The sequence below is a fragment of the Candidatus Accumulibacter similis genome, from assembly GCA_013347225.1.
Classification (GTDB): Bacteria; Pseudomonadota; Gammaproteobacteria; order Burkholderiales; family Rhodocyclaceae; genus Accumulibacter; species Accumulibacter similis.
In genome coordinates this window covers 3,226,076-3,283,479 of record CP054595.1, presented here as the reverse complement: position 1 = coordinate 3,283,479, position 57,404 = coordinate 3,226,076, and the positions used below count along the sequence as shown (strand labels likewise).

The following is a 57,404-nucleotide window of genomic DNA, read 5'->3' as shown; positions in this document are numbered from 1 at the left end:
CTCGACGGTGGAGACAATCAGGATGAAGTCAAGCTGCGCCGATCCGGTCCCGGTCGAGTGCTCCAGCGCTAAGTTTGCCCGTACGGGAATCCTGTCATTCCGTCTGGTGGCGATGATCTCGGGGATGCGCACGGGCGACGACTCTTCCGGGAAGTAATGGTGCGAAACCATATTATATATGGTCACCGAGCGTGACTCGGCCTGCGGGAAGATCGAGAGAAGGTCGCGGCGCGTGGCGTCAGAGACGCATGAGAAGAAGCCGCCGCGACTGACATTGTTCCGCAGCGCGTGGTAGTGCGATGCCTGATGGTAAACCTTGTCGGAAATCGTGTGCGGCATCAGGAGCGGGATCGCGTCGTGGTAGCGGACAACGAGTCTGGTCGATGGCGAAACGATTGCCGGGTACGGCGTTTCGACGATCATGACGTCGTAGTCGCTGGTGTCGAGGCGGGGGTAGAGCGCGTAGCCAAAGTTCCTGAACAGCAATGCGCAACGATGCATGGCAGTCCATGGCACGCGGGCGATGCGGAAGTCCGCGGATGTCACCGCATCGAAGTTCTCGTACGGCAAGGTTCTGGCAAAGAGCATTCGCCAGATGAAATCGCGGAAATGCGTTGCATCGAATCGGCCCAGGCTTTCCCGGCCACCAAACACGCGGCGCATCGCCATTCCGACCGCAGCCAGATGCGCATTCGCCATCTTCTGCTGTAAAGAGACGACGACACGTGACAAACGGTTGACCTGCCTGTCCCGGCTCAGCGGCGCGTGCCAACGACTTTCGACCGCAGGCAGCCCTCTTGCGAGGACATGACCAGCGCTCTGGATGAGTCCCTCGACATTGATCCCGGGCAGGGTCCTGAGACCATTGAACAGGAGACGGGTTTCCTGCGGAATTCCCGCATGCCCGTCAAGAGCCGGACGCATTTCCAGAAGCACTCGCATTGGGACCTTGGCTGGTTGATCGTCGTTCACGTTACGACGGAAGCTAGAATTCCTTCTCCGGCAGCGAGAGGTGTGGCTGCTCGTGAAGAATTCTTTGGTAATAGTCATAGGCGTGCGCCACGCTGTCAAAAGCGTGCAGCTTTCCGTCATGAAGGACGTACGCGGTCTCACAATAAATCTTGATCGCATTCGCGTCATGGCTTACCAGGATGTAGGCTCGATCCTTTCGCTTGTGCAACAGTTCGTAATGGCTTTTCTCATGGAAGCGGACATCCCCTACGACCATCGCTTCGTCGATGAGGAAACAGTCAAACTCGACGGCCATAGACAGCGCAAACGCCAAACGAGTAACCATCCCATGAGAGTAATTGACGACGGGCTCGCGGAAGTAGGGACCGAGCTCGGCAAAGTCTTCCACGAACGGGATGAGGGGCTGGTAGTCAACACCGTAGACTCGGCAGACGAACTTGAGGTTATCCAGACCCGTCAGATGTGTCTGGAAGGCCCCGCCGAAGGCGAGGGGCCACGAGACACTCATGTCCCGGCGAATGGTTCCCGCTGTGGGCAGGTCCGCGCCGCTTAGGATGCGGATGAGTGTCGACTTGCCGGCGCCATTGCAGCCGAGAATGCCGAGCTTTTCTCCCGGGTGCACTGTCAGATCGATCCCGTCGAGCACGGTGTGCAAGCCGTTGCGCGTGCGATAGCTCTTGTGGATTCCGTGCAGCCTGATCATCTCGTCCGCACCCGCCGGCCGGCCTCTCGTGCAAGCGCCAGTCCAATCAGCATGAGCACGAGGTTCGCGCAGGAAAAATAGACCGGATCGCCATAGGTCGGTACGAGGTCACCAAAATAGCCATGGCGGATCATTTCGACACCGTGCACCATAGGCAGCCAAAGAACGGCTTCCCGTGCCGCTGGCGGCAGCCAATGCACCATGAATACGGCGCCCGAAAGAGGGAACAGGAGATAGGTCGCGATCGGCCATGTGCGCTCGACGGTTTCGGAGTACTCCGAGAGCGCACCAACGATCAGCCCCAGGCCGAGGGAGAACCAGGCCATCAGAAGCCAACCGCCGATGATCGGCCACGGGTCTTGAGGCCACTCCATGGCGCCGACGCTGGCAAAGAGAATGGTCAGCGCCGCGATTGAAGCGGTGGCTCCTACCCATTCGAGAAGGATTCGCGCGAGAAAGATGTCGAGGACATTCACGTTGCGGTGATACATCAACGGACGGTTCGACTCGATTGCCTTCGAGCAGCGATTGGTCGTATTGCGCCACATGAGGACTGACGAATATCCCGTGATGGCGAAAGCGACGATCGGCATGTTGGAAACAGCGTTCCCTCTTACCAGATACCACAAGCCAGCGACTCCCAAGGTGAACAGTGCCGGTTCCAGTATGATCCAGAGTACCCCAAAGCCATGTCTGCCATAGCGCGTGATCGCCTCGCGCAGCAACAGCGCTCCGATGACGCGCCGCTGGATGGCGCCTGATCGGGCCAAGCTGTTCTCGCCTAGGGTGGTCAATCCTGGTGCTCCTTGATGCCTGCGAGCATCATGGTCAGGACACCCCATGCGATCACTCCGAGGACGAAGACCGCAAGTATTGCGCGTAGGCGACGTGGTTCCATCGCCTGGTCCGGCAGACTGGGCTGCGCGATACGTTCAAGGTAAAGTGTTTGTCGCTGTGCGTCGCTGCGCGCTTGCTCCAGCGAGGCAAACGCACTGGCGAGCTGCTTGTCGGCAAACTCCTTCTCCAGCGCCAGCCGCTGGAACTCCGCCGCCTTGCTGGCAAGCGAGCGGCCACCCCCGGTAACCCGGGCGGACTCGAGTTTGACTTCGTCCTCGAGCACCTCGATGCGTTTCTTGAGTACCGGGATCTGTGGGTTGTCTTTGGTGAGCATCTGCAATTGCAGGAGCTGCGTCCTGGCAGCAATGAGCTCCTCCTGTAACCTGGCGATCTGCTGCAGGGGGATTTCTGATTGTCGCTCAGGGTCGATGACGCCTTTCTCGTTGCGGTAGCGGGCGAGGGTCAACGCCGCGAGCTTGGCTTTTTTCTCGGCCTCGATCACTTCGTTGGCTGCGAAACGAATCATGTCCTGTCGTCCACGTTCGTTGAGGCGGTTCACCAGTGTCTCGCTCATCTCTAGCAGCATCTGGTTGATCCGCAGAGCATCTTCCGCAGCGAAGGCGCGCACGGTCACGGTGGCGATTGAAGATGCTGTGTCGAATTGCGTGCTGACGACCACCTTCTGGTAATACCGGTGCAGGTTCTCGAAGCTGTCGTCCCGGTCCACGCCCGGGAAGCGCCTGAACAGGTCTCCTTGGCCAAAGGCGCGGCGCAGGTTCAATTTCTCGTCAAGTGCGCGCAACGCGTCGCGTGAGAGGATGAAATCCTGCACCGTGTAGCTGTCGTCCTGAGATCGGGTGAAGCCGGCTCCCTTGAAGATGAGACCGAGCGGCGAAGTCGTCTGTTTCTCGGGGCTGCGTACGACGAAGTGGGATTCGCTGATGTAGATGTCCGAGGCAATGGGGCCGAAATACAGAACGGCCAGAAACGTCGGCAAGACCACGGACAGCCAGAAAAGTCTGTGCGTGGTCCATGATTGCACGAAAGTCGCGCGGTTGCATTTGCTGGCGATGGAATCGATTAACGTCATCGTTGGAATGGCTAGCTGTATGGAGCCCGTCCAGCGTCCGCCCCCATCCGGTGGTCCGGGCAGTCCTCAACTCGCGGGCAAGTCGGAGCGTGATCAGGAAAAGGCGCCAATGCTACACCAATGGCGGCCTGTTTTGTTGCTCCTTCGCTCTGTTTGGCATGCAGGGCAGTAGTGCAACTCGTCGCAGCCGCCATCCAAGGGGCGAAGGGGCAGGCCTCGTCAGGGTTGCTGTGTTGGCGGTGGCATGTCGCTACCAACGCGCGCAGGCAACCACGGCAATCCCGTCTCGAGGCGGTGCACGGTCGCCGGCACTGCCGTCGCCAGAGCTTCCCGCGTGTAGTAGCCGCCGCGCACGTGCAGCGCGCCGGCTAGGAGGCGAATGAAGTCGCCTGCGAGGTCGGCATCCGGTGCTGCCGGCGCTTGCCAGAAGAGGTCCAGCGGGCCGGCGAAGCTCAGGCCGGCCACGTCGAAGATGGCGCTGCCCATCACCTTGAGCGGGCAGCCGACCAGCAGAGCGGACAGGCCGACGGTGCTGTTGACCAGCACGCAGCCCGTCGCCTGGCGCAACATGGCGACGATGTCGCCGCTGCTGACGCAATGAACACGGCTGGCGACCCCAAGTTGCGCCGCGATCTCGCCGACCACCTTCGGCCAGGGGGTGAGACCGGGGTCGAGCGGGTGCACCTTGACGACCAGGCGGGACGGTGCGGGCGAGTGCGCGGCGAAGGAAGCGATGATCTCGCGCGCAGCCGTCGGCATGTCGGGGTAGCGCGAATGGTCGCGAATCTGGTAATCGGTCGAGAGTTGCAGCGGCAGGACGAAGGTCGGCAGTTCCTGCCGTTGCAGCGCGTCCAGCGTCTGCGCCGTGCGTCGTCGCTCGCCGCCGCCGCAGATCCAGCGCCGCAGCCAGCCGGCGTACTCGGCGAAGGGGTGGTGAATCGCGTGCCGACGGTAGCCCGGGTAGAGTGGTCGGGAAAGCACCTCGGCGACGTTGTAGATGACGTCCAGCGTGGCCAGTCGCCAGAACGGGGTGGTGCAGCGCACGGCCAAATCGGGCACCGGGTATTGCTGCGCCAGCGAGCGGATGAGTGCGGGATCGCGCGGCATCCGCGAGTAGGTGCCCATGCCGTCACGTTCGAGAACCAGCCAGTCCGGTCGCAGGTAGCCGAGTTCGCTGCAGATGATCTCGGCACCGCGGGCGCGAGCCTCCTCGATGGCAATCCGGTGATGTGGTCGCCGGTCACCGAGCAGGAAGAGATGCGTGATCGGTTGCTCATCCAGGAAGCGGGCGATGTAGTTCCGCCAGCCGTCGATGCCGCCACGGTAGTCGCGTGCCGGCAGGCGCCAGAACAGCCGGTCGCCGAGATGCAGGTTGATGCGCGAGACGCGGTGGCCACGTGCGATCAGCGCGCGTGCGACCTCGTGCATGTAGAATGACGACGGTCCTTGGAGAAAGAGAACGTGCAATGTTCTGTCGAGCTGTTGTCGGCTGAAGTGGTGGCTGGCCATGCGGGCGACCGGTCGCCCGCCTGCGACCGGGGTCCCCGGACTGGGCCGGGCTGGCGATGATACGGCAAACACGTTGCCTCGTGGTAGCCCCGTGATGCCGCGGCGCGGAACGATGGCGCCGCGCAGCGTGCTGATCACCGGTGCCACCGGCGGCATCGGCGGTGCGTTGGCGAGAGCTTACGCCGAGCCGGGGCGGACACTCTTTCTGCAGGGGCGGGACACGCAGCGGCTCGCTGCGGTGGCGGAGGAGTGCGCGTTGCGCGGTGCGCGCGTGCTGACCAAGGTTCTCGACCTCCGTGATCGCGTCGCGCTCGTGGCATGGCTGCAATCGGTCTCGTCTGCGGAGCCGCTGGACCTCGTGATCGTCAATGCGGGCGTCAATACCAGTATCGGGGCTGACGCCGCCGGTGAGCGCTGGGCCGCCGTCGAGGAGTTGATCGCGGTCAATGTGCTCGCCGCCATGGCGACCGTTGACGCTGTGTTGCCGGCGATGCGCGCTCGCCGTTCGGGGCAACTGGCGCTGATCAGCTCGCTTGCCGCCTACTATGGTCTGCCCGTGACACCGAGCTACTGCGCCAGCAAGGCGGCCCTCAAGGCCTACGGCGAGGCCATCCGTGGCTGGCTGGCGGGCGAAGGCGTGCGCGTCAGCGTCGTCATGCCGGGCTACGTCGAGTCGCAGATGTGCCGCGAAATGCCCGGGCCGAAGCCCTTCCTGTGGTCGGCCGAGCGTGCGGCGCAGCACATCCGGCTGGGCCTGGCACGCAACCGGGCGCGCATCAGCTTCCCCTTTCCGCTCAATCTCGGCACCTGGTTGCTGGCAGTCCTGCCGCCGCCCGTGTCCGAACGGCTGCTGCGCCTGCTCGGCTATCGTGGCTGATTCGTTCTCGCCGGCCGTGCTGCCTGCCGTGGCCTTCAGTGGCGGCCTGGCGCTGCTCGTCGAACGCCTGCTCAAGCCACCGCCGCAGGCCTGCTGGCGGCGACCCGTGGCGGCGCTGGCGATCCACTTTGGCCTCTGGCTGTTGTTCTCGAGCGTTCTGCTGCTGCTTCTGCAGCGCCCGCTGTTCGCCGCCAGTTCGTTGCTTGCCGGCTTCCTGTTCGTCGTTCTGGTCAGCAACGCGAAGGTGCATTCGCTGCACGAACCCTTCATCTTCCAGGACTTCGAGTACTTCAGCGATGCCCTGCGCCACCCACGCCTCTACATGCCGTTTCTCGGCGCTGTACGGGCGCTCCTTTCTCTTTTCGCCTTTGGCCTGGCGATTGCCGCCGGGTTGACGATGGAGGAGTCGCTGGTCGGCCGGATGTCGATCGGGGAGTTTGTCACGGGTGCGGCAACATTGGCGCTGGCCGGGTTGCTGCTGCTCTGGTTCGGCGCGCGGCACAGGCTCGCCGTCAGTTTCGACCCGACCGCCGACTTGCGGCGGCTCGGTATGCTGACCGCCCTCTGGCGCTATGGCGAGGAGGAGCACGTGCGCTGCGACGCGCAATCGCCCTACGCCCAGCCCGCCTGCGCAGCCGCAGGCGCCGCCGGGCTGGCGACGCTGGTGGTCGTGCAGAGCGAGTCGTTCTTCGACCCGCGGCGGCTGTTCTCCGGCATCCGCAGCGATGTGCTGGGCGAGTTCGATTCGCTGCGCCGCGGCGCCATCTGTCACGGGCCCCTGCAGGTTGGCGCTTGGGGCGCCAATACCGTACGCACCGAGTTTGCCTTTCTCTCCGGTCTGGCTGCCGAGTCGCTTGGCGTACACCGTTTCAACCCGTATCGCCGGCTTGCGCGGCAGGGGGTGGCGACTCTCGCCACCGTTCTCCGGCGTCTTGGCTACCGGACGATCTGTGTGCACCCGTACACAGCCAGCTTCTACTCTCGCCACAAGGTATTCCCACGGCTTGGCTTCGACGAGTTCATCGACATTCGTGCCTTTGCCGGCGCCGCGCGCGACGGTCCCTACGTCAGCGATCTGGCGGTCGCCGAGCATGTCGCCGCCTTGCTGGAACAGGCTGCCGGTCAGCCGTTGTTCGTCTTCGTCATCACGATGGAAAACCACGGTCCGCTGCATCTCGAGAAGATCGCTCCGGGTGACGAGGAGCGGCTCTACTCGGCTGTGCCGCCGGCTGGCTGCGAAGACTTGACGATCTATCTGCGGCACCTGGTCAACGCCGACCGGATGGCCGGCCGGCTGCGTGCAGCGATCGATGGACTGCCTGGCCCCGCCTGCCTGTGCTGGTTCGGTGACCACGTGCCGATCATGCCTCGCGCCTACCGTGCCCTCGGCGTCCCGGACGGGCGCACCGATTACCTCATCTGGCGCAAGGGGGATCGCCCGGCCACGGCAGAGCCGCGCGAACTGCCGGTCGACGAACTGGGTGGACTCATCCTGCAACACATGGGTGTGCTGGCATCGCACGAGTGAACGAGGGCCTGGTGCGGCGGCACCTCGTCACCGCTACAGCCGCTGCAACGCGGCGGCGAGGGCACTGACGGTTTCGCGAATCTGCTCCTCGCTGTGCTCGCAGGACACGAAGAAGCGCAGCCGGGCCGCTTTCTCGGGAACGGCAGGGTAGACGATCGGTTGTACGTTGATGCCGCGGGCGAAGAGGGCGGCGGCCAGGCGGGCGGCCCGGACCGACCCGCCGGTGATCGCCGGGATCACCGCCAGACCGGCGCTGGTCCCGGTGTCGACACCGGCTGCGCGGGCCAGCGCGAGAAAGAGCTGGCCACGTGCCTGCAGGGTTCGCACCCGCTGCGGTTCGCGTTGCAGGCACTGCAGTGCTGCCAGAGAAGCGGCGGCGACCGGCGGTGGCATGCCGACGCTGTAGAGAAAGCCGGGCGCCAGGTAGCGGAGGTGCTCGACGAGGGCGCTCTCGCCGGCAACGTAGCCGCCACATCCGGCGAGGGCCTTGCTCAGGGTGCCCATCCAGATGTCGACGTCGCAGCTGTCGACGCCGAAGTGCTCCCTGATGCCGAGTCCGTTGTTTCCCATGACGCCGAAGGAGTGTGCCTCGTCGATCATCAGGAAGGCGCGGTACTTGCGCTTGATGTCGATGAAGCGCGGCAGGTCGGGGTAGTCGCCGTCCATGCTGTAGATTCCTTCGAGCACGATCAGCACGCGCTGAAAGTGTGGTCGCTGCTCGGCCAGCAGGGAATCGAGGGCAGCCCAGTCGTTGTGCGAAAAGGGAAGGCGGCGGGCACCGGCAAGGCCGATTCCCTGCAGCACGCTGTTGTGTACCAGTTCGTCATGGACGATCAGGTCGCGTGCGCCGAACAGGTAGCCGATCGTCGTCACGTTGGTCGCGTGGCCGCTGACGAAGGTGACGGCGCTCTGGCTGCCGTAGGCCGCGGCGATCGCCTGTTCGAGTTCGCGGTGGACCGGGCGCTCGCCGGCAACCAGTCTGCTCGCTGAGACGGAGGTGCCGAAGCGATCGATCGCCTTTTTCGCCGCCTCGCAGACTTCCGCATGGCCCGACAGGCCGAGATAGTTGTAGCTGGCGAAATTGACGTATTCGCGACCGCCGATGCGCGTGCAGGCGCCGGCAATGCCCTCATGCAGCATGAAGAAGGGGCTGTCGATGTCGAGCCGTGCGGCGCCTTCGGTAATGATCCGCAGTTGCTGGTAGCCAGGATGGAGATCGAAACGCCAGTGCTGCTCGGGCGTGCTCTCCGCCTCCATGGCGGCGCCGGTCGGCGGCTTCAGATCACTGTCCTGCGCGGCCTGGCGCAGCCGTCTCTCCAGTGCCTGCTGGATCAGCCGGTCCTTGATCTGGGCCGTCAGGCCGGGAAGTCCCTTACGCGCCATGGCGATCGCTCCCCGATGTGCCGTCGCCCGGCGTCGTGGCGTCGAAATCGGCGGCGAAACGAGCAATCTCCTCGGCCGAGACCTCGACTCCCTGCTGTCTGGCGATCAGTTCCGTCTGCGCCACCAGCTCCTCCTGCGCGGCGCCGGCGCCTCCCCGGGCACCGCCTTCGGTCTGGCGCAACTGCAGCAGCAGGCGCTCGGCGAGCCGGGTTATCGTCGGGCTCTGACTGAGTGCGAGCACCGGCAACCGAATCCCGAAGCGCGCATCGAGGGCGACCGCCAGTTCGACGCCCATCAGCGAATCGAGGCCCATGTCGAAGAGCGATCGGTTGGCATCGATCTTTTCCGGCGCCATGCGCAGGATCTCGCCAATCTCGCTGCGGAGCATGTCGCCTATGACGACCAGCAACTCGTCGTCGGAGAGTTCGGCCAGCAGCCGCCTGATGTCCTGCGACTGATCATCGTCGTCGCCGCCTCCGCACTGCTGTGCCAGTTCACCAAACTTCGGGCTGCCGGCGGACGGCAGGACACGGCTCAGCGCCTGCCACTCGAAGTCGAGTGCCGCCAGACCAGAGCGGTCGGCAAGCAGCATTTCCTCGAGGACGTCGAGCGCCAGTTCTGACTTCAGTGCCGACCCACCCAGGCGATTCTCGAGCGCCTCGCGCACTTTCTCGTTGCGTGCGAGGAAGCCGCAGTCGGCAATCGGACCCCAGCCGACAGCGGTCGCGCACAAGCCCTGTGAGCGACGGTGCGCGGCGAGTGCCTCGAGCCAGGTGTTGGCCGCGACGTAAGCTGCCTGCCCCGGGTTGCCGAAGGCAGCCGTCGCCGACGAGAAGAGTACGAACAGGTCGAGCGCTTGCGGGCGTGTCAGTTCATCCAGGTGGCGGGCGCCCAGCACCTTCGCTGCCAGCACTTGGCGAATCTGGGTGTCGTCGAGATTGCGCACCAGCGCGTCGTCGATCGCCGTCGCCGCGTGCAGGACGCCCTTCAACGGCGGCAGATCGTCGCCCGTCGCGTCGAGCAGTGCGGCCAGAGCGTCCCGACTGGTGACGTCGCAGGCTGCCGCGTGCACCCGCACCCCCTGCTCTTCGAGGCGCTCGATTGCGGCCTTGGCGGCGGCGGAGGCGGGACCGCTGCGGCTGATCAGGATCAGATGGCGGGCACCCTTGCTCGCCAGCCACTCGGCGGCGCGCAGACCGAAGCCGCTGAGGCCGCCGGTGACCAGGTAGGAAGCGTCGGCCGCCAGTTGCAGCCGCCTGCGCGCGCCGGGCTGTGGTGGCTGCACGCGCTTGATGCCGTGGTGGTAGGTGATGACGATCTTGCCGATCTGGCGTGCCTGCTGCATGTAGCGGAAGGCCTCGACGACATCCTCGGCCTCGAAGCTGCGGTAGGGCAGGGGATGCAGGATGCCGTCGCTGAACAGGTCCATCAGCTCGCCAAAAAGCCTGCGCGTCAGTTCCGGATGGAGCAGCATCAACTGGTCGGCGTCGATGCCGAAATAACTGACATTGTTGCGGAAAGGACGCAGACCGATGCGAGTGTTCTCGTAGAAGTCCCGCTTGCCGAGTTCGAGGAAGCGCCCGAAGGGCCGCAGCACGCGGAAGTTGCGATTGATCGCTTCGCCAGCGAGCGAGTTGAGGACGACATCGACGCCGTGGCCACCGCTTTGCTCGAGGATCTGGTCGGCGAAAGCCAGCGAACGCGAGTCGAAGATCTGGACAACGCCCAGCAGGCGAAGGAAGTCGCGTTTCTCGTCCGAGCCGGCGGTGGCGTAGATCTCGGCACCCAGCCAACGGGCGATCTGGATCGCCGCGATGCCGACGCCCCCCGCCGCGCCATGGATGAGGACCCGCTCACCCGCCTGCAGGCGGGCCAGGTGGTGGAGCGCATAGTAGACGGTGAAGAAGGTGCTCGGAATCGTCGCTGCGGCTTCACAGGAAATTCCCGGCGGGATATGGGCGACGGCGCTGCCCTGGGTGAGTACGCGGTTGCCGAAGCTCGACGGTGCGAAGCCGACCACCTCGTCGCCGGGGCTGAAGCCGGTACAGTTGCTGCCGACACGGGAGATGACGCCGGCGAACTCGAAACCGAGCGTCGGTCCGGCAAAGCCGTTCTCGATCGCCTCGTCGGAGAGCAGCCCCAGTGCGTACATGACGTCGCGGAAGTTGAGGCCGCTCGCCTGTACCTCGACTTCCACCTGATCCGGCGCAGGCGCCAGCCGTGGATGTGTCTCCCAGCGCAGATTGCGCAGCTGCCCGGCGAACTGGAAGCCGAGTGAGACGGTCGGTGATTCGAGGATCTGCGGCGTACGGGCATCCGGGCGCGGTTCGTCGCGCAGGCGCGGGACGTAGCGCTGGCCAGCGGCCGTCAGGATGATCTCCAGCTCCCCATCGGGCTTCTCGAACTCCCTGTCGAGCAGGCTGGCGGCAGCTTGTGCGGACATCGGCAACGCCAGGTCGATCAGGCGAACGCTGCCGGGCTCTGCCTCGTTGAGCATCGTTCGCGCGAATCCGCAAAAAGCCGCGTCGTCGCTGGGACCGGCACGCGAACCGTCGTCCTCTGCTGCGACGGGAGGCAGCAGGGCCGCCGCGGCGTTGCCAGTGATCAGCCAGCAAGTCGTTCGTGTGCCCGACTGCTCGCACGCCTGCGTGATGCGCGCCGCCAGCGCACAGCGCTCGACCTGATGCGTCAATGTCTCGTCGGCGGACACGGTGGGCGACGCCGGCGCCAGGCCGGCGAGCATGACGAGGCCGTCTAGTGCGCCGTAGCTGGTGGTGGTTTGCCGCAGCAGCGCGGCGAGTGCGGCCGTGTCGGTGGTGCTGGCCTGTATCACCAGGTCCTTTCTGGCCTGCAGCGTCCTGGCGAGTTCGTCGGCAAGGCGGGCGGAATAGCCCACTGGGTCAGCGAGCAGGATCCAGCTGCGCACACTGGCTTCTGCTGCCACGACGGGCGCTGCGGCAGCTTCATCGACCTCGGCCAGCAGCAGATAGGGGCCCGAGAGGGTGTCGGGCGAAAACTCGCAGGGGTCGGTGCAGCGGCAGCCCAGATCCTGGAGTTGCCGTTGCCAGAAAGAGCCCGGTCGCTGGCTCGAGATCCAGCGCCCGCTTTCGCTCTGCGACCAGCCGTCGCGTCGGGCACCGAAGACGAAATCGATCCAGCGTGACGGATGCTGGCCGAGAACGATCAACGAGGCGCCGCCGGCGAGGCAGCGGCGTGCATGGCGGAGGGCCTGCAGCGCCCGCTCGGTGGTCGGGAAATCCAGCATGACGATCGCCATCATGCACGATCCTGCTGCCGGCTCCTGATTCCCGTCCGCCGGGCGGGCGTCGTCGATCAGGCTGGTCCGGATCGTCGGGAAGAACTCGCCAAGGCGGACCTGCGCCTCCTCGAGCGCGGCTGCCGAGCTGCTGGCAAAGCAGTAGTCCGAGCGCGTGAAGTCGAGGGCGAAGCAGATGTCCATGGCCAGCGCCGGAGCGCCTTCGCTGATCTCGACGATGCCGAGGCGTTGTCCTGCAGGCAACGTGGCGAGCGCCTCCGTCACCAGGGCACTCAGCGCCTGTCCGAGCTTCATCCTGCCATGGGCGCCGAGGACCTGCAGCAGCAGTGTCGCCAATGACGACTCCTGCGGGCAGATCTCGGACAAGGTGGAGCTGCCGGCGAGAATCTCCGGCAGGTGCAGGCCGACCCGTCCGACCGAATGGATGATCTGGAAGTAGTCCGGGTAGTCGGCGAGCAGGCTGTTCCAGATGTCCTCCGCCGACGACTCCTCCCGGGGATCCGGGACAATCGCCCAGCCATCGGCCGCTGCCGCGAGCGAGCGCTCATCGCTCGCGAGCCGCAGGAGATCGGCGAGAAAAGGCGCACTGTCGGGACTGGCGGACTGGCACGACAGGATCGCCGCCGCCGACAACGTGCCGTCTTCAGTCGCGATCTGCTGCAGGGCTCGGCGCGTGAAGCGGCTGCACAGGCTGTCCAGGAGGGGATCGACTTCTTCCGTGTAGCGGCGGTGCGTTCCCTTGAGGGCCGCCCGTTGCGTGACGGCGGCGAGCGCCGAGCGGACACGCTCGAAGCCCAGGGCCGGCGGGCCGGCAGGCCGCCCGGCGTGCGGCCTCGGCGTCGCGTGCAGGGCAAGAAAGCGCAGCCGGTCGCGGCCACTCCTGCTCAGGCGAACGCCGCGAAAGCGCGCGTCCTTGACGACCGCGATGACACGGCCGGCAGGCGAAAACAGTGCAAACTCGGCCTGCAGTGAACGCGCGCTGCGCCGCAGTAGCGTCGCGCGGGCGAAGCAGGGCGGGCCCTCGTGTCCCGAGTGCAGGATGACGCGGCCGAAGCGCGTCGGGATGAAGGCGATTGCGTCATCGGCGTCTACGGCTTGGCGCAGGAGTTGGAAGAGCAGCTGAAAGGCGCTGTCGAGCAGCGCGGGATGCAGATGGGTGCCGACGAGTTCGGCTTCGACGCGCGGCGGAATGTGCAACGCGGCAAGCGCCGACTTGCCGTCGATCCAGCCGTGCTCGATGCACTGGAAGGACGGGCCGTAGCTGATGCCGATTGCCCGCGTCAGCGCGGCGTGGCCTTCGGCGTCGAAGTCTGGTGGACGTTGCGGCAGATCCGGCAGCACCTCGCGCAGCAGGGTGTCCTGTGCCTCGCGAACGACTCGCGCCGACGCGTGCACGGTCCAGTCCGTAGTGCCCAGCTGCTCGCGGCTGCGGATCGCCAGCTTGCCGTCGCGCGGGTCGATCGACAGCCGAACGAGCGCCGAGCGATCATCGGCAAGCAGGAGGGGCGAGTGGATCTCCAGATCCTCGATCTCGACGATGGCTGCCGGCTGCCACGCGAGCGCCGCCGCCAGTGCCATTTCGGCGTGGGCGGAACCGGGGAGAACGGTCGCCTCGCCGACGACGTGGTCCGCCAGTACCGGGTTGAGTTCGGTGTCGAGCTGGTTTTCCCAGGTCAGTTCGTGCTGCGCCAGCGGATAACCGAGCAGCGGATGGATCTTGTGGCGATGGATCAGGCCGAGTGCCTCGCTGGTCACCGGGTGCCAGTGACGCTCGCGTTGCCACGGATAACCGGGCAGTCGAACGAAGCGCCCGGGCTTCGGAAAGGCCGTCCGCCAATCGACGGCGGCGCCGGCAATCGCAACCTCCCGCGCCGCCGACCTGATGCGCTGCGCGCCGTCGTCCCCGCGCGTGCCGGTGGCGATCACGCGGCCGTCGATCGAGCGCGCCTTGAGGCAGTCGTTCAGGTAGGTGCGCAGGATCGGATGCGCTCCGATCTCGACGAAGATTGTGATCCCCTGATCGAGCAGCGAGTCGATTGCACTGGCGAAGAGGACTGGCTCGCGAATGTTGCGCCACCAGTACGCGGCGCCGAGATCCTCGCCCGGCAGTGGCGAGCCGCTGACCGTCGAGCAGAAAGGCACTGCACTCGCGCGCGGCTCGATCCCGGCCAGTGCCTGCCTGATCCCCGCTTCGAGGCGGTCCATTGCCGGGCTGTGGAACGCGTAGTCGAGATCAAGCCGCTTCCAGGGTACCTGCCGGGTGGTCAGCGCGTCCTCGAGCGCCGCCAGAGCTGGCTGCTCACCGGCGATCGTCAGGCCACGCACGCTGTTGATGACGGCGATCGTCAGGTCGCCGGCAAGCCCGAGTTCGGCAAGCAGGCTCGCCGCGGCTGCCTGCGGCAGCGCGACGGCGGTCATCTGCCCGAGGCCGCGGGTCGTTCCCTGCAGTCGGCTGCGCTCGTAGATCACCTCGACGGCATCGGCCAGGCTCAAGGCGCCGGCTGCCCAAGCCGCCGCGACCTCGCCGACACTATGCCCGGCGACGACCTTCGGCGTGATGCCCTGCCGTTGCAGGAGTCTGGTGATGCCGACCTGCAGGGCAAAGAGGGCCGGCTGCGCGATCTCGGTCCGGTCGTAGCGATCGTCACCGTTGTCGCCGGCCAGTTCGTCGATCAGCGAAAAATCGGCGTGCCGCCGGAACAGGGTGTCGACCTCGCGCACCGCGTCACGGAATGAGGGCTCATCCGCCAGCAGTTGCCGGCCCATCCCGGACCATTGACAGCCATTGCCCGAGTAGATGAACGCCGGCCCACTGGCAGCGGACAGCATCCGGCCGCTGCTCGCCATCGTCGCCTCGCCGCGATCTTCGGCGAAGTCGAGCAGCGCACGCGTGATGGCCGGCACTGTCGGCGCTTCGACGAGCAGCCGCTGCTCCAGCCAGTCGCGACGAAAAGCGGCGCTGTGCGCGATATCGTAATAGGCGGCCGGCGGTTGGCCGGCGAGAAAGCTGGCGAAATCGCCGGCGGCCGCTTTCAGTGCCTGCTCGCTGCGCGCCGAGAGCAGCAGCGGCGGCAAGGTGCCGGTCGTTGCCGCTGGCCGACCACGGGCGCGCCGTTGCGGCGGGCTCTCGATGATGAGGTGCGCGTTCGAGCCGCCGAAGCCGAAGGAGTTGAGGCCGATCGTCAGCTTGCCGGTTTTCGGCAGAGGGCGATTGCTGGTGACCACCTCGATGTTCCAGTCGCTGGCGCGGATGCGCGGATTGACGCTGCTGATGCCGATGGTCGCGGGTACCAGGCGGTGTTCGAGGCAATGCAGCACCTTGACCAGGCCGGCGGCGCCGGATGCCGTTTCGAGATGACCGAGATTGCTTTTCACGGAGCCGATCGGCAGCGGCTTGCCAGGCGCGCGACGTTTGCCGAGTGCATTGCCGATGGCCAGCGTCTCGATCGGGTCGCCAACCGCAGTGCCGGTGCCATGCGCCTCGAGATAGTCGATCGCCGCCGGATCGATGCCGGCGGCGGCGTAGGCTTCCTCGAGCAACGCCGCCTGCACGTCGGCGCTGGGTACGGTCAGTCCCGACTTGCGGCCATCGGTGTTGACCGCCGAGCCGGCGACGATCGCCAGGATCGGGTCACCGTCAGCGACAGCCTGGTCGTGGTCCTTGAGAAAGAAGACGCCACCGCCCTCCGAGCGGACATAACCATCGGCCGATGCGTCGAAGACGCTGCAGCGCCCGCGCGGCGACAGCATCGACGCCTTGGCGAAGCCGAGGAAGCCGTAAGGGTGCAGGTGCAGGCTGATGCCGCCTGCCAGTGCCTGCGAGACTTCGCCGCTGGCGATCGCGCGGCACGCCTGGTGCAGGGCGACCAGGGACGACGAGCAGGCGGTGTCGATGGCCATGCTGGGTCCCCGCAGGTCGAGCACGTACGAGATCCGGTTGGCGGCGATGCTGGCGGTGTTGCCCGTCGCCATCGTCGAGTCGGCGACGGCCAGGTCGTCTGCCATGCGGTAGGAGTAATCGGCGCTGGCGATGCCGATGAAGACCCCGCAGCGACTGCCACGCAACCGCGATGGCCGGATGCCCGAGTTCTCCAGTGTTTCCCAGCACATTTCCAGCAGCAGCCGTTGCTGTGGATCCATCAGGGCCGCTTCGCGCGGCGAGATGCCGAAGAAAGCGGCGTCGAAGGTGGTCACGTCACCGATCGAGCCGGCGGCAAAAGTGTAGGTCGTTCCCGGGTGGTCCTTGCGCGGGTGCAGGAAGGTTTCCAGCGCCCAGCGCTGCGGATCGACCGTGCCGACCAGGTCGCGACCGGCGAGCAGGTCCTGCCAATAGGTGGCGGTGCTGGTTCCTGGCATACGGAAGGAATAGCCGGTGATGGCAATTCGCCGTGTCATCTGACTGCGATCTCCATTGTCTTGATCGGATTGGGCGGGATACCTGCGGTGCACTGGATCAGGCAGCCACTGTTGCTTGCAGAAGGCTTCAGGAGCGCGGCCTAGTATAAGGCTCGAAGGCGTCGCCGCGCATTCGGTAGCCGGCGACGCCCATGCCGGTGTCGGTGCGATCGAGTCCGAGCGTGCCGCTGACCCACATCGCGTCCATGGTGCGCACGCCGCTGACGGGCCTTTCGGCGACGACATGGATGATCTGGTTGGCCGGAGGCGGCGGTACATGGATGCAAGCGCCGAAGTAGGGCACCAGCAGGAATTCGCTGACCTGCTCGCCGCGACGCTCGAGCGGCACGACGAAGCCGGCGATGCGGACCCGCTGTCCGTTCATTGCCTTCTCGACCGGTGCCTGGTCCCACAGGCGGCGTGCGCTCTCGAGCGCCTCCTGTGCCTTCGGGTCGCTGTCCTGCAGGCGAGCGAGGTCGAGACCCTTGAAAGCCGCCATCGGATCCCAGCCCTTCGGTATCAGATCGTCCCAGCCGATCAGGCGGTAGCCTTGCGCACCCTTCCGGTCGTCCGGCAGGCGTTCGCCGACACGGTACTCGGCCGGCTTCGTTTCCTTGCGCTGCGCCTGCGCTTCGTTTGGCTGCGACAGGAGTATGGTGAGGCCGAAACAGATGGCAAGTAGGAGTGGCATTGATCGTATTTTCCGGGTTCTCGCCCTGGCGCCGGGCAGCATTGTCGTCTGCGCTCGTGACAGCGGGGTCTTGAGCGCTGCAACAACGCCTGCCGGACGGTGAGCGTGCTGCTACTTGTGCGTTTCCACCATCACCATCGGTTCGTCAACAATGACCACCGGCGGCCGGCGCCGTCGCACCGGGCGTGCTGTCCCGCTGGCTTCGTCAGGCGTTGTCGGCATCGCCGCCAGTGCCGTGGGGTGCCTGGTTTCGACCATGATCAGGCCGCTCCCCTCGAGCGCCTGCTGACCGTTGATCGACGCGCCGCTGCAGATATGCGCAGGGCCGGGCTCGGCGGCCGTGGCCGCAGCAGCTTCCTGGGGCGCTGCGGTCGCGTCGCGATGAAGCATGGCAGTGGCGGCCGGTGGGTCGGCCGCCATCGCGGGAGCCGACTCGGCAGGTGGCACCTCGGTGATGGCGCCGGCAACATCTGGCGGCGGCGCCGTCGGGGTGGCCATGACGGCAATCGGCGGTGGCGCGACGATCGTCTCCGTCGCGCCAGCCGCCTGGCTGGCGACCGCTGGCACGGAATCGACCGCCGGCACCGGCGCAGCCGTCGTCTCGGCGCCCGGTTCTGCGGTCGCTGCGCTGCCGTGGTCGCCCGCAGGCAGCTCCGGCATTGGGCTCGTCGGCGTGACATCGCTGACGACCGATTCTGCTGCCGGTGGGGGGGCCGCGCGGCGGTCGGCGCCGGCGACGCGCGCGCTGCTGCCGACTTCGGAAGCTGTCTCGACAGTGTCGGCCGGTCGGGTTTCGGCCCTCTCGCCGCGCTCGCGGCGACCACCGCGGCGACCGCGGCGACGGGCTGGGTTGGCGGACTCATCACCGTTCTGCTCGCCCACTGCAGGTGTGACCGGCATCGTCGCGACGGACGCGAGCAGGGCCTGGTCGTTGCCATTGGCGTTCTCGGTTGCCGGTGGTCTGCGCTCGCTGCGCTGCCGGCGTGGTTCGCGGGCGACCGCCGGCTCGCGGCCGGTTCCAGGCTCGCGTGCCTCGCGAGGCTGGCGGGGCTCGCGCGGCTTCTGGGCTTCGCCGCGGCTCGCCGGCAGCGATTCCTTCTGCTCCCGGCTGCTTCGGGTCTCGCCAGCCTCGCGACTGTCGTCGCGGCGCGGCCCGCGTGGCGTGCTGCCACCACTTCGGCGGCCGTCACGCACCGTCCCGGTCTCCGCCGGGAGCGCTGCGGCTGCCCTGGACGACACGTCTTGGTTCGTGCTCACGGGTGCCTCCTTGTGGCGGAACCAGGAAACGATCCGCTTCAGGAAGCGGCTCGCCGCCGTATCCGTTCTGGGGCTGTCGACCGGGGTTGTTGCAGCCGCCTCGGCGACCAGCGGTGCTGGCTGCGCGGGCGTGATTCCCTTGATCGCTGCTTCGGCGCGGGGTGCCTGGGACGCTCCCGCAGCCGCCGCGTCGCTGCCGTCGTCCGCCGTCGGCAGTGCGACCATGCGGTACGACACCTGCTGCAGTTCTTCCTGTCCCGTCGCATCGTGGCGAACCCGCAGGACCGTGTGCTGCGGCGTCTCGAGATGGATGTTGGGAATCAGCAGGATGGCGACCTTGTGCCGCAGTTCGACCGCCTGCACGTCGGTCCGCTTCTCGTTCAGCAGGAAGGTGGCGACATCGACCGGTACCTGCGCATGCACGGCGGCGGTGTTGTCCTTCATCGCCTCCTCTTCAAGAATGCGCAGGATGTGCAGGGCGGCCGACTCGGTGCTGCGGATGTGGCCGGTTCCCGAGCAGCGCGGGCATGGGATGTAGCTCGTCTCGGCGAGCGCCGGCCGCAGGCGCTGTCGTGACAGTTCGAGCAGTCCGAAACGGCTGATCTTGCCGGTCTGCACGCGGGCGCGATCGAAGCGCAACGCTTCGCGCACACGGTTCTCGACCTCGCGCTGATTGCGCTGGTTCTCCATGTCGATGAAGTCGATGATGATCAGCCCGCCAAGGTCGCGCAGGCGCAACTGCCGTGCGACTTCCTCGGCCGCTTCGAGGTTGGTCTTCAGCGCCGTCTCCTCGATGTCGGCGCCGCGCGTTGCCCGGCCCGAGTTCACGTCGACCGATACCAGCGCTTCGGTGTGGTCGATGACGATGGCGCCGCCCGACGGCAGGCCAACCTGGCGCGAGTAGGCGGACTCGATCTGGTGTTCGATCTGGAAACGCGAGAAGAGCGGGACATCGTCGCGGTAGCGCTTGATGCGGTTGACCGTTCCCGGCATGACGTGCGCCATGAACTGCTGCGCCTGATCGAAGACCTCGTCGGTGTCGATCAGGATCTCGCCGATGTCGGGCTGGAAATAGTCGCGGATGGCACGGATGACGAGACTGCCCTCCTGGTAGATGAGGAAGGCTCCCTGTTGCAACTGCGCTGCGTCCTCGATCGCCTTCCACAGTTGCAACAGGTAACCGAGGTCCCATTGCAGCTCTTCGCTGCCGCGTCCGATGGCCGCCGTGCGGGCGATCAGGCTCATGCCGGGCGGCACCGGCAACTGGTCCATCACCTCGCGCAGTTCGGTTCGCTCGCTGCCCTCGACGCGGCGTGAGACGCCGCCGCCGCGCGGGTTGTTGGGCATCAGCACCAGATAGCGGCCGGCGAGGCTGACGAAGGTGGTCAGCGCCGCCCCCTTGTTGCCTCGCTCATCCTTGTCGACCTGGACGATCAGTTCCTGGCCCTCACGCAGCGCTTCCTTGATCGTCGCCCGACCGGCGTCAACCGCGGGCTGGAAGTAGGCGCGCGAAACTTCCTTGAATGGCAGAAAACCGTGCCGTTCCGCTCCGTAGTCGACAAACGCCGCCTCCAGACTGGGCTCGATGCGCGTGATGACCGCTTTATAAATGTTGCTCTTTCTTTGCTCCTTGTTGGCGGATTCGATGTCCAGGTCAATGAGTTTCTGACCGTCGACGATGGCGACACGCAGCTCTTCGGCCTGTGTTGCGTTGAACAGCATTCGTTTCATTCGTGGGGCTCCCGCGCGCTCTTGTATGGGCTGCGCCTCGTGTGGGCAGCAACGGAACCGGTGTCTCCGGGACACTCGAAAATCTCGTCGGCAATGGAAGCAGCGATGCCATCTCGCTGACCCGCATGCTCATCGGGCCTTGACTTGGAAGGTTTCGGGAAGTTGCCAGGGCGATTCCGCAGATGCCAGGCGCGCGCAGTTCAAGTAGTATCGCTACTTTGTGGTGAGCGAACTTAACCAGGTGATCAGCGTTCAGCGAGGGTTGCGCAGCGGGGCGCAGAGCAGTCGGCTGGCGCATGCCGGAAAGCGCGCCGCTGGGGCTTTGGTATCGGCATCGCTCGCTGGCCGCCGGGCTCAAGACATCCTTCAACCGACGACGCAAATCAACTGAAGTATATTCAAAATGGCCCAAGTTGGCAAAAACTCTGTCACCCAACAGCTTATCGGCGAGAACGAGCACGGCCAACGGGTTGACAACCTGCTGCTGAAGCTCTGCAAGGGGGTGCCAAAGAGCCACGTTTACAGCATTGTCCGCAGCGGCCAGGTGCGGGTCAATGGCCGCCGGGTGGAAGTCTCGCATCGCCTGCAGAGCGGCGACCTGCTGCGCATTCCGCCGTTGCGCATCGGCAGCGCCGAAGATGTGGTGGTGGCGGCCGAACGCAGCCTGCACTTGCCGGTCCTTTATGAGGACGATGCCTTGCTGGTGGTCGACAAGCCCGCCGGCGTCGCCGTTCATGGCGGCAGCGGAGAGAGCTTCGGCGTCATCGAGGCGCTGCGGCAGCAGCGGCCGCAGGCGAGGTTTCTCGAACTGGCGCACCGGCTCGATCGCGAGACCTCGGGGATCCTCCTCGTCGGCAAGAAGCGTTCGATGCTGCTCGCCCTGCACGAGATGTTTCGCGCTGCTGCCGGCGGCAGCGCGGGGCGGGTGGCGGACAAGCGCTACCTGGTGCTGGTGGCCGGGCGCTGGATGGAGCCGCTGCGCCATGTTCGCCTGCCGTTGTTGAAGTACCTGCTCGTTTCTGGGGAACGGCGCGTGCGGGTCGCCGATGAAGGACGGGCAGCGCACACGGTCTTCCGTCTGTTGGCGCGCTGGCAGCGCTTCAGCCTGCTCGAGGCAGAGCTGCGGACCGGGCGCACCCACCAGATTCGCGTCCATCTCGCTCACCTTGGTCATCCGGTTGCCGGTGACGAGAAGTATGGTGACTTTGCCCTCAACAGGGTCCTGGCCCGAGAGGGACTGAAGCGCATGTTCCTGCATGCGTCGCTGATGCGTCTGCCGCACCCGCTGGCGGGCGGCGAACTGCGGCTCGAGGCGGCGCTGCCGCCAGCGCTGGCGGGTTTTCTGCAGTCGGTTGCGGCACGCGAGAGGCAGGATCATGGCGAGAAGATTTGAGCTGCTGGTCTTCGACTGGGATGGTACGCTCCTTGACTCGGCGGCGGCCATCGTCGAAGCCATCAGTGCCGCCTGTCGCGACCTCGAGCTGCCGCCTCCGCCGACGGAACGGGCGCGGCACGTCATCGGACTGGGCTTGCGCGATGCTCTGCAGCATGCGCTGCCGGATCTGCCGGAGAGCCGCTACCCGCAGCTCGTCGATCGTTACCGGCATCACTATCTGGCGCGCGATCACGAGCTGCAGTTGTTCGCCGGCGCTGCCGAACTGATCGCCGAGCTGTCGGCGGCGGGCCATCTGCTGGCCGTCGCCACCGGCAAGAGTCGCCTGGGTCTCGCACGCGCCCTGCAGCACAGTGGCCTCGGCCCATTCTTCCACGCTTCGCGCTGCGCCGACGAGTGTTTCTCCAAGCCGCATCCGCAGATGCTCGAGGAACTGCTCGACGAGCTGGCCGTCGATGGCGAACGGGCGCTGATGATCGGTGATACGACGCACGACCTGCAGATGGCGCACAACGCTGGGGTAGCCTGCCTGGCGGTTGCCTACGGCGCGCACCCGGCGGCGGCCCTCGACGCCATGCAGCCGCTGGCGCGGGTGCACCACCTCTCCGAACTGGCTGCATGGCTGCGGACGCACGCCTGATCTGTCCGTCCTGCGAGTTGCAGGACGGTGGCCGCGGCGTCCGCTTCACGATCGAGCGGCGTGGGGTGGCCGCACCGGCCTTCGCCGTCCGCTTCGACGGTCGCGTGCGTGCCTATGTCAATCGCTGCGGGCATCTGCCGGTCGAACTCGACTGGCAGCACAACGAGTTGTTTGACGATTCCAAGGTATACTTGATCTGCGCAACACACGGCGCCCTCTACTCGCCGGCAGATGGCCGTTGCCTCGGTGGTCGCTGCAACGGTCGCGGGCTGGCGCCGGTCGCCGTCGAAGAACGTGATGGTGCGGTCTATCTAACCCCGAGCGAGCACGAGCCTTGAGTACGCCTGAAGAACCACCCTGGGAACGGCAGTTGCTGGAGAAGGTTGCCTTTGCGACGTTGCACGAGCAGCGGGCCAAGCGGCGCTGGGGGATCTTCTTCAAGCTTGCCGGTCTGGCCTACCTGATCGCACTGCCGGCGCTGCTGATGGACTGGGGAGATTCCGAGCAACTGGCCGACCGCCGGCACACGGCGGTCATCCACCTGCGGGGCACCATCGAGGCGCAGGGCGAGGCCAGTGCGCAGAACCTCAACGACGCACTCGAAGCGGCCTTCGCGGACAAGCGGACCGCCGGTGTGATCCTGCGCGTGAATAGCCCGGGCGGCAGCCCGGTGCAGGCCGGCATCGTGCACGACGAGATCCTGCGTCTGCGCACGGCGCATCCGCAGATTCCGCTCTACGCCGTGGTCGAGGACGTCTGCGCCTCCGGCGGCTACTATGTGGCCGTCGCCGCCGACAAGATCTTCGTGGACAAGGCGAGCATCGTCGGTTCGATCGGTGTCCTGATGGACGCTTTCGGCTTTACCGGTACGATGGAGAAGCTGGGCATCGAGCGTCGTTTGCTGACTGCCGGAGAGAACAAGGGCTTTCTCGATCCGTTCTCGCCGCAGGACGTGAAGCAGAAGGAGCACGCACAGGTGCTGCTGCGGGAGATTCACCAGCAGTTCATCGAAGTCGTCCGGCGCGGGCGTGGCAATCGCCTGCGGGAGACGCCGGAGCTCTTTTCCGGCCTGATGTGGACCGGCAGCCAGAGCGTCAGCCTCGGCCTGGCCGACGGTCTCGGCACGGTTGGCTCGGTGGCGCGCGACGTGATCAAGGCCGACCGTTTGGTCGAGTACACGGTCAAGGACAGCCTTGCCGAACGTCTTGCCCGGCGCCTGAGGGCCGATACGAGGGATGGGGCGCTCGGATCCGCGTTCGACTTCGCCCGTCCCGTCCTGCGCTGAGCGTTTGTCAGGCAACGTCGGCGGCCGCCCTGGATGACTGGCCCAGCATGCGAGGTGCTGGATCGGTGGGGGAACGGTTGCTGGTGCGCGACATCCGGCGGCGCGTGAAAAGTGCTGCGCCCGCGGCGCTGCGGCAGGGTCGCCCGCCAGCCTGGGGTGGCTGGCACCGGGTCAGGCGTGCAGGAGGAAGACCGTCGGTCGGCGGTTGATCTCCGGCAGCGTCTGTCGCCGCCATTCGGCGACCGCGCGCGTGCAGACGAGTTCGCCCGCCATCGTCAGGTCGGTGGCGATGCAGACGCGTGTCGCCGGTGCGCAGACGGCGAGCAGCGATGCCAGCAACTGGCGGTTGCGGTATGGTGTTTCGATGAAGATCTGTGTTCGTCGCTGCTGCCGCGATTCCCTCTCCAGGTCGCGCAGCCGTTGCTCGCGGGCGCCCGCTTCGCTCGGCAGGTAGCCGTGGAAGGTGAAGCTCTGGCCGTTGAGGCCGGATGCCATCAAGGCGAGGAGGACCGACGACGGACCGACCAGCGGCACCACCTCGACTCCCATGTCATGGGCCAGGGCAACCAGGTCGGCGCCAGGGTCGGCGATCGCCGGGCAGCCGGCTTCGGAGATCAGGCCGAGGTCGTTGCCGGCCAGCACCGGTGCCAGCAGTTGCGTCAGCGTGTCGGCCTGCGTGTGCCGGTTGAGTTCGCCGACGCTGATCTGCTGCAGTGGCGTGTCGGCAGGCAGTGCCTTCAGGAAGACCCTCGCTGCCTTCGCGTTCTCGGCGACGAAATACCGCAGCCGGCGGGCGCAGCCGAGGACCGCTGCCGGCAGCACCGCGGCGGGCGCAGTCTGCCCCAGCGGTACCGGCACCAGATAGAGCCGGCCCGCCTTCATCCGGCTGCCGTCATGGCTGCAGCGGCGAGACGTTTTCGCGTCGCAGCAGGTCGCAGAGGGCGATCAACGGAAGGCCGATGAGCGCGTTCGGATCCGGGCCGTCGATGCGCGCGATCAGTGCGATCCCGAGCCCTTCGGCGCGGGCACTGCCGGCACAGTTGTACGGTTGCTCGAGCTGCAGGTAGCGCTCGATTTCCGCATCGCTCAGGTCGCGGAAGCTGACCAGGGTCGGTACGCCGCGGCAATGCACCCGTCCGCTTGGCGCGTGCAGCAGGCAGAGGCCAGTAAAGAAATTGACCTGGCGGCCACGCATCGTCTGCAACTGGCGCACGGCATTCGCGTGCGTCAGCGGTTTGCCGAAAACCCGGCCGTCGAGACAGGCGACCTGGTCGCTGCCGATGATCAGCGCTGCCGGGTGCATGCCGGCGACGGCCCGGGCCTTCGCCTCCGAGAGGCGCAGCGCGCCATCCTCCGGGGATTCGCCGGGCAGCATCGCTTCGTCGACTGCCGGGTTCGCCGTGGCAAAGGGCAGCCCGAGGCGCGCCAGGAGGTCGCGCCGAAAGGGGGAGGTGGAGGCAAGGATCAGCTGTGGCGTCGTCATCGGGCGGGCGGTCGCCGCGCGCCGGCACCGTATCGGGCCGAGGGACGGCGTCGATTCGCTGCTGGCCGTTGCGTGGCTTTGACTTCAATACCCGAAGATAATATCATGCGCGCCTTATGTCGCGACCCGTTGTTATCGACAGTCAGGAGTTTGGCCGTGAGGAGGGCTCGCTGCAGGGCGAAGTGCTCGTCGCGACGCTTACCCGCCTGCATGACCTGCTGACCGATTCGAGCGGCAGCCTGAGCTTCCGCATCGATGGACGGCGCGGAGCAAGCGGGCGCTCGCAGTTGCTGTTGACGGTCGATGGCAGTCTCGCGCTGTGCTGCCAGCGCTGTCTCGAGGCGTATGAGTACCCGCTGCACTTGCGCAGCCTCCTGGAGTTCGTTGGCGACGAAGAGGATTTGACGCAGGACGAGCTGGAAGACGATGCGAAGGACTTTCTGCCGCATCAGAATGCCCTCGATGTGGCCGTACTGGTCGAGGACGAGATCCTGCTGGCGCTGCCGACAGCGCCGCGGCACGAGAATTGCGCGCTGCCTGGAGGCAGGATGGAGGCGGCGCGTGTGTCACCGTTTTCGGTTTTGGCCGGGCTGCAAGGCAAGGTCGATTGAATCTCAAATTAGGAGTTTTTCATGGCTGTTCAACAGAACAAGAAGTCGCCGTCGAAGCGCGGCATGCATCGTGCGCACGATTCACTGCCCGGCCTGCCGCTGGCGACAGAGCCGACGACCGGCGAGGTTCACCTGCGTCATCACATCAGCCCGAGCGGTTTCTATCGCGGCAAGAAAGTGACCCGGGGTTCGGCTGCGTGATCCTGCCGCACCAGTTCGGCAACGGCGCGTTGTCTTGACTGAGCCACAGCGGCCTGCCGGCGCATGAGCATCACCGTCGCAATCGACTGCATGGGTGGCGACCACGGTCCGCCGGTGACGGTTCCGGCGGCGCTGGGCTTCGTCGGCGACCATCCCGACGTGCGCGTCATCCTCGTCGGGCTGGCCGAAGGCATCAAGCCCTTTCTCGGCGATGCCGCCGTCGGCCGCATCTCCGTGCGGCACGCGACCGAAGTCGTCAGCATGCATGAGTCCCCGTCGCTGGCGCTGCGCAACAAGAAGGACTCATCGATGCGGGTGGCGATCAACCTGGTCAAGCAGGGCGAGGCCGATGCCTGCGTTTCGGCGGGCAATACCGGCGCCCTGATGGCGATGTCGCGCTTTGTCCTGAAGATGCTGCCGGGGATCGAGCGGCCGGCGATCTGCGCCGTCCTGCCGACGCTGACCGGCCACACGCATGTACTCGACCTCGGCGCGAACGTCGATTGCAGCCCGGAGCACCTGCTGCAGTTCGGCATCATGGGCGCCTCGCTGGTCGCTGCGGTCGAGCATCGGGAGCGACCGACGGTCGGTATCCTGAACATTGGACAGGAGGACATCAAGGGCAACGATGTCGTAAAGCGCGCGGCCGACCTGCTTGCCGAGTCGGGGCTGAACTTCGTCGGCAACGTCGAGGGCGACGGCGTCTACAAGGGAGCCGCCGACGTCGTGGTCTGTGACGGCTTCGTGGGCAACGTGGCGCTCAAGGCGTCGGAGGGACTGGCGCAGTTGCTGGCGACCTTCCTCCGCCAGGAGTTTCGCCGCAGCCTTCTGACGCGGCTGCTCGCCTTGCTGGCACTGCCGGTGCTGCAGCGGTTCAAGAAGCGGGTGGACCACCGGCAGTACAATGGCGCGACGCTGCTGGGCCTGCGCGGCATCGTCGTCAAGAGTCATGGCTCGGCAGACACCCTGGCTTTCACCTGCGCACTGAAGCGGGCGGCCGATGAGGCCAGGAATGGTGTTCTCGCTCGCATCAGCGAGCGGATGGCGCCACAACGACCACTCCAGGAGACCGCATAGCATGTTCTCCCGCATTGCAGGGGTTGGCAGCTTCCTGCCAGGGCCGGCCGTCAGCAACGACGATCTCGCGCGCCGGGGGATCGAGACGAACGATGAATGGATCACCAGTCGCACCGGAATTCGCTTCCGCCATCTGGCTGCGGACGGACAGACGGCGAGCGACCTTGGCCTCGAGGCGAGCCAGCGGGCGCTGCAGGCAGCCGGTCGGACGGCGGCCGACATCGACCTGATCATCGTCGCCACCTCGACGCCGGACTTCATCTTTCCCAGTACCGCCTGTCTGCTGCAATGCAAGCTCGGCAACCGTACGGCGACGGCGTTTGACGTGCAGGCCGTCTGCAGCGGCTTTGTCTATGCGCTGACGATTGCCGAGAAGTTCATCCGTTCGGGTAGTCACCGGCGGGCGCTGGTCGTCGGTGCCGAGGTCTTCTCGCGCATCCTTGACTGGTCCGACCGCGGCACCTGTGTGCTGTTCGGCGACGGTGCCGGTGCCGTCGTTCTCGAAGCCGCGGAGCAGCCCGGGATCCTGGCGACCGCGCTGCATGCCGACGGCGCCCACCACGACATCCTGTCGGTTCCCGGCAGCATCTGCGGCGGCCAGGTCGTCGGCGATCCCTTCCTGCGCATGGACGGGCAGGCGGTGTTCAAGTTCGCCGTCCGCGTTCTCTCCGAAGTGGCCGAGGAGTGCTGTGCGGCTGCCGGCGTGCCGTCTTCTGCCATCGACTGGCTGATTCCGCACCAGGCCAACGTGCGCATACTCGAGGCGACGGCCAAGAGGATGAAGATGCCGATGGACAAGGTGATGGTCACCGTCGACCGGCATGGCAACACCTCTGCGGCATCGGTGCCGCTGGCGCTCGATGAGGGCATGCGCGACGGCCGCATCCGCAGCGGACAGCGGGTGATGCTCGAGGGGGTCGGTGGCGGCTTCACCTGGGGCGCGGTGTTGTTGCAGCTATGAAACGGGGCTAGGAGGAGGCGGCATGGCGTTTGCGTTGGTATTTCCCGGACAGGGATCGCAGTCGGTGGGAATGATGGCCGCCTATGGCGATTCGCCGGTCGTCCGTGCCACTTTCGACGAGGCTTCGAGCGCACTCGGCGAGGATCTCTGGGCCTTGCTGGCCAGCGGACCCGCGGAGGCTCTGGCGCAGACGGTCAACACGCAGCCGCTGATGCTGACCGCCGGCATGGCCGTCTATCGTCTCTGGCTTGACCGGGGTGGCCGGCCGCCGGCGGTCGTGGCGGGGCACAGCCTGGGTGAGTATTCGGCTCTGGTGGCTGCCGGCGTCATTTCCTTTGCCGATGCCGTGCCGCTCGTCCGCCTGCGGGCGACGGCGATGCAGGAGGCCGTTCCGGCCGGGACCGGGGCCATGGCGGCGATCCTCGGCCTCGACGACGAGAAGATGGTCGAAGCCTGCCGGCAGGGTCAGGCGGCGGCTGGTGCTGGCGAGGTCGTCGAGCCGGTGAATTTCAACGGGCCTGGGCAGACGGTCGTCGCCGGCAGCAAGCTGGCCGTCGAACGTGCCTGCGAGGCAGCCAAGGCGCTGGGCGCGAAGCGCGCCGTGCTGCTGCCGGTGTCGGCGCCGTTCCATTCCTCGCTGATGCGACCGGCGGCGACCCGGCTGGCGACCCGCCTCGCTGAACTCAGCCTGCAGGCGCCGCGGCTGCCGGTGATCAACAACGTCGACGTCGCCGTCGAAACGGAGCCGGCTCGAATCAGGGAGGCACTGGTGCGGCAGGCCCATTCGCCCGTGCGCTGGGTCGAAACGATCCGCAGGATGGCGGCGATGGGCATCACGACCGTCGCCGAATGCGGGCCGGGCAAGGTGCTCGCCGGCTTGACCAGGCGCTGCGCCGACGGCCTCGCGAGCGTTGCACTGGCCGATCTGGCGTCGCTGGACGGTGCTCTCGCCAACCTGGAGTAGACAGCATGCTCGATGGACAGATTGCCCTCGTCACCGGTGCATCGCGCGGCATCGGCCGTGCCATAGCACTGCATCTGGCGAGCCTCGGTGCGACTGTCGTCGGTACGGCAACCAGTGCCGAGGGCGCGGCGACGATCTCCGCCTTTCTCGGCGAGGCGGGCGGCAAGGGAGAGGGGAGGGTGCTCGAGGTGCGCGATGCGGCGCAGATCGATGCCCTCGTCAGCCACATCGAGAAGAATCATGGCGCGCCATCGGTGCTGGTGAACAACGCCGGCGTCACGCGTGACAATCTGGCGATGCGCTTGAAGGACGACGACTGGGACTGCGTCGTCGACACCGACCTCAAGGCCGTATTCCGCCTCTCGCGGGCGGTCATCCGTGGCATGATGAAGGCGCGCTACGGCCGCATCATCAATGTCACCTCGGTCGTCGGTCACGCCGGCAACGCGGGGCAGGCCAACTACTGCGCCGCCAAGGCCGGGGTGAGCGGCATGAGCCGGGCGCTGGCGCGCGAACTGGGCAGCCGCAACATCACGGTCAACTGTGTCGCCCCGGGCTTCATCGATACCGACATGACGCGGGTGCTCGACGAGAAACAAAGGGAGGCCATGTTGGCAGGGATTCCGCTCGGGCGCCTGGGCGCTCCGGCAGACGTCGCTGCGGCCGTTGCCTTCCTTGCTTCGGCCGGGGCGGCCTACATCACCGGCACGACGATCCACGTCAATGGTGGCATGTTCATGGCCTGATGGCGGAGTTGGCCGGCACCGGCGCCGGCCGGCGGCAATCGTTGGTAAGTTGCGATCATTTTGTTAGAATGGCGCGCTTTTTCCTGTTTGAACCTTGTGAAGGAACCCATTAGATGGAAAATATCGAGCAGCGTGTCAAGAAAATCGTCGCCGAGCAACTCGGAGTCAACGAAGCGGACATCAAGAACGAGTCCTCGTTCGTTGACGACCTGGGTGCCGATTCGCTTGACACGGTGGAACTGGTGATGGCGCTGGAGGAAGAGTTCGAGTGCGAGATCCCGGACGACGAGGCCGAGAAGATCACGACCGTGCAGCAGGCCATCGACTACGTGACCGCTCACAAGAAATAAGCGTCTGTCCAGCCCCCGTACAGACGGGCCGATGATTCGGCCACGTCTGTCGGGGAGTGATCGGCAACCGGGATCGTCCCGTCGCCGCATGTTCTGATTGTCGGAGTTCAAGGTGGCACGTCGCAGAGTCGTCGTTACTGGCCTCGGGATCATCTCGCCAGTCGGGAATACCGTTGCCGAAGCTTGGCAGAATGTGGTGGCAGGCCGTTCGGGAATCGACCGGATTGCCCGCTTCGATGCGTCCGCCTTTCCGGTGCAGATAGCCGGCGAGGTCCGTGGCTTCGACATCGGCCAGTACCTGCCGTTGAAGGATGCGCGGCGGATGGACGTCTTCATCCATTACGGCATGGCGGCCGGCATCCAGGCCGTACGCGATGCCGGGCTCGAGGGTGCGCAGGTGGCGCCGGAACGGGTGGGGGTGTCGATCGGCTCGGGGATCGGCGGGCTGCCGGTGATCGAGAAGACCTGTGAGGATTTCGTCGGCGGCGGTGTGCGCAAGATCTCGCCCTTTTTCGTTCCGGGTTCGATCATCAACATGATCTCCGGCAACCTGTCGATCTTCTACGGCTACAAGGGTCCGAACCTGTCGCTGGTCAGTGCCTGTGCCACCGGCACGCACAGCATCGGCGACGCCGGCCGCCTGATCGAGTATGGTGACGCCGACATCATGATTGCCGGCGGCGCCGAAGGCTGCGTGTCAAACATCGGCCTCGGCGGCTTCTGCGCGCCGCGGGCATTGTCGACGCGCAACGACGATCCGCAGACGGCCAGCCGTCCGTGGGACCGGGATCGCGACGGTTTCGTCCTGGCGGAGGGTGCCGGCGTCGTCGTGCTCGAGGAGTACGAGCACGCCAGGGCGCGTGGTGCGCGCATCTACTGCGAACTCGTCGGCTTCGGCATGAGCGCCGACGCCTATCACATGACCGCCCCGTGCGAGGACGGCGAAGGTGCGGCACGCTGCATGCTCAACGCGCTGCGCAATGCCGGCCTCAATGTCGATCAGGTGCAGTACGTCAATGCCCACGGCACATCGACACCGCTCGGTGACAAGGCCGAGACGACAGCGGTCAAGCGTGCTTTCGGCGAGCACGCGTCCCGGCTGGTGGTCAATTCGACGAAGTCGATGACCGGCCATCTGCTCGGCGCGGCCGGCGGCATCGAGGCGTTGTTCACGGTGCTGGCGATCCACCACCAGATCTCTCCCCCGACGATCAACATCTTCAATCAGGACGAGTCCTGCGATCTCGACTACTGTGCCAACGAGGCACGGCAACTGGACATCGACGTCGGCATCTCCAATTCCTTCGGCTTCGGCGGTACCAACGCCACCGTCGCCTTCAGGCGCATCTGACGCGCTGCGCGAGCCGGCGCCGCCCGGGCACGAGGTGCAGTTCCCGCTCGATCTGGCGCTGCAGCGCTCGCGCTTGCTGGTTGGGCTGACTATCCTGCTGCATCTGCTGGCGGCCGGCAGCGTCTGGCTGCTGCCATGGCCGTTGCTCGCGCGCAGCCTGTTGCTGCCGTTGCTGGCGACTTCGGCCTGGAGCTGTCTGCGCCCGAGCCCGTTCGTCGGCATTCGTCTCGGGGCGCGTGGCGAGCTGGCGCTGCGGTACGTGGGCGGAGAAAGCGTCGCCTGCCAGGTGCAGCCGGAAACGACCGTGTTCGCCCGCCTCATCGTCCTGCGCCTGCGCGATGATCAGGCGCGAAGACGCAGTCTCACGCTGTTGCCCGACAGCCTGTCCGCGGACCAGTTCCGACTCCTGCGACTGTGGCTGCGCTGGCTGGCCGATGTCGACGTCTTGCCCGCGGGCGGCAGCCGGCGCGCGACCAAGGGGCCGTAAACCGGCGGCTCAGGGCGCGCGCCGCCTGATCACGGTGTTCGTCGCTCGCGGCAGCGTCTGCGGGTAGTTGCGACTGAAATGCAGGCCACGGCTTTCGTGCCGGCGCAAGGCGCAGCGGACGATGAGATCGGCGGTCACGACCAGGTTGCGCAGTTCGATGAGGTCGTGGCTGACCCGGAAATGCGAGTAGAAGTCATCGATCTCGCGATTCAGCAGGCGGATGCGGTTCTGCGCCCGCTGCAGGCGCTTGGTCGTGCGGACGATGCCGACGTAGTCCCACATGAAACGCCGCAGTTCGTCCCAGTTGTGGGCAATGACGATCTCCTCGTCAGGATCGCTGACGCGGCTGGCGTCCCATTCGGGCAGCGACGGCAGGTCGCCGGCAGTCTGCCGCAGAATGTCCGTTGCCGCCGCCTCGGCGAAGACGAGGCATTCGAGGAGCGAATTGCTGGCCAGGCGATTGGCGCCGTGCAGCCCGGTGCACGAGGCTTCACCAGCGACGTAGAGGCCGGCGATGTTGGTGCGCGCGTGCAGGTCGCTGACGACCCCGCCGCAGGTATAGTGTGCCGCCGGCACGACCGGAATCGGCGCCCGGGTGATGTCGATGCCGAGGTCGAGGCAGCGGGCGAGTATGTTCGGGAAGTGCTCGGCGAGAAACGCCGCCGGCTTGTGCGAGATATCGAGATAGACGCAGTCGAGCCCGCGCTTCTTCATCTCGAAGTCGATCGCCCGTGCCACCACGTCGCGCGGTGCGAGTTCGCCGCGCGCATCGTGCCAGGGCATGAAACGGCTGCCATCGGGCAGCAGCAACCTGCCCCCTTCACCGCGGACCGCTTCGGATATCAGGAAGGACTTGGCCTGCGAATGGTAGAGGCAGGTCGGATGGAACTGGATGAACTCCATGTTGGCGACCCGGCAGCCGGCGCGCCATGCCATCGCGATGCCGTCACCCGTCGAGGTGTCGGGGTTCGTCGTGTAAAGGTAGACCTTGCCGGCACCGCCGGCAGCGATCAGCGTGTTGCTGGCGCCGATCGTCAGCACCTCGCCCGTGCAGCTGTCCAGGACATAGGCGCCGTAGCAGCGCTGATCAGCCAGTCCGAGCTTGACACCGGTGATCAGGTCGATCGCGATGTGGTTCTCGAAAATGCTGATGTTGGGCTGCTGCCGGACCTTGCCGGTCAGGGTGGTCTGCACGGCGAGGCCGGTCGCGTCGGCGACGTGGATGACCCGGCGGGCACTGTGTCCGCCCTCGCGCGCCAGATGGTATCCGTCCTCGTCACGGGTGAAGGGAACGCCCTGGTCGATCAGCCAGTCCACCGCGCGTCGTCCGTTCTCGATCACGAAGCGCGTGGCGCGGCGGTCATTGAGGCCGGCACCGGCGGTGATCGTATCGCGAATGTGCGCTTCGATCGAGTCGCGGTTGTCAAGGACGGCGGCTATGCCCCCCTGTGCCCAGCTCGACGCGCTGTCCTCGAGCGTCCGCTTGCTGACCAGCGCCACCCGTCGTGTCGCCGCCAGCCGCAGCGCCGCAGCCTGCCCGGCGAGTCCACTGCCGATTATGAGAACATCGAAGCGCTGCACCAAGAGGGGTCGTCTCCTGCCAGAAGGGCCGCAACTATAGCACGGGACGCCGCTGCGCAAGGCCCCCCGCGGGCAGGGCGGTGGGCGACGCCCGTCAGCGCCCGAGTGGACGGGCAATCCAGGCCTGCTGTCGGCGCGCGTCGCCTGGGCACGGGCGACGGCGCCTTTCGTGCCACTTCGCGGCCGCGGCCGCCGCCGACTCCTAGCCGGCCAGCGTCTGCGCGAGTTTCTGGCGGTCCTTCAACCAGGCCGAGAACTCGCGCCCGAGTTCGGGATGCGTTTCGCCGAGGACGACGCTGGCCTGCATCAGCCCCAGCTTGCTGCCACAGTCGTAGCGTCGGCCGTGATAACGATAGGCCAGCACCCTTTCGCTGGCCAGCAGCGCGGCGATGCCGTCGGTGAGCTGAATCTCGCCGCCCGCCCCCCGCGGCTGCGCGCGGATGTGCTCGAAAACGGCTGGCGTCAGCACGTAGCGACCGGCAACCGCGAGGTTTGACGGCGCGACACTTGGGTGCGGCTTCTCGATCAGACCCTCCACGTTGACCAGGTCAGCGGCCACGGGCAGGCCCTTGACGATGCCGTAGCGGTTGGTCTGGCTCTTCGGCACCTCCTGAACGGCGAGGATGCTGCACTGGCTGTGGGCGAACAGCTCGGTCATCTGCTGCATGATCGGCGGCTCACCGATCATCAGGTCGTCGGCCAGCAGCACGGCAAAAGGCTCGCCACGGACCAGACGCTCGGCGCACAGCACGGCGTGTCCGAGTCCCAGAGCGCGTGGCTGGCGGACATAGACGCAATCCATGTCGTCCGGCTTGATCGAATGGACCAGCGCCATCAGTTCGTCCTTGCCCGAACTGGCGAGTTCCGCCTCGAGTTCGTAGGCGGTGTCGAAATGGTCCTCGATCGCCCGCTTGTTGCGGCCGGTGACGAAGATCATCTCGCGGATCCCGGCGGCATAGGCCTCCTCGACCGCATACTGGATCAGTGGCTTGTCGACCACGGCCAGCATCTCCTTCGGACTGGCCTTGGTTGCCGGCAGGAACCGCGTACCGAGACCGGCAACGGGAAAGACCGCTTTCTGCACCTTTGTCTGGACCTTCATTCGCTTCACTCTCCATGTCAAACAAACGCCATTCTAGTCGCCTGCCCGGACCGCAACCGTGAGTTTTTTCCGCTGCAGCCCTGCCGTCGACCGTACCGTCCTCGCCGTTGTCTCGGCTGTTGCGCGTCCGCCGCCGACGGCCGGCTCAGGCGATGCGCGCGGTGGTCCAGGAGATGCCGCCGGACACCGCGAGAAGCAGGGCGACCAGCAATGCCAGAGCGAGCGTGAAGTAGATTCGTGGGTTGCGCGCTCGGTCGGCGATGGCGAGGATGTGCAGCGCGCCCCAGGAGACGGCCAGCCCGCCGAGCAGTGGAATGCCGAGAACCTGCAACTCGATGCTGTTGAGCGCCAGCATGCGGCCCTCGCGCCATGGTACGGCAACGAACATGCCGAAGGTCCAGAACAGCGCGAGGCTGCCTGCGGCGCAAAGTGCGGCGGCGCCGCGCGTGATCCATCTTTCCATTCCGGGTTCCTGGATATCGGTGAACCGGCGCGCCGCCAGCGCGTGCCGGGGGGGTGGTCATGCTGGCGCGCCAGCCGTGAATCGGGCGCGCAAGGGCTCGAGCCTGAGTTCGTGCAGGATGGCTTCGAGGCGGGCGGCGGCGTTGCCACGGACAACGCCCGTGCGTCTGGCGATGATCAGTTCGTTCTTCAGCGAGTGTTCCCAGCCCACCAGTTCGGTAACCGTCAGCTGATAGCCTTGCGCTTCGAGCTGCAGGCAGCGCAGGGCGTTGGTCAGCAGGCTGCCGAACTCGCGGCTGTGCAGCGGGTGCCGCCAGATCTCGGCCAGCGCCGTCGCCGCCAGCGCCTCGCCCTTGCCTCGCCGTAGAGCGGCTGCCACCTCGGCCTGGCAACAGGGAACGAGGACGATGTGCTCGGCCTGCTTGCGCAACGCGAAGCGGATGGCGTCGTCGGTGGCGGTATCGCAGGCATGCAGGGCGGTGACGACGTCGATGCGCGCGGGTAGTGCCGGCGATTCGATCGCCTCTTCGGCACGCATGCCGAGGAACGACATGCGCCCGAAGCCGAGCCTGCTGGCGAGCTGGCGAGCGCGCTCGGCGAGTTCGTGTCGCTGCTCGATGCCGTAAACGTGACCGCGGTCACGGTGGCGAAAGAAGAGGTCGTAGAGGATGAAGCCGAGGTACGACTTGCCGGCGCCGTGATCGGCCACGGTCAGCTCGCCACCGCGGTTGGCGACCTCGGCCAGCAGCGGCTCGATGAAACGGTAGAGGTGGTACACCTGCTTGAGCTTGCGCCGGCTGTCCTGGTTGAGCTTGCCGTCGCGGGTCAGGATGTGCAGCTCCTTGAGCAGTTCGATCGACTGTCCGGGCCGGATTTCGGGGACTTGCGACAAGCTCTTTCCTGCGGCGGTTGGCGACGAAAGCCGCATTCTAGGCGATTTCGCCCGTCGCGCAGCCGAAATCATCCTCGCTGGCAGTGCGTCCGGCATGGGCGCGGAGCCGCCACGATGGCGCCAGAGGCCGCGCCTGGCTGGCCACCGGGCGCGCCAGCGGTCAGCGGCAGCCACCAGCGGCCAACAGGTGGGATAATGCGGCCTTTCCGGCGAGTGGCGGTTCAACGATGGCCATCCAGTGGTACCCCGGGCACATGACTGCCGCGCGCAAGAAGGCTGCCGAGACGATGGCATCGACCGATGTCGTCATCGAGGTGGTCGACGCCCGTCTGCCCGAGGCGAGCACCAACCCGATGGTGCGCGAACTGCGCCTGCAGCGGCAGCGGCCCTGCCTGAAGGTGCTGAACAAGGCCGACCTCGCCGATCCCGATGTGACGCAGGCCTGGCTCACGTGGTACCGGCGCCAGGACGGCATGCGGGCAGTCGCGCTGTCGTGCCGCAAGCCCGGCGAGGTGGCGCGTCTGCCGGCGCTCTGCCGGGCGCTCGCGCCGCACCGTGCCGACAACACCAAGCCGTTGCGGATGATGATCATGGGCATTCCCAACGTCGGCAAGTCGACGCTGATGAATGTCCTCCTCCGGCGCAAGCTGGCGAAGGTGGGTGACGAACCGGCCGTGACGCGTGCGCAGCAGACTTCGCAGCTCGACATCGCAAACTGGCTGACCGACACCCCCGGACTGCTCTGGCCGAAGATCGAGCACGCCAGCGACGGCCTGATGCTGGCAGCGAGCAACGCGGTCGGTCGCAACGCGATGCTCGACGAGGAAGTCGCAGGCTTCCTCGCCGCTGTGCTGCTGGCGCGCTACCCGCAGGCGCTGGCCCGGCGTTACGCACTGGCGGCGGGCGCGTTGCCGGCACTCGACGCCGTCGCCGTCATCGAGGGAATCGCCAGGCGGCGCGGCCTTCTCCTGCGTGGCGGCCTGGTCGATCGCGAGAAAGCCGCGCGCGTCCTGCTGCAGGACTACCGCGACGGCCTGCTTGGCCGCATCAGTCTCGAAACCCCGGCGACGCGCAGCGCCATGCTGCAGACCAGCGAGGCGCCAGCCGTCGCCGACTGAGCCCTCTGCGAAGCATGGTCAACTTCCTCCCGCCGCCGCTGGTCGGTCTTCTCGCCTTCCTGCTGCTGACGCTCAACAGCCTGTTCTGGGTACCGATCCTGCTCCTGCTGGCGTTGTTCAAGCTGCTGCTTCCCTGGCGTGCGGCCCGACTGCGCCTCGATCCGTTGCTCGTCCGCGTCGCCGAAGGATGGATCGCCTGCAACAGCGGCTGGATGGCGCTGACGCAGAAGACCGACTGGGACGTGCGGGGAATCGATGGCTTGCAGCGGCGCGGCTGGTATCTGGTCAACTGCAACCACCAGACCTGGGCTGACATCCTCGTCCTGCAGCACCTGCTGAGCGGCCGCATCCCCTTGCTCAAGTTCTTTCTCAAGCAGCAACTGATCTGGGTGCCGATCATGGGGCTGGCGTGGTGGGCGCTCGATTTCCCCTTCATGCGCCGGCACGGCGAGGAGGTCCTCAGGGCGCACCCGGAACTGCGCGCCAGGGACCAGGAAGTGACGCGCATCGCCTGCGAGAAGTTTTCACTGATTCCGACCAGCGTCATGAACTTTTGTGAAGGCACCCGCTTCACCGCTGCCAAACACCGGCAGCAGAACTCGCCCTATCGGCACCTGCTGAAACCAAAAGCCGGTGGAATCGCGCTGGCTCTGAACGTGATGGGCGACAAGTTCCATGCCATTCTCGATGTCACCATCGTCTATCCCGATGGCGCGCCGGACTTCTGGCAATTCCTCTGCGGACGCATGCGGCGCGTGCGCGTTCGCGTCCAGACTCTGCCGGTGCCGCAGGAGCTGGCTGAGGGGGATTATGCCGGTGACGCCGCCGTGCGCGAAGCCTTTCAGCAATGGCTGCAACAGGTCTGGCGGGAGAAGGACGCGCAGATTGCGTGCCTGCTCGATGCCTGAGCCGCGCCGGCGAGCCCGTCGCTGCCGCATCGCCTGCGCACAATGACTGCCGCTGCAGTATCATCCGCCCTTTTGCGAAACGCCAAGGGTGGTCGCTGACGGTGCCGATGCAGGTCGATAGCGCTTTTTCGCCGTTTCTTCGCAGCAAGCTGCAGCGTCCCCGCGTCGTCGCCGACTTCGTGGCGCGTGACGAACTGCAGCGCCGCCTTGAAGACGCAAGCATGATGCCGTTGACGGTGGTTGCCGCACCGCTTGGCTACGGCAAGACATCGCTCGTTGCGCACTGGCTCGAAGGCCGCGTCGGCCGTGCCGCCTGGCTGTCGCTCGACGCCGGCGACAGCGAGCCGCAAGCCTTCATCCGTTGCCTCGTCGCCGCCGTACGCAGCGCATTGCCCGGCGCCTGCAGCGAGACGTTTGCCTGTTTCGCCGCGCAGCCGTTGCCGCCACTTGCCGTCATCGCTGCCGTCCTGGGCAACGAACTCGACGATCTCGCCGAGCCCCTGATCCTCGTGCTTGACGATCTCCATTGCATTGAGAACCGCGCGACGTACGCGCTGCTCGACCGCCTGCTGCTGCGGCCTCCACACCATCTGCACCTGGTGCTCATCGGTCGCCGCGACCCGCCATTGTCGCTCGGGGCATTGCGGGTACGTGGGGCGCTGAACGAGATCGGCCCGCATGATCTGCAATTCAGCCGGCAGCAGGCGGCGGAGATCATCGAGCGCGGCGCCGGCAGCGAGGTCAGCGCCGCTGCCGTGCAGCGGCTGCACGAGCGCAGTGGTGGCTGGCCGGCCGGTGTTCGCCTGGCGACGCTGGCACTGCGACAGCGGGGTGCCGCTGCCGATCCGGCGGCGGGCTTTGCCGGCGGCGCGCCGATGGTCGGGCAATACTTTCAGGACGCGGTCCTCTCGCCGCAGCCGGAGGCGGTGCGCGCACTGCTGCTGCGCACGGCGCTCGTCGATTGTTTCTGTGCCTCGCTCTGCGATGCCCTCGCCGCCGACGCCGCTGGCGACCAGGACCTCTCCGGAACCCGTTTCATGGACTTCGTTCGCAGCGGCAGCGTCGTCGCCTGCCCGGTCGACGGCGCTGGCGAGTGGTATCGCTATCACCCGCTGCTGCGCGAGTTCCTGCAATGCCGGCTGGCGGCGCAGATGGACGTGCCAGCGATGCAGCAACTCCACCTGCGGGCCGCGGCCTGGTTCGCCGAACATGACCGCCTGGAAGAAGCGGTCGGTCATGAACTGGCCGGAGCGGGCGCCGCGGCTGCCGGGCACCTGCTCGCCGCTCAGCGCGACAGGCTGCTGCAGCACCGGCAACACCTCCGCCTGGCTCGCTGCCTGCGCCTGTTGCCAGCGGACGCCGTCGAGGCCGACCCGGAACTGCTGTCGCTGAAGGCATGGCTGCTGCATCAGCAGGGTCGTCTGTTGGAGACGGCAGCGGTACTCGATCGCATCGAGGTCCTGCTCGAACGTGCCGGCGCCCAGGCGCAGGTGGCGGCGCTGGTGCGCGGCCGCCTGCTGGCGCTGCGCAGCATGCAGGGCTACCTCGAAGGCAGCGGTGAGGCGGCGGCCCGTTGTGCCGCGCAGGCGCTCGCCAGCCTTCCCGCCGAATGCATTGACGAACGCGTCGTCGCCGAGAGTGTCATTGCCGGAGCGCGGCAGCTGGCCGGCGACCTCGCCGGCGCGCGGCAGAGCATCGACGAGGCGCTGGCGCAGGCGCCGGGTCCGATCGCACGCTGCCAGGCACCGCTGCTGGCAGCGCGCTGTTTCATCGACTGGATGGCCGCTGACCTGTCGGCGCTGAACCTGGTGGCGAGACAGGACCAGCGTGTCGCTGGGGCGCCATGGGACAGCGATGACGGCGGGTTGCGAGGCTACTTCCTTGGCCTCGTGCAGTATCAGCGCAACGAGCTTGCGCTGGCCGAGCAGACGCTGCTGTCGGCGCCAGCGACGGCGGTGGGGCAGCGAACGGAGCACTCGTTTCTCCTCGCTTCCGTCTGCCAGGCGCTTGGCCAGGCCAGCCGGGCGAACGCGATCATCGATGCGGCCTGCGAACACCTGCGGCAGCAGGATGACCTGCACGCGTTGCAGCGGGCGTACGCCTGTCGCGCCGAACTCGCTCTGCGCCAGGGACAGTTGGCGCTGGCGAGCGCCTGGGCAGCCAGCTTCGATCCGGGGCCGCTGCACTTTGCCTACCACTTCTCGAGCGCACCGCACCTCACGCTGGCGAAGGTGTGGATTGCCGAGGGTAGCAGCGAGGGCCGTGAGCAGGCGGCCCGCCTGCTGCAGTTGCTCGAGCGCGAACTGGCGGCACGGCACAATATTCGCTTTCTCATCGAGGTGCTGGCGCTGCAGTCGCTGCTGCAGTACGGACTGGGTGACGAGGCCGCGGCTGCCGACCTCCTCGGACGTGCCGTCGCGCTGGCGCAGCCGGGCGGTTTCGTCCGCCTTTTCGTCGATCTCGGACAACAACTCCTGCCCCCCCTCAGGCGGCTCAAGCTCGACCGCAGCGATTCGCGCTATCTGGGGCAGATCCTGGCGGCATTCGACGACGACTGGCTGGCGTGCAGCGGCCGTCAGGAACCGCGGGCCGACCTGACGCGCCGCGAGTTGAAGATTCTCAAGCTCCTCGCCGTCCGCCTGAGCAACGTCGAGATTTCCGAAGAACTGTGCATCTCGCGGGCGACGGTCAAGCGCCATACCCAGAACATCTACCGCAAGCTGCGCGCATCGAGCCGGCGCGAGGCGGTCGTCCGCGCACGGACCCTCAACATCCTTCTCGACGCCTGACGCGAGCCGCCGCGGCGTCAGCCTGACCGGCCGTCGGTCGGCGTCCGGGGGATGCGATCCGCGGCCTCCGGGACCCTTTCGCGGCTGCCCAGGCGGCATGTGACCTCGGGTTTCGTTGACCTTCGTCAGAAAATGGACCATTCAAAAAAAAATGGCCCATTTCATGGCCCTTTCCGAACCCTCTGCGCCTTGCCGCTTTCCGGCGAACTGGCATAATCAACGGTTATGCACAGGTTCATCGACACGTTTACAGGAAAGGCGGCGGCATGCCATCGGCACCAGGGCGGGTGATCGCCGTCGTCTCGCAAAAGGGCGGAGCGGGCAAGACGACGGTTGCCATACAACTCGCCGGTGGCTTCCACGCCATCGGTTCGTCGGTTCTGCTGGCCGATCTCGATCCGCAGGAAAGCGCCTTCCGCTGGGCGGAGTCGGTATCGCTGCTCGATGCGGATATGCAGCTTGACGTGCGCAAGATGTCGGGCCTGGAACTGATCAAGCATGTTGCCGAGTTGCAGCAGGAGGCCGACTACGTCGTGCTCGACACGCCCCCGTCGATCTACCATCCCTCGACTCTGGCGGCGCTCGCCGTCGCGCACCTGGCGATAGTCCCGGCGGTGCCGAGTCCGACCGACCTGTGGTCCACGCTGGCAGTGGAGCGCCTGATCCTGAATCGGATGGAGCAAAGCCATCGCCTGCACGGCTGCATTCTGCCGAATCGCGTGCAGAACACGGCGCTTGCCAGCGACGTGCTCGAACTGCTGCACGAATTCACCTTGCCGATTCTCGACGCGATGCTCTGCCAGCGCAACGCGTACGCGCAGAGCGCGGTCATCGGCGCCTCGGTCTTCCAGCTCGGATCGGGTGCCGATGCTGCGCAGAAAGAGGTTCGCAAGCTGGTTTCTGCGGTCCTTCAACAACTGGGAGAGCATCGATGACCACATCCTCGAACGGCAGCACTGACAACAAGACCGCCCTGCGCGCCAGCCTGAAGAAGGAGGACGCCTCGCTTGCCGAGCGGCTGGTGGCGACCGAGGTGCCGCTGGTACCGCCAGCGCCACCGGCGGCGACGCCGACCGCTGCACCGGCCGCGCCTGCCGCGAGCGGGACCGCAGTCCAGAAGGCAGTCAAGGTTGCTGCCAAGCCGGCGGCGAAAGCGCCGGCCAAGGGGAAGGCGGCGAAGGAGACGGCGGCGAAGACGGCGAAAGCAAGCAGCAAGGCGGCGGTCGCCAAGACGACGGAGGCCAAGTCGACCGCCGCCCGCAAGGCGCCGGCGGCCAAGCCGGTTGCGGCGGCGAAACCGGTCAAGGCTGCGAAGCGGTCGCCGGCGGCGAAGGGCGCGGTGATGCCCGAGGCGGCGGCAGCGCAGGCCGCGTCGCCGGTCGCTGCCGCGGCTGCGAGTGCCGCGGCGGCAGGGCGCAAGGCAAAGGATGAGAAGCCGGCGGCCGCTGACCGGCCGGGCAAGGCAAGGAGCGGCGTCGAGGCGGTCGTCAGCGCTGCCAGGGAGCAGGTCGCCGGCAAGGCCGCGAAGCTCGAGGCGGCAGTCGCCGAGATTGACCGCGCGGCGCGCGAGCAAGTGGCGAAGAAGGCGGCGCAGGTCGGCGAGGCGGTGCAGGAGGTCGAGAAGGTTGCCCGGGAGAAGCGCGACAAGCTGGTGCGCTATTCGGTCGAACTGCTGAAGAGCGAAGAAGCCGCGATCGAAGCGCTGCGCGCCGAGCTGGCGCAGGCGGCAGGCTGGGCGGCGAGCAAGTCCGACATCCTGCGTGCCGGGGTGCGCCTCTTCGCCGAGCAGAAGGTCGAACAGATGAAGGAACTGCTGGCTGGCCTGGCCGATGCATCGAAGAACAAGAAGAAGGGCTGATGCCGGGCGGCGATGCGAATGTCGGGATGCGGGTTGCCGGGAGCTGGATGATTACATTTACGTGCTGGGGCCGGCGCAGGGCCGGTGTCGTTCTTTTTTTGTCAAATGGGGCTCATGAGAGCTGTCAACCAAGGGAGGTCGTATGTTTAGTAGTTTGATGCCGCAACGCAAGGAATTCTTCGAGATGCTCGCTGCACACTCCGAGCAGGTGGTCGCCGGGGCCAACGCAACCCTGCGCCTGATCAACAGTCTGGGCGACGGGAAGACCGACCTCGCGGCCCTCGTCAAGGAAGTCAATGATCACGAGCAGACCGGTGACCAGATCAAGGCGAAGGTGATCGAGCGGCTGCATCAGTCGTTCACGACGCCGATCAACCGCGATCAGATCCACTCGCTGATCGACGATCTCGACATGACGCTGAACGTGCTGCAGAGCGTCGCCAACGCCGTCGGCATGTACAACATCAAGCAATCGACGGTCGAGGCGCGCGAACTGGCCTCGCTCAGCGCCGATGCCTGCATGCGCCTGAACCGGGCGGTTGCCGCCCTGGCCGACAAGACCCGCGGTGCCGAAACGCTCAATCTGTGCAAGGAAGTCGAGGAGATCGAGTCGAAGGCCGACAAGGTGCAGCACAAGGCGATCTCCGCGCTGTTCCAGGAGGGGGCCAACGTCTGGCAGACGATGAAGCTGCGCGAGTTCTACTCGCTGCAGGAATCGGTCCTCGACTGCTGCCAGGAAGCGGCGAAGATGATCGAAGAGATCCTGATCGAGAATTCGTGAGAGGGTGCCGATAATGGAAGGCCTGACTATGAGCATCTGGACGCTCGGGCTGCTGATTGCAGTAGCCCTGGCGTTCGACTTCATGAACGGGTTTCACGACGGTGCGAACTCGATCTCGACGATCGTCGCCACCGGCGCGCTGACCCCCAAGCAGGCGGTTCTGTTCGCCGCCTTCTTCAACTTCGCCGCGCTCTGGGTATTCCAGCTCAAGGTCGCGGCGACGATCGGCAAGGGCACCGTCAATCCACAGTTCGTCGATTACTACGTCATCTTCGGTGCGCTGATCGGGGCGCTGGCGTGGAACATCATCACCTGGTACTACGGCATCCCGTCGTCGTCGTCGCATGCGCTGGTTGGCGGCCTCGTCGGTGCGACGGTGACCAAGTCGCAGTCCGGGGCGCCGATCGTCTGGGAGGGTTTCGGCAAGATCCTCGCCTTCATCATCATCTCGCCGCTGGTCGGGATGCTGATCGGGGGGTTGCTGATGGTGCTGGTGGCGTGGATCTTCAAGAACAAGTCGCCGCACCAGGCCGGCAAGTTCTTCAAGAGTGCGCAGCTCTTCGCTGCCGGCGCCTACAGCCTCGGTCACGGCGGCAACGACGCGCAGAAGACGATCGGCATCATCTGGCTGCTGATGATCACCGCCGGCGTGGCGACCAAGGATCAGTCGACGCTGCCGATGTGGGTCGTCTATTCGTGCTACTTCGCGATCGCCTGGGGAACCTACCTCGGTGGCTGGCGGATCGTCAAGACGATGGGTACCAAGATCACCAAGCTCAACTCGATCAGCGGTTCGTGTGCCTCGATGGGTGGCGCGATCACGCTCGGGCTGGCGACGCTCGGTGGCATTCCGGTATCGACGACGCACACGATCACCGGCGCGATCATCGGTGTCGGTGCCGCCAACGACGTCAAGGCCGTTCGCTGGGCGATCACCGCCAACCTGTTCGTCGCCTGGGTACTGACGATTCCGGCTTCCGGACTGATCGCCGGTCTCTTCTGGTGGATCGGCACCAAGTTCCTGTAAGCCGGCAGCAGATCGTCCGGGTTGCGCCGCCCCGGCAACGGGGCGGCCGGATATCCGCCCGGCCGGAATGAACCGAAGGTCGTCAGCACAGTCATTCAAGGGAGTTATGCATGTTACCGAAGCGGAAAGAGTTTTTCGACCTCCTTGCTGCGCACAGCGAGCGGGTCGAGGCAGGTGCCAACGCGCTGCTGCGGCTGGTCAGCAGCCTGGGGATCAGCACGCAGGAAGTTGCTGCGCTGGTCGAGGAAATCAACATGAACGAGTCGAGTTCGGACAAGATCAAGGCCGACATGATCACGCTGCTGCACAAGGCCTTCGTCACGCCGCTCAACCGTGACCAGGTCTACCAGTTGACGATCGACATCGACCGCATCATGAACACGGTGCAGGATGTGGCGATGGCGGTCAGCGACTACAACATCGCCGAAGCCAGCAAGGCGTCGCACGAACTGGCGGCGATGACCGTCGATGCCTGCTCGCGGCTGGCACGCGCGCTGGCTTCGCTGAACGACAACGCGCGCAGCCAGGAAACGATGAACCTCTGCCGCGAGATCGAACGCATCGAGGAGAAGTCGGTCGCCGTCATGTACCAGGCGATCAAGGCGCTGTACGACGCGGAGGGCGACGACGTCGCCGCGATGCGCGCGCTGCGCATGCAGGAACTGTATGCACTGCAGGAGAAGGTGCTGCGGGCGAGCAAGAAGGCGGCACAGTCGCTCGAGGGGATCCTGCTGCAAACCGCCTGAAGCACGGCGGCGGGCCGCGGTCGTCAGGTGGTGGCTGCCGCGGCCGTTCGACATTTCCGGTCGCCGGCGTGTCTGCCGCCGCGCCATGCGGTGCGGGCTTCGCGGATCGGCAAGACAAGACGCCCCGGCAGCGGGGCGTTTTCCTTTCCTGTCATTCGTTGCGAACCGCCAGCGCGCAAGCGCTCGCCGCCGACACACCGAGCTGCCGGCGGGCAGCGCCGCCAGCGATCACTTGATCAGCGTCACGGGCAGGTCGCTGAGGTGGAGAACCCGGCTGCTGACCGATCCGAGTACGACGCTCGACACCGCGCCGAGACCGCGGGTTCCCATGATGATCGCGTCGCAGCCGCTTTCGCGGGCCACGCGGGCGATGGTTTCAGCCGGCGGACCGATTTCGACGACGGGTGTGACGGCAATGCCGGCAGCGTTGAGGATTTCGCGATCCGCCTGCAGGATGTCGCCACCATGGCTTTCCTCGATCGCCTCGACTTCTTCCTTCTTCAGAACGCTACGCACGCTCCAGGTGTCGACTTCCGGCTGGACGTTGAGCAGGACGGCTTCGAGCGACGGGTGAATGCTGGCGAGGGTGACGACGTGCCGGACGGCGCGGTGAGCGGCGGCGGAGCCGTCGACGGGGACAAGGGCCTTGCGCATGGCGAATTCCTCCTGCGGACGCGGTTGCCGAAAGTCGTGTTGACCAGTCGGAAGCAAGCGGGCAAGTCTACTATGGAGTTTTTCCCGGCGCGAAGAGGTTTCGTCATGTTCAGAGCGATTGCCCGTCCCGTCGGTCGGCGCCTGCTGGCTGGCTTCGTCGTCCATGCGCTGCTGGCACCCGCGGCGCACGCCGGCGAAGGACCCCTCGTCTGGGGCGTGCCGCTCGATTTCATTCTCTTCGCCGCGACGCTGCTCGGGGTGGCGATCTTTCATCGTCACGTCCTCAAGGTGGCCCTCGGCGGGCTCGCGCTGATCAGTGTCTACAAGATGCTGGTCACCGGTTTCAAGACCGGCGACGGGTTGTCCGGGCTGACCGCGCACATGGCGCATGAATGGGTTCTGCTGGCCAATCTGCTGTGCCTGCTGATCGGTTTCGCGCTCCTGGCGCGGCACTTCGAGGACAGCGGCGTGCCGGAGGTGCTGCCGCGGCTGCTGCCGGCGAACTGGCTGGGTCCTTTCGTCCTGCTGCTGATCATCTGGCTGCTGTCGGGCTTTCTCGACAACATCGCCGCGACGCTGATCGGCGGGACGGTTGCGGCGAGCGTCTTCAGGCGCCGCATTCACATCGGCTATCTGGCGGCGATCGTCGCGGCAGCGAATGCCGGCGGTGCCGGCAGCGTCATCGGCGACACGACGACGACGATGATGTGGATCGCCGGGGTCAGCCCGCTCGAGATCGCGCCGGCCTACCTTGCCGCGGCGATCGCCTTGCTCATCTTCGGTCTTCCGGCCTCGTTGCAGCAGCACCGGCACCAGCCGATCGTCGGTGATCTGCACTCGGCGCGGCACATCGATTGGGCTCGGGTGGCGATCATCGCTTGCATGTTGCTCGCGGCGATCGCGACCAACGTCACCGTCAATGTCTTCTTCAGCGACGCGGCCGCCCATTTTCCCTTTCTCGGTGTTGCCGTGTGGGTGGCGCTGCTGCTGGCGGTGCCGCTGCGGAAACCGGAGTGGAGCCTGGTTCCCGAGGCGTTCAGGGGCTCGCTCTTCCTGCTGGCGCTGGTCGTCTGTGCGTCGATGATGCCGGTCGAGAAGTTGCCGGCTGCCTCCTGGCTGACCACTCTGGCACTCGGCTTCGTCTCGGCCGTCTTCGACAACATCCCGCTGACCGCGCTGGCGCTGAAGCAGGGCGGCTATGACTGGGCGTTTCTCGCCTTCGCCGTCGGTTTTGGCGGCTCGATGCTCTGGTTCGGTTCGTCTGCCGGCGTGGCGCTGGCCAACCTCTTTCCCGAAGCCCGCTCTGCCGGCCGCTGGCTGCTGCATGGCTGGCATGTCCCGCTGGGCTACGCCGGCGGCTTCTGCGCGATGCTCTGGCTCACCGGATGGAGCCCGGGGACCGAACTGGCGGCGTCGCTCGGCAATGCGCCAGCCGCTGCTGCCGAGCCGGCGCGATGAAGTCGGCGATGGCGGAAACGGCGGGCGAGCGCTTCATCATCGCGCCGGAGGAGAAGCGACGGCGCTGGATTCGCGCCGGCCGGGGCCTTCTCTCCTGACTCCTCGCCGGCGCTGCGGCAGCTGTCCAACTTGTTGAGCGGGCAGCTGTTCCTGCGCCAGGCGGTGGGCATTGCGAGCCGCTGGCGGCCCCATTTCGTCGCGCGTTCGGATTACAATCGGGACTCGTCCGGCGGGTCTGCGAACAGGTCACTCTGATGATTGTGACCGTAGCCGCCGCCGATCTGGTCAGGGCTCGCCCGTCGCCTGCTTTTCGGCCCATTTGTTGGTGCGTTGGCAAGGAGAGAGGAAAGCACATGTTGTCCACCAACCCGATGGCCGCGCTGTTCGGCAAGTCGCCATTCAAACCGCTGCAGCAGCACATGCGCAGCGTGATCGGCTGTGTGCGTGAGGTGCCGCCGCTGTTCGAAGCGCTGATCGGCGGTGACCAGAGGGAGGTCAATGCACAGAAGGTCCGCATCTTCACCAAGGAGAACGAGGCGGATGCGATCAAGAACGAGCTGCGCGTCCATCTGCCCAGGAGCCTTCTGCTGGCGGTGGACCGGCGCGACCTGCTCGAACTGCTGGCGATACAGGACTCGATTGCCGACGTCGCGCAGGACATCGCCGGCCTGCTCGTCGAGCGGCGGATGGAGGTTCCGGAGGGAATGGCCGAACCGCTGACCCGTTTCGTCGCACGCTGCGTTGCCGCCTGTGAGCAGGCGCACATGATCATCGAGCAGCTGGACGAACTCCTCGAGACGGGTTTCCGCGGCCGCGAGGTCGAGCGGGTCGAGGCGATGATTGTCGAGCTCGGCCACATGGAGACCGACACCGACCTGATGGGGATCTCGCTGTCGCGGGCGCTGTTCGCGCAGGAGGCCAGCATCAAGCCGGTGTCGGTGATGTTCTGGTATCAGCTGATCCAGTGGCTGGGCAACCTCGCCGATTGCGCCGAGAAGGTCGGCGATCGCTTGCGGGTGATGATTGCCCGCTGAGTCGCGCAGGTCTGCGCCGGGAGGACGAAGGCCAGGCCATCCCGGGCCCGTTCGGCAGCCGCAGGTTTCGCTTCGTGGTCTTCTCCCGAGGATCTCTCGTTGAGGGTTTCGGACGATGGAAATCATCGAGCAGCATTCGACGATCTTCTATGTTCTGGCGTTTGCCTTTGGCCTCTACATGTGTTGGGGCATTGGTGCCAACGACGTCGCCAATGCCATGGGAACGTCGGTCGGTTCCGGATCGATCACCGTCCGGCAGGCGTTGGTCCTGGCCGCCATCATGGAATTCGCCGGCGCCTACCTGGCTGGTGGCGCGGTGACGGCGACGATCTCGAAGGGCATCATCGATGGCAGGCTCTTCGAGCCGGCGCCACATCTGCTGGTGCTGGGCATGATCGGCGCGCTGCTCGCTGCCGGCGTCTGGCTGATGATCGCGACCATGCGGGGCTGGCCGGTATCGGTGACGCATTCGATCATTGGCGCGGTGTGCGGCGTCGGTGTGGCTGCGCTGGGCTTCGAAGCGGTCAACTGGGACAAGATGAGCGAGATCGTCGCCAGCTGGTTCGTTTCGCCGCTGTTGGGTGGTATCGTTGCCTGGGCCTTGACGCTGAGCATCCGCAAGTTGATCTTCAACACCGAGAACCCGATCGCGCAGGCGCGCAAGTGGGGGCCGATGTACGCCTTCCTGGTCGGCTGGATCGTCTCCCTGGTGACGATCACCACCGGGCTCAGGCATGTCAACATCCTTCTCAGCGACTCCGAAGGCCAGGCTCTGTCGGTCGCAATCGGCGTGCTGCTGGCGATCGCTGCCCGACTGATGATGAACCGGATCAAGCTGGATGAGGTGGACGATCGCAACTTCCACTACGCGAGCGTCGAAAGGCTGTTCATTCCGCTGATGGTGTTCACCGGTGCGGCAATGGCCTTCGCCCATGGCTCGAACGATGTCGCCAACGGCATCGGTCCGCTGGCCGCGGTGGTGCAGATCATCGAGACCAGGTCGGTGTCGTCGCAGTCGGCGGTGACCCCGTTCATGCTGTTCATCGGCGGCATCGGGATCGTCGCCGGTCTTGCGACCTATGGCTACAGGGTCATGGCGACGATGGGTCACCGCATCACCGAGCTGACTCCGACACGCGGCTACTCGGCGACGATCGCCGCTTCGTTCGTGACGGTTGCGGCGTCCGGCATGGGATTGCCGGTATCGACGACGCACATCGCGGTGGGCGCCGTGATGGGTGTCGGCGTCGCTCGCGGCATCGGCGCACTCGACCTGCGGGTGATTGGCGGCATCCTCCTCTCGTGGTTCATCACCGTTCCCGTCGGTGCCATCCTCGCCGCGATCAGCTTCCACATTCTGAGGGCCATCTTTGGCTGAGACGATTGACCGGCCGCATGGATCGTCCGTCGCCACTGCCGACGGGGTCGCGGCAGAAACCATGATCATGCCGCGCGGCAGCACCGAAGCGATCGCGTCGCTGCAGATCTTCAAGGGGATCAGCTTCCCCGGCGATATCCGCTTTCGCCAGATCCTCGTCACCGGACCGCCGGGAGCCGGCAAGAGCACCCTGATCATGCGGCTCGGCGGCTGGTCCGAGGAAGGCTATCTGGACCTCGGCCGCAAGCACTGGTGGCGCTCGGAGATCCTCGCCGTGCGCCCGCGCGAGATCCACATCGGGCTGCCATTCGTCGGCCTGGACGAGGCGGTCTCGGTTTTCGACGCGCAGTTTCTCGATCGTGACCCGTTGCCGCAGGTCGACTTCGACCGCATCATGCTGCCGCCGCGCAAGCGCTTCGTCTTCACGGTCGACTGGTATCGGCGCTACGTGTTCGAGTTCCTCCTGCCGCCGGCCAAGCTCGTCTTCGAGCGCCGCCAGATTCGCGCGCGACACAGCACGCATCCGGTCGACGCCCAGCTCAGCCTGGCGATCTGCGCGTCACAACGCGAGATCTTTCACCAGCTGGCGGTCTTCATGCACGCCCAGGGGTTCCAGGTCTACGTCCGCGAGGGCATCGAGAACCCGCCGCTGCGCTTCGTCGAGCCGACATCCAGGCCATGAACACCATTGCCTCGCGTCGACCACTGACTCTGCACGGTCTCTGGTTGCGGTTGAAGGCGATCGCCGCCTGGCTGGGTTTCGGCTGGGGTCACAACCTCAGGCTCGGCGACACCTACCGCCTCGGCAGCAGCAAGGTGCGCGTGCCGCTCGACAGCGGGCCGATCGAGATCAGCCTCGGAATGAACGACAAACGCCTGCATCTCTACCCGGAGATGCGCCTCAACGAGCGTGGCAAGGCGGTTCGCAACGGCAACTTCATCATCAGCGATCCGAGCGCGCATCCCGGCCGGATCGGCGGCTTCCTCCGTCTGACGCCGAAATCGTGGGTGTCGCTGGGTTCGGCGGATGCCCTGCAACAGGCGGTCTTCGACTATCCCGCGGCGGTCGATGACGAGCACCTGGTCGTCATCCACAGCCGCGACGCCCTCGTCTTCCGCAACCTGAGCGATGCCGGGGCGGCGATCGGGCCGGCGGTCGTCGCCGATATCAGCGCGGCGCGCGGCAGTCGCTTCCGGCGCCTGCGCCAGGTTCTCGGTGGGCCGATCGGACTCCTGCCGCCGACCGCTGCGCTGGAACTGATCCAGGAGGTGAACGGGCTGATGCGGAACGACGCGTACCGTCCGCGGAGCGATCTCGGAATGCCCGGCGGCCTGCTGCTGCTGCCCCGATCGGTGACGCCGATCCTCGTTGCCGACATGCACGGCCAGGTCGACAACCTGCTCACCGTGCTGAGCCAGAACGCCTTCCTCGACGCGATCGAGGACGGCAGCGCCGCCCTGGTCATCCTCGGTGACGCGGTCCACTGTGAAGTGGACGGGCACTTGCGCGAGATGCAGAGCTCGATGCTGCTGATGGACCTGATCTTCCGCCTCAAGCTGCGTTTTCCGCGCCAGGTGTTCTACGTTCGCGGCAACCATGATTCGTTTTCCGAGGACATCGCCAAGGATGGCATTCCGCAGGGGCTGTTGTGGGCGAAGGAACTCAGCGACCAGCGCGGTACCGCCTATCTGCGCGCCATGGAGGAGTTCTACCGCCTGCTGCCGTACATCGTTTCTTCCGACGATTTCGTCGCCTGTCACGCGGCCGCGCCGAAGACGACGGTCAGCCTGCCGATGCTGGTGAACATTCACCGCCATCCGGAACTGATCCTCGAACTGATCAACAACCGCCTGCGGCGGCCGAACCGGCCGCAGGGCTACAGCCGCGGCGACGTCAAGCGCCTGCGGCGCTCTTTGCATCTCGACAAGCACACGCCGTTCATCGTCGGTCACACGCCGATGGACCGCGAGGGCACCCTGTGGCTCAACGTCGATGGCATCACCAACCATCACGTGCTGTTCAGCGCCCATCCCGACCATGTCGCAGTGTTCACCCGCGTCGACGGCGTGCTGGTGCCGCTGGTCTACCCGGTCGATGCCGTCAGTGCGATCATCAACGGGCTGGAGGACGACGACGCTTGCCAGGTGGTCAGGAGATCGTCGCGGGCAGGCCGGGACGCCAGGCGCGCGTGAGCGCAGGACGGGACATGTGCGGTGCCGGAACTCCCGTTGCGCCCGCGGTGGCAGTTGCGCCGTCGCGTTGCGGCTGCGGACCGACGCGCGTGACACGGCGGCATGATGCGCCGGTGGTGCGCACGTCGGCGACGGGACGCACGGCGGCGGCTGCAGCCGTTAGAATGCTGCGCACTCTCTTTCCCGGGTTGTCGCGCCGATGAACTGGTTGCATGAACTCAGCTCGCTCGAGCTGGCCGCTTTCGTCATTGGCGTCGTCGCGCTGCTGTCGGTCGCCGGCGTCGCGCTGGTGGCGCCGCGTGTGCGCTCGTCAGGGCTGCACCAGCACTTCGACAACGGCACCATCGCCGGCCTGCTGTCGGCGCTGATCGGCGTCTACGCCGTCGCCGCCGGCCTGACGGCGGTCGCGGTGTGGGGCAACATGGTCGATGCCGGCAGCGACGTCAGCCGCGAGGCGGCGGCGATCGCCGTTCTCTACCACGATCTCGGCGGCTACCCGCCACCGCTGCAGCAGCAGGGCCGGCGGGCACTGGTCGCCTATACCAGGTACGTCATCAATGTCGAGTGGCCACTGCACCAGAAGGGGCAGCTGCCGCGCGACACCCTGCGCATCATCGAGAAGGCGCAGCGTTCGATCATTTCCTTCGAGCCCGTCACCGAAGGGCAGAAGATCGTCCAGGCGGCGGTTCTGCGCTCGTACAACCACCTCCTGCAGGCGCACTGGCAGCGGGTGCAGGCGGTGCGCGACACGGCGCTGCCGGCCGAGCTGTGGATCGTCGTCATCCTGCTCGGGTCGATCGCCATCTCGTCGTGCTTCCTGCTGCGCGTCGACAGTTTCGCCATGCATGCGACCGTGACCCTGCTGGTGGCGGCGCCGATCGCCCTCGTCCTCTATTTCATCGCCGTCAGCGACCATCCGTTCCAGGGCGGGATCAACGTCTCGCCGGCACCATACCGCGAGGTGCTGGAGAAGATGCTGCTGCTTGACGACGTCGAGCAGGGCGCCGAAGCCGCTGCCAGCGGAGCGGCCGTACCGCCGCAGTGACGCGCGCCTGCCGGCGCGGCTGCTGCTGGCCGGCAACGTTCAGCCGCGCCGGCAGGGAAAGTTCAGCACTTCCTGCAGCGAGCCGGCATCGACGGCGAGCATGACCAGACGGTCGAGGCCGAGGGCGACGCCGCTGCAGTCGGGCAGGCCGCTGTCGATGGCGGCGAGGAATTCCTCGTCGATCGGCACCGCCGGCAGCCCCAGTTCGCTGCGCCGCTGCAGGTCGGCGGCGAAGCGGCGCCGCTGTTCGCCGGCGTCGAGCAGCTCGTGGTAGCCGTTGGCGAGTTCGACGCCGCGAAAATACAGCTCGAAGCGCGCCGCCACCGGCTGCCCGTCGCGGTCGCTGCGCAGGCGGGCGAGCGCCGCCTGCGACGGCGGATAATCGATGACGAAGCACAGTTCGTCGCGGCCGAGATGCGGTTCGATCGCCTGGCTCATCAACAGTTCGAGCCAGGTGTCGCGGTCGGCATCGTCGAAGGCGGGGTCAAGCCGCGCCTGCGCGGCCTGGCGCAGCGCCGCGGTGTCGCAGGTGAGCGGGTCGAGACCGAGGTGTTGGCGGAAGAGGTCGCGGTAGCGGTGGCTGACGCAGCCCACCTCGCCGAGCGCCAGGCGGGCGACGGTGGCGACCTCGGCCATCAACCGTTCCGGCGTGCAGTCGACGCGGTACCACTCGAGCATGCTGAACTCGGGGTTGTGGCGGCGGCCGCACTCGTTGCCGCGAAAGACGTGCGCAATCTGCCAGATCGAGCCGCTGCCGGCGGCGAGCAGACGCTTCATCGCGTATTCGGGCGAGGTCTGCAGGTAGCCGTAGCCGGCGACCTCGATGCTCTGCAGGTGCGGATCGGTGACCGTCGCCGGGCAGAGCTGCGGCGTGTCGACCTCGAGCAGTCCCTCGGCGGCGAAGTGGCAACGGATGCGGGCGACGATCTCCGCCCGGCGCCGCAGGTTGGCGAGCGGCGCGCTCGCCTGCCAGGCGGGCGGTCGCCCCATCAGGGCGCGGCGGGCCGCGGCGTGCGGGCGGCAGCGATCAGGACTTGACGCGCGAGACGTACTCGCCCGAACGCGTGTCGCACTTGATGATCTCGCCCTCGTTGACGAACAGCGGCACCTTGACCGTCGCGCCGGTCGACAGGCGGGCCGGCTTGGTGCCGCCCTGGGCGGTGTCGCCGCGGATTCCGGGCTCGGTGTGGACGATCTCGAGTTCGACGAAGTTCGGCGGGCTGACGGCGAGCGGCGCGCCGTTGTACAGCGTCACGGTGCACATGTCCTGCTCGCGCAGCCAGCGCGCCGCGTCGCCGACGGTGTCGCTGCTCGCCTGGTACTGCTCGAAGTTCTCGGGTTCCATGAAGTGGAAGAACTCGCCGTCGCTGTAGAGGTACTGCAGCTCGCGGTCGATGACGTCGGCGCCCTCGAGCGAGTCGCCGGACTTGAAGGTCTTTTCCCAGACGCGGTTGGTCTTCAGGTTGCGCAGCTTGACGCGGTTGAATGCCTGCCCCTTGCCGGGTTTGACGAACTCGTTCTCGAGGATGGTGCAGGGGTCGCCCTCCAGCATCACTTTCAGGCCCGATTTGAATTCGTTGGTAGAATAGGTCGCCATTGGATTTCCTGGTGAGACGGTCAAGATCGATGAAGGGCGCCATGATAGCGCGAAGCCCGGCCAATTGGCAGGGGAGGGACGCTGCCGGCGAACCCTGGCAGGTGGCGATGCGGACCGTCATCGGCGACGTCGACGAACTGCTCGGCCTGCTCGGCCTGTCGCGCGGCGATGTCGACATCGACGACGCGCAGGCCTTTGCCCTGCGCGTCCCGCGCGCCTTCGTCGACCGCATGCAGCCGGGCCGCGCCGACGATCCGCTGCTGCGCCAGGTGCTGCCGCGGATGGCCGAGCGCCTGCCGCTGCCGGGCTTCTCCTGCGACCCGCTCGGCGAAGCCGGGGCGGTGCGGCTGCCGGGACTGCTGCACAAGTTCCACGGGCGCGTGCTGCTGATCGCCAGCGGCCATTGCCCGATCCACTGCCGCTACTGCTTCCGCCGCCATTTTCCCTACGCCGCGATGCAGCCGGCGCGCGCCGACTGGCAACGGGTCTTCGACTGCATCGCCGGCGACCCGTCGATCAGCGAGGTGATCCTTTCCGGCGGCGACCCGCTGTCGCTGCCGGACCGGCAACTGCAGTGGCTGGTCGAGCGCCTCGCAGCCATCCCGCAGCTTCGCCGGCTGCGCCTGCACAGCCGCCTGCCGGTGCTCATCCCGGCGCGCATCACGCCGCAACTGCTGCGGCTGCTCGGCGACTGCCGCCTGCCGACGAGCCTGGTCATCCATGCCAACCACGCGCAGGAACTCGACGACGGGGTGGCGGCCGCGCTCGCGCCGTTGCGCCGCGCCGGCGTCACGCTGCTCAACCAGTCGGTGCTGCTGGCCGGCGTCAATGACCGGCTCGACGACCTCTGCGCGCTGTCCGAGCGCCTGTTCGCCATCGGCGTGCTGCCGTATTACCTGCACCTGCTCGATCGGGTGGCCGGCGCCGGCCATTTCGCCGTCGCCGAGGAGCGCGTGCACGAACTGCACGCCGGCCTGCTCGCGCGCCTGCCCGGCTACCTGGTGCCGCGACTCGTGCGCGAAGTGGCGCAGGCGCCGTCGAAGGTGCCGCTGCAGTTCCCGGCCGCCGGCTGAGTGGTTGGCGGCGGCGGCGCCGCCGCGGTTGCCGCATCCGCCGTCACAGCATGCGCCGCCGCGGTTGCCGCAGCCGCCGTCACCGCATGCGCAGCCGCCGTTGCCGCGAGTGCGCGCTGCAGGCGCTCGCGCATCCTGCGCCAGTGGCTGCCCTCCCAGTAGATTCGCTGGCAGTCCTGGCAGCGGTGAAAGGAATCCAGGCGGTCGCGGACGCGCCCGGGCAGGAGGTCGCTCACCAGCCGCTTGGCGACCGGCAGGAGCCGCGCGTTGCAGACCAGGCAACGGGAAAAGGGCTGCACCCGGTCGGCGAGGTCGAGGCGGGCGACGATCTCGCGCAACTGCAGGTCGGGCTGCTGCGCATGGACATAACAGCCGTGGCCGATGGCGCGCCTTTTCAGCAGGTCGCGGTCGCGCGTCAGGACGACCCGCCCCTCCACCGCGGCGAGGCGTTCGATCTCGTCATCGGCGAGCCGGTTGCCATAGACCGTGTCGAAGCCCGCCAGCCGCAGCAGCCGCGCCAGCGCGCCGAGATGGGCGTCGGCGACGAAACGGGCGGCGGGCAGCGGCGGGCGCAGGCCGAACGCCAGGAACGCCGGATAGACCGCGACCCGGTCGCCGGCGCACAGCCGCCGGTCGAAGCCGGCCGGTTCGCCATTGACCAGGATCAGCGCCACCTCGGTATGCGGCACGCCGCAGCCCTCGATGAGGTGCTTGACCGGCACATCGGCCGCGGACGCCCATTCGAAGTCGCGCTGCCGGCGATCGGCGGCAATGAAATCGTTCAGTTCGGCGTAGAAGCGAAGGCTCACCATTGCCGGGACAGTATATCAATCAAGGCCCCTGCGACAGGAACGGCGATCGCCGGCCGCGGACCGGGATGCCGGCCGGCTGTCCCGGGCAGCGATCCGGAGCGTCGGCGCGCTGCGGTCGGGCGCGGCTGATGGGGCAGATGCGCGCTTTCGCTGGTCGGGCCCGCCGGCAGCCCGAGAGGACCGACGTTGCCGCGAACGGGAACACGCGCCGCATCGCCGGCATCGACGTGGTGCCTGTCGGGAGCGACGACCATGCGCGGGCGTGCGACTTGAAGCCAGAGGTGTGCGAGTTGACGCCAAAGGTGTGCGAGCCGTAGCCAGAGGCGTGCGAGTTGAAGCCAGAGGCGTGCGAGTTGAAGCCAGGGGCGTGCGAGCCGAAGCCAGAGGCGTGCGAGTTGAAGCCAGAGGCGTGCGAGTTGCAGCCAGAGGCGTGCGAGCCGTAGCCAGAGGCGTGCGAGCCGTAGCCAGACGTGTGCGAGCTGAAGCCAGGGGCGTGCGAGTTGCAGCCAGGGGCGTGTGAGCCGTAGCCAGGAGCGTGCGAGTCGAAGCCAGGGGCGTGCGCGTTGCGGCCTGGGCATGCCGGTCGGGTCCTGGAGTGAGACTGCGTGCCTCTGGCGGGCAGGGGCGAAAGCCTGTGCCTTGCCGGGATCGTCCGGCGGGTCGACCGGCCGCCCATGGCCATACCGCAATCGGCAACGCTGTAGGGCAGTGCCCGAGGTGACTTCCTCGCCTTGCCGCGCTGCAACGGCGTGCCCTTGTCGCCACGCCGGAGCGGGCCGAAGCGGGCACGCCGCCGCGGCGAGACGGCAGGCGGCGCCGGCGGTACCGCACCGGCGCGCGCAACTGTTACCCGGCTGCCTTCGTCGAAGTGGGCGGCGTCCCGCCGGCGGACTTCTTCGCACGTCGCGGGGCGCGGTCGATGTGGCTCGCGCTGTCCCAGGCGCGCATCCTGTCGGGGTTGCGGGCGTACTTGTTGTTCATGATCGCGTCGAGCTGCATCACCTCGGCCATTCCTTCGCGGATCAGGCGGCCGACGGCGGCGGTACTGGCGACACCGGTCTGGTCGTCCGACTGCATGTCGGCGTCGGCGGAGCGGA

At 66.6% G+C, this 57,404-nt stretch carries 49 protein-coding genes and 1 pseudogene (2 of these 50 running past the window's edge); 30 read left to right on the top strand and 20 right to left on the bottom strand.

Translation table 11 applies throughout. The features are described from left to right. The 5 genes from HT579_14385 to HT579_14365 form a co-directional block, all read right to left on the bottom strand. On the bottom strand, positions 1-936 hold the 5' portion of the coding sequence (locus HT579_14385; protein QKS30001.1) for a glycosyltransferase family 4 protein. The gene continues 546 nt to the left of window position 1, outside the view; the window shows 936 of its 1,482 coding nt (coding positions 1-936); it begins with the start codon at positions 934-936; its stop codon lies beyond the left edge, outside the window. Positions 937-985: 49 nt separating this feature from the next. Next, entirely contained in the window at positions 986-1,675 is a 690-nt protein-coding gene (locus HT579_14380; protein ID QKS30000.1) for an ABC transporter ATP-binding protein, read from the bottom strand. Continuing rightward, positions 1,672-2,517, bottom strand: coding sequence for an ABC transporter permease (locus tag HT579_14375; GenBank protein ID QKS29999.1), 846 nt, complete (start codon positions 2,515-2,517; stop codon positions 1,672-1,674). Before HT579_14375 ends, HT579_14380 begins: the two co-directional genes overlap by 4 nt. Further along, positions 2,466-3,602 (bottom strand): hypothetical protein, encoded by a 1,137-nt coding sequence (locus tag HT579_14370; protein ID QKS29998.1) that lies wholly within the window; start codon positions 3,600-3,602, stop codon positions 2,466-2,468. Before HT579_14370 ends, HT579_14375 begins: the two co-directional genes overlap by 52 nt. A gap of 219 nt (positions 3,603-3,821) precedes the next feature. Continuing rightward, positions 3,822-5,111 carry a capsular biosynthesis protein gene (locus HT579_14365; protein ID QKS29997.1) on the bottom strand — a complete coding sequence of 430 codons (1,290 nt, stop codon included), beginning with the start codon at positions 5,109-5,111 and terminating at the stop codon, positions 3,822-3,824. Between the two features lie 94 nt (positions 5,112-5,205). On the opposite strand from HT579_14365, the gene HT579_14360 reads away from it, so the two are divergent. Both HT579_14360 and HT579_14355 read left to right on the top strand, forming a co-directional pair. Beyond that, positions 5,206-5,988 carry an SDR family NAD(P)-dependent oxidoreductase gene (locus HT579_14360; protein ID QKS29996.1) on the top strand — a complete coding sequence of 261 codons (783 nt, stop codon included), beginning with the start codon at positions 5,206-5,208 and terminating at the stop codon, positions 5,986-5,988. After that, positions 5,981-7,516, top strand: a complete 1,536-nt coding sequence (locus HT579_14355) for an LTA synthase family protein (protein ID QKS29995.1) — start codon at positions 5,981-5,983, stop codon at positions 7,514-7,516. The genes HT579_14360 and HT579_14355 overlap by 8 nt, the downstream gene beginning before the upstream one ends. A gap of 33 nt (positions 7,517-7,549) precedes the next feature. Here the strand turns inward: HT579_14355 and HT579_14350 are convergent, their stop codons facing one another. The 4 genes from HT579_14350 to HT579_14335 all read right to left on the bottom strand — a co-directional run bounded on the left by HT579_14350 (position 7,550) and on the right by HT579_14335 (position 20,250). Next, on the bottom strand, positions 7,550-8,899 hold the full coding sequence (locus tag HT579_14350; protein QKS29994.1) for an aminotransferase class I/II-fold pyridoxal phosphate-dependent enzyme: 1,350 nt from the start codon (positions 8,897-8,899) through the stop codon (positions 7,550-7,552). Then, positions 8,889-16,571: an SDR family NAD(P)-dependent oxidoreductase gene (locus tag HT579_14345; GenBank protein QKS31650.1), complete on the bottom strand. Its 7,683-nt coding sequence runs from the start codon at positions 16,569-16,571 to the stop codon at positions 8,889-8,891. Before HT579_14345 ends, HT579_14350 begins: the two co-directional genes overlap by 11 nt. 88 nt (positions 16,572-16,659) lie before the next feature. Further along, positions 16,660-17,262, bottom strand: coding sequence for a DUF3299 domain-containing protein (locus HT579_14340; GenBank protein QKS29993.1), 603 nt, complete (start codon positions 17,260-17,262; stop codon positions 16,660-16,662). A gap of 111 nt (positions 17,263-17,373) precedes the next feature. Beyond that, positions 17,374-20,250 carry an Rne/Rng family ribonuclease gene (locus HT579_14335; protein QKS29992.1) on the bottom strand — a complete coding sequence of 959 codons (2,877 nt, stop codon included), beginning with the start codon at positions 20,248-20,250 and terminating at the stop codon, positions 17,374-17,376. A gap of 403 nt (positions 20,251-20,653) precedes the next feature. Between HT579_14335 and HT579_14330 the strand changes: the two genes are divergently transcribed. From HT579_14330 to HT579_14315, 4 genes are read left to right on the top strand one after another with little or no spacing between them, the layout of a single operon-like run. Beyond that, on the top strand, positions 20,654-21,643 hold the full coding sequence (locus tag HT579_14330) for an RluA family pseudouridine synthase (protein ID QKS29991.1): 990 nt from the start codon (positions 20,654-20,656) through the stop codon (positions 21,641-21,643). Further along, positions 21,627-22,283: an HAD-IIIA family hydrolase gene (locus HT579_14325; GenBank protein QKS29990.1), complete on the top strand. Its 657-nt coding sequence runs from the start codon at positions 21,627-21,629 to the stop codon at positions 22,281-22,283. The genes HT579_14330 and HT579_14325 overlap by 17 nt, the downstream gene beginning before the upstream one ends. After that, the gene (locus HT579_14320; protein ID QKS29989.1) at positions 22,262-22,621 is read left to right on the top strand and encodes a Rieske 2Fe-2S domain-containing protein; all 360 of its coding nucleotides are present in this window, start codon (positions 22,262-22,264) and stop codon (positions 22,619-22,621) included. The genes HT579_14325 and HT579_14320 overlap by 22 nt, the downstream gene beginning before the upstream one ends. Then, on the top strand, positions 22,618-23,568 hold the full coding sequence (locus tag HT579_14315; GenBank protein QKS29988.1) for a S49 family peptidase: 951 nt from the start codon (positions 22,618-22,620) through the stop codon (positions 23,566-23,568). Before HT579_14320 ends, HT579_14315 begins: the two co-directional genes overlap by 4 nt. 171 nt (positions 23,569-23,739) lie before the next feature. On the opposite strand, the gene HT579_14310 is transcribed toward HT579_14315, so the two are convergent. Together HT579_14310 and maf are read right to left on the bottom strand one after the other, a co-directional pair. After that, entirely contained in the window at positions 23,740-24,450 is a 711-nt protein-coding gene (locus HT579_14310; protein QKS29987.1) for an SAM-dependent methyltransferase, read from the bottom strand. Positions 24,451-24,460: 10 nt separating this feature from the next. Next, on the bottom strand, positions 24,461-25,051 hold the full coding sequence (gene maf / locus HT579_14305; protein ID QKS29986.1) for a septum formation inhibitor Maf: 591 nt from the start codon (positions 25,049-25,051) through the stop codon (positions 24,461-24,463). 116 nt (positions 25,052-25,167) lie between these two features. Here maf and HT579_14300 point away from each other — a divergent pair, with 116 nt between their 5' ends. The 9 genes from HT579_14300 (at position 25,168) to HT579_14260 (ending at position 31,799) form a co-directional block, all read left to right on the top strand. Beyond that, positions 25,168-25,662: a DUF177 domain-containing protein gene (locus tag HT579_14300; protein QKS29985.1), complete on the top strand. Its 495-nt coding sequence runs from the start codon at positions 25,168-25,170 to the stop codon at positions 25,660-25,662. A 21-nt stretch (positions 25,663-25,683) separates the two neighbouring features. After that, on the top strand, positions 25,684-25,863 hold the full coding sequence (rpmF, locus tag HT579_14295; protein ID QKS29984.1) for a 50S ribosomal protein L32: 180 nt from the start codon (positions 25,684-25,686) through the stop codon (positions 25,861-25,863). A gap of 63 nt (positions 25,864-25,926) precedes the next feature. Beyond that, positions 25,927-26,940 (top strand): phosphate acyltransferase PlsX, encoded by a 1,014-nt coding sequence (gene plsX, locus HT579_14290; protein QKS29983.1) that lies wholly within the window; start codon positions 25,927-25,929, stop codon positions 26,938-26,940. Position 26,941: 1 nt separating this feature from the next. Further along, entirely contained in the window at positions 26,942-27,901 is a 960-nt protein-coding gene (locus HT579_14285; GenBank protein QKS29982.1) for a ketoacyl-ACP synthase III, read from the top strand. A gap of 22 nt (positions 27,902-27,923) precedes the next feature. Continuing rightward, the gene (gene fabD / locus HT579_14280) at positions 27,924-28,865 is read left to right on the top strand and encodes an ACP S-malonyltransferase (GenBank protein ID QKS29981.1); all 942 of its coding nucleotides are present in this window, start codon (positions 27,924-27,926) and stop codon (positions 28,863-28,865) included. Positions 28,866-28,870: 5 nt separating this feature from the next. After that, positions 28,871-29,611: a 3-oxoacyl-ACP reductase FabG gene (fabG, locus tag HT579_14275; GenBank protein ID QKS29980.1), complete on the top strand. Its 741-nt coding sequence runs from the start codon at positions 28,871-28,873 to the stop codon at positions 29,609-29,611. Positions 29,612-29,724: 113 nt separating this feature from the next. Continuing rightward, on the top strand, positions 29,725-29,961 hold the full coding sequence (gene acpP, locus HT579_14270; GenBank protein QKS29979.1) for an acyl carrier protein: 237 nt from the start codon (positions 29,725-29,727) through the stop codon (positions 29,959-29,961). A gap of 112 nt (positions 29,962-30,073) precedes the next feature. Next, complete coding sequence (fabF, locus tag HT579_14265; GenBank protein ID QKS29978.1) at positions 30,074-31,312, top strand: beta-ketoacyl-ACP synthase II; 1,239 nt, start codon at positions 30,074-30,076, stop codon at positions 31,310-31,312. 34 nt (positions 31,313-31,346) lie between these two features. Further along, a complete protein-coding gene (locus HT579_14260) occupies positions 31,347-31,799 on the top strand; it encodes a hypothetical protein (protein QKS29977.1) in 453 nt (150 codons plus the stop codon). A gap of 9 nt (positions 31,800-31,808) precedes the next feature. Here HT579_14260 and nadB read toward each other — a convergent pair whose 3' ends face one another. The 4 genes from nadB to HT579_14240 form a co-directional block, all read right to left on the bottom strand. Beyond that, positions 31,809-33,383 (bottom strand): L-aspartate oxidase, encoded by a 1,575-nt coding sequence (gene nadB / locus HT579_14255; protein ID QKS29976.1) that lies wholly within the window; start codon positions 33,381-33,383, stop codon positions 31,809-31,811. 199 nt (positions 33,384-33,582) lie between these two features. Continuing rightward, positions 33,583-34,482 (bottom strand): UTP--glucose-1-phosphate uridylyltransferase GalU, encoded by a 900-nt coding sequence (gene galU, locus HT579_14250; GenBank protein ID QKS29975.1) that lies wholly within the window; start codon positions 34,480-34,482, stop codon positions 33,583-33,585. Between the two features lie 145 nt (positions 34,483-34,627). Next, positions 34,628-34,945 carry a hypothetical protein gene (locus HT579_14245; protein QKS29974.1) on the bottom strand — a complete coding sequence of 106 codons (318 nt, stop codon included), beginning with the start codon at positions 34,943-34,945 and terminating at the stop codon, positions 34,628-34,630. Between the two features lie 57 nt (positions 34,946-35,002). Next, the gene (locus HT579_14240) at positions 35,003-35,872 is read right to left on the bottom strand and encodes an SAM-dependent methyltransferase (protein ID QKS29973.1); all 870 of its coding nucleotides are present in this window, start codon (positions 35,870-35,872) and stop codon (positions 35,003-35,005) included. Between the two features lie 191 nt (positions 35,873-36,063). On the opposite strand from HT579_14240, the gene ylqF reads away from it, so the two are divergent. The 8 genes from ylqF (at position 36,064) to HT579_14200 (ending at position 45,063) form a co-directional block, all read left to right on the top strand. Beyond that, positions 36,064-36,954 (top strand): ribosome biogenesis GTPase YlqF, encoded by an 891-nt coding sequence (gene ylqF / locus HT579_14235; GenBank protein ID QKS29972.1) that lies wholly within the window; start codon positions 36,064-36,066, stop codon positions 36,952-36,954. Between the two features lie 14 nt (positions 36,955-36,968). Further along, positions 36,969-37,862, top strand: coding sequence for an acyltransferase (locus HT579_14230; protein ID QKS29971.1), 894 nt, complete (start codon positions 36,969-36,971; stop codon positions 37,860-37,862). 107 nt (positions 37,863-37,969) lie between these two features. Next, positions 37,970-40,651: a hypothetical protein gene (locus tag HT579_14225; GenBank protein QKS29970.1), complete on the top strand. Its 2,682-nt coding sequence runs from the start codon at positions 37,970-37,972 to the stop codon at positions 40,649-40,651. Positions 40,652-40,917: 266 nt separating this feature from the next. Continuing rightward, positions 40,918-41,586: an AAA family ATPase gene (locus HT579_14220; GenBank protein QKS29969.1), complete on the top strand. Its 669-nt coding sequence runs from the start codon at positions 40,918-40,920 to the stop codon at positions 41,584-41,586. Continuing rightward, entirely contained in the window at positions 41,583-42,509 is a 927-nt protein-coding gene (locus tag HT579_14215) for a hypothetical protein (protein ID QKS29968.1), read from the top strand. The genes HT579_14220 and HT579_14215 overlap by 4 nt, the downstream gene beginning before the upstream one ends. Before the next feature lie 142 nt (positions 42,510-42,651). Further along, positions 42,652-43,290, top strand: coding sequence for a DUF47 family protein (locus HT579_14210; protein QKS29967.1), 639 nt, complete (start codon positions 42,652-42,654; stop codon positions 43,288-43,290). A gap of 13 nt (positions 43,291-43,303) precedes the next feature. Then, positions 43,304-44,317 (top strand): inorganic phosphate transporter, encoded by a 1,014-nt coding sequence (locus HT579_14205; GenBank protein QKS29966.1) that lies wholly within the window; start codon positions 43,304-43,306, stop codon positions 44,315-44,317. A 110-nt stretch (positions 44,318-44,427) separates the two neighbouring features. Continuing rightward, positions 44,428-45,063, top strand: a complete 636-nt coding sequence (locus HT579_14200) for a DUF47 family protein (GenBank protein ID QKS29965.1) — start codon at positions 44,428-44,430, stop codon at positions 45,061-45,063. Between the two features lie 228 nt (positions 45,064-45,291). Here the strand turns inward: HT579_14200 and HT579_14195 are convergent, their stop codons facing one another. Further along, positions 45,292-45,717, bottom strand: coding sequence for a universal stress protein (locus tag HT579_14195; protein ID QKS29964.1), 426 nt, complete (start codon positions 45,715-45,717; stop codon positions 45,292-45,294). 171 nt (positions 45,718-45,888) lie between these two features. Here HT579_14195 and HT579_14190 point away from each other — a divergent pair. From HT579_14190 to HT579_14165, 6 genes and pseudogenes are all read left to right on the top strand, one after another. Continuing rightward, positions 45,889-47,112: pseudogene (locus tag HT579_14190) on the top strand (citrate transporter). Positions 47,113-47,528: 416 nt separating this feature from the next. Then, on the top strand, positions 47,529-48,209 hold the full coding sequence (locus tag HT579_14185; GenBank protein ID QKS29963.1) for a TIGR00153 family protein: 681 nt from the start codon (positions 47,529-47,531) through the stop codon (positions 48,207-48,209). A 115-nt stretch (positions 48,210-48,324) separates the two neighbouring features. After that, the gene (locus HT579_14180) at positions 48,325-49,587 is read left to right on the top strand and encodes an inorganic phosphate transporter (GenBank protein QKS29962.1); all 1,263 of its coding nucleotides are present in this window, start codon (positions 48,325-48,327) and stop codon (positions 49,585-49,587) included. Positions 49,588-49,648: 61 nt separating this feature from the next. Continuing rightward, positions 49,649-50,269, top strand: a complete 621-nt coding sequence (locus tag HT579_14175) for a serine/threonine protein phosphatase (GenBank protein ID QKS29961.1) — start codon at positions 49,649-49,651, stop codon at positions 50,267-50,269. Then, positions 50,266-51,780, top strand: a complete 1,515-nt coding sequence (locus HT579_14170; GenBank protein QKS29960.1) for a metallophosphoesterase — start codon at positions 50,266-50,268, stop codon at positions 51,778-51,780. The genes HT579_14175 and HT579_14170 overlap by 4 nt, the downstream gene beginning before the upstream one ends. A 199-nt stretch (positions 51,781-51,979) precedes the next feature. After that, entirely contained in the window at positions 51,980-52,825 is an 846-nt protein-coding gene (locus HT579_14165; GenBank protein QKS29959.1) for a DUF4239 domain-containing protein, read from the top strand. A gap of 39 nt (positions 52,826-52,864) precedes the next feature. On the opposite strand, the gene genX is transcribed toward HT579_14165, so the two are convergent. After that, positions 52,865-53,815 (bottom strand): EF-P lysine aminoacylase GenX, encoded by a 951-nt coding sequence (gene genX, locus HT579_14160; protein ID QKS29958.1) that lies wholly within the window; start codon positions 53,813-53,815, stop codon positions 52,865-52,867. Between the two features lie 37 nt (positions 53,816-53,852). Then, complete coding sequence (gene efp, locus HT579_14155) at positions 53,853-54,422, bottom strand: elongation factor P (GenBank protein QKS29957.1); 570 nt, start codon at positions 54,420-54,422, stop codon at positions 53,853-53,855. A gap of 41 nt (positions 54,423-54,463) precedes the next feature. Between efp and epmB the strand changes: the two genes are divergently transcribed. After that, the gene (gene epmB / locus HT579_14150) at positions 54,464-55,495 is read left to right on the top strand and encodes an EF-P beta-lysylation protein EpmB (GenBank protein ID QKS29956.1); all 1,032 of its coding nucleotides are present in this window, start codon (positions 54,464-54,466) and stop codon (positions 55,493-55,495) included. Here the strand turns inward: epmB and HT579_14145 are convergent. Further along, positions 55,417-56,307: a Mut7-C ubiquitin/RNAse domain-containing protein gene (locus tag HT579_14145; protein QKS29955.1), complete on the bottom strand. Its 891-nt coding sequence runs from the start codon at positions 56,305-56,307 to the stop codon at positions 55,417-55,419. The genes epmB and HT579_14145 overlap by 79 nt on opposite strands. 846 nt (positions 56,308-57,153) lie before the next feature. Continuing rightward, a protein-coding gene (locus tag HT579_14140; protein QKS29954.1) for a hypothetical protein crosses the window boundary here: on the bottom strand, positions 57,154-57,404 show its end. Its footprint extends 430 nt past the window's final position; the window shows 251 of its 681 coding nt (coding positions 431-681); its start codon lies off the right edge, out of view; it ends in the stop codon at positions 57,154-57,156.

Excerpts from the sequence above, each read along its gene's own strand:
- HT579_14380 (QKS30000.1), bottom strand. The coding sequence starts at position 1,675 with ATGATCAGGCTGCACGGAATCCACAAGAGCTATCGCACGCGCAACGGC.
- HT579_14375 (QKS29999.1), bottom strand. The coding sequence starts at position 2,517 with ATGGGGTGTCCTGACCATGATGCTCGCAGGCATCAAGGAGCACCAGGA.
- HT579_14370 (QKS29998.1), bottom strand. The coding sequence starts at position 3,602 with ATGACGTTAATCGATTCCATCGCCAGCAAATGCAACCGCGCGACTTTC.
- HT579_14365 (QKS29997.1), bottom strand. The coding sequence starts at position 5,111 with ATGGCCAGCCACCACTTCAGCCGACAACAGCTCGACAGAACATTGCAC.
- HT579_14360 (QKS29996.1), top strand. The coding sequence starts at position 5,206 with ATGCCGCGGCGCGGAACGATGGCGCCGCGCAGCGTGCTGATCACCGGT.
- HT579_14350 (QKS29994.1), bottom strand. The coding sequence starts at position 8,899 with ATGGCGCGTAAGGGACTTCCCGGCCTGACGGCCCAGATCAAGGACCGG.
- HT579_14345 (QKS31650.1), bottom strand. The coding sequence starts at position 16,571 with ATGACACGGCGAATTGCCATCACCGGCTATTCCTTCCGTATGCCAGGA.
- HT579_14340 (QKS29993.1), bottom strand. The coding sequence starts at position 17,262 with ATGCCACTCCTACTTGCCATCTGTTTCGGCCTCACCATACTCCTGTCG.
- HT579_14335 (QKS29992.1), bottom strand. The coding sequence starts at position 20,250 with ATGAAACGAATGCTGTTCAACGCAACACAGGCCGAAGAGCTGCGTGTC.
- HT579_14330 (QKS29991.1), top strand. The coding sequence starts at position 20,654 with ATGGCCCAAGTTGGCAAAAACTCTGTCACCCAACAGCTTATCGGCGAG.
- HT579_14325 (QKS29990.1), top strand. The coding sequence starts at position 21,627 with ATGGCGAGAAGATTTGAGCTGCTGGTCTTCGACTGGGATGGTACGCTC.
- HT579_14320 (QKS29989.1), top strand. The coding sequence starts at position 22,262 with ATGGCTGCGGACGCACGCCTGATCTGTCCGTCCTGCGAGTTGCAGGAC.
- HT579_14310 (QKS29987.1), bottom strand. The coding sequence starts at position 24,450 with ATGAAGGCGGGCCGGCTCTATCTGGTGCCGGTACCGCTGGGGCAGACT.
- maf (QKS29986.1), bottom strand. The coding sequence starts at position 25,051 with ATGACGACGCCACAGCTGATCCTTGCCTCCACCTCCCCCTTTCGGCGC.
- HT579_14300 (QKS29985.1), top strand. The coding sequence starts at position 25,168 with ATGTCGCGACCCGTTGTTATCGACAGTCAGGAGTTTGGCCGTGAGGAG.
- rpmF (QKS29984.1), top strand. The coding sequence starts at position 25,684 with ATGGCTGTTCAACAGAACAAGAAGTCGCCGTCGAAGCGCGGCATGCAT.
- plsX (QKS29983.1), top strand. The coding sequence starts at position 25,927 with ATGAGCATCACCGTCGCAATCGACTGCATGGGTGGCGACCACGGTCCG.
- HT579_14285 (QKS29982.1), top strand. The coding sequence starts at position 26,942 with ATGTTCTCCCGCATTGCAGGGGTTGGCAGCTTCCTGCCAGGGCCGGCC.
- fabD (QKS29981.1), top strand. The coding sequence starts at position 27,924 with ATGGCGTTTGCGTTGGTATTTCCCGGACAGGGATCGCAGTCGGTGGGA.
- fabG (QKS29980.1), top strand. The coding sequence starts at position 28,871 with ATGCTCGATGGACAGATTGCCCTCGTCACCGGTGCATCGCGCGGCATC.
- acpP (QKS29979.1), top strand. The coding sequence starts at position 29,725 with ATGGAAAATATCGAGCAGCGTGTCAAGAAAATCGTCGCCGAGCAACTC.
- galU (QKS29975.1), bottom strand. The coding sequence starts at position 34,482 with ATGAAGGTCCAGACAAAGGTGCAGAAAGCGGTCTTTCCCGTTGCCGGT.
- HT579_14245 (QKS29974.1), bottom strand. The coding sequence starts at position 34,945 with ATGGAAAGATGGATCACGCGCGGCGCCGCCGCACTTTGCGCCGCAGGC.
- HT579_14240 (QKS29973.1), bottom strand. The coding sequence starts at position 35,872 with ATGCGGCTTTCGTCGCCAACCGCCGCAGGAAAGAGCTTGTCGCAAGTC.
- ylqF (QKS29972.1), top strand. The coding sequence starts at position 36,064 with ATGGCCATCCAGTGGTACCCCGGGCACATGACTGCCGCGCGCAAGAAG.
- HT579_14230 (QKS29971.1), top strand. The coding sequence starts at position 36,969 with ATGGTCAACTTCCTCCCGCCGCCGCTGGTCGGTCTTCTCGCCTTCCTG.
- HT579_14225 (QKS29970.1), top strand. The coding sequence starts at position 37,970 with ATGCAGGTCGATAGCGCTTTTTCGCCGTTTCTTCGCAGCAAGCTGCAG.
- HT579_14220 (QKS29969.1), top strand. The coding sequence starts at position 40,918 with ATGCCATCGGCACCAGGGCGGGTGATCGCCGTCGTCTCGCAAAAGGGC.
- HT579_14215 (QKS29968.1), top strand. The coding sequence starts at position 41,583 with ATGACCACATCCTCGAACGGCAGCACTGACAACAAGACCGCCCTGCGC.
- HT579_14210 (QKS29967.1), top strand. The coding sequence starts at position 42,652 with ATGTTTAGTAGTTTGATGCCGCAACGCAAGGAATTCTTCGAGATGCTC.
- HT579_14205 (QKS29966.1), top strand. The coding sequence starts at position 43,304 with ATGGAAGGCCTGACTATGAGCATCTGGACGCTCGGGCTGCTGATTGCA.
- HT579_14200 (QKS29965.1), top strand. The coding sequence starts at position 44,428 with ATGTTACCGAAGCGGAAAGAGTTTTTCGACCTCCTTGCTGCGCACAGC.
- HT579_14195 (QKS29964.1), bottom strand. The coding sequence starts at position 45,717 with ATGCGCAAGGCCCTTGTCCCCGTCGACGGCTCCGCCGCCGCTCACCGC.
- HT579_14185 (QKS29963.1), top strand. The coding sequence starts at position 47,529 with ATGTTGTCCACCAACCCGATGGCCGCGCTGTTCGGCAAGTCGCCATTC.
- HT579_14180 (QKS29962.1), top strand. The coding sequence starts at position 48,325 with ATGGAAATCATCGAGCAGCATTCGACGATCTTCTATGTTCTGGCGTTT.
- HT579_14175 (QKS29961.1), top strand. The coding sequence starts at position 49,649 with ATGATCATGCCGCGCGGCAGCACCGAAGCGATCGCGTCGCTGCAGATC.
- HT579_14170 (QKS29960.1), top strand. The coding sequence starts at position 50,266 with ATGAACACCATTGCCTCGCGTCGACCACTGACTCTGCACGGTCTCTGG.
- HT579_14165 (QKS29959.1), top strand. The coding sequence starts at position 51,980 with ATGAACTGGTTGCATGAACTCAGCTCGCTCGAGCTGGCCGCTTTCGTC.
- genX (QKS29958.1), bottom strand. The coding sequence starts at position 53,815 with ATGGGGCGACCGCCCGCCTGGCAGGCGAGCGCGCCGCTCGCCAACCTG.
- efp (QKS29957.1), bottom strand. The coding sequence starts at position 54,422 with ATGGCGACCTATTCTACCAACGAATTCAAATCGGGCCTGAAAGTGATG.
- epmB (QKS29956.1), top strand. The coding sequence starts at position 54,464 with ATGATAGCGCGAAGCCCGGCCAATTGGCAGGGGAGGGACGCTGCCGGC.
- HT579_14145 (QKS29955.1), bottom strand. The coding sequence starts at position 56,307 with ATGGTGAGCCTTCGCTTCTACGCCGAACTGAACGATTTCATTGCCGCC.